Genomic DNA, 57671 nt, shown 5'->3' on the forward strand with positions numbered 1-57671 from the left:
TTGGTCCTCTGGATGCGGTCCTTGCGCGCGCAAGGACCGCATCCAGAGGACCAAATGCGGGCCAGATCACCCAGTGGACTGCTGAAATCGCCGCGAACTGGCCTGCTTGAGAGGTCCAAAAGCGGCCTACGCTCGGAGGGGTCACCCCACCTCGCGCGCTTTCCGAAAGGTCCAGCAGTGTCTGACGACTCCACGAACACGGCCACCACCTCGCTCACCGGCACCGCCCGGGTCAAGCGCGGGATGGCGGAGATGCTCAAGGGCGGTGTGATCATGGACGTGGTCACCGCCGAACAGGCGAAGATCGCCGAGGACGCCGGCGCCGTCGCCGTGATGGCGCTCGAGCGGGTTCCCGCTGACATCCGCGCCCAGGGCGGCGTCGCCCGGATGAGTGACCCGGACCTGATCGACGGGATCATCGAGGCCGTTTCGATCCCCGTCATGGCGAAGGCCCGCATCGGCCACTTCGTCGAGGCTCAGCTGCTTCAGTCGCTTGGCGTCGACTACATCGACGAGTCCGAGGTGCTGACCCCGGCCGACTACGAGAACCACATCGACAAGTGGGCCTTCACCGTGCCCTTCGTCTGTGGTGCGACCAACCTCGGCGAGGCGCTGCGCCGGATCAACGAGGGCGCGGCGATGATCCGCTCCAAGGGTGAGGCCGGCACCGGCGACGTCTCGAACGCGACCACGCACATGCGCAAGATCCGCGCGGAGCTGCGCCGCCTTTCCTCGCTGCCCGAGGACGAGCTTTACGTTGCGGCGAAGGAACTTCAGGCCCCGTACGAGCTCGTCAAGGAGGTCGCGGAGAAGGGCAAGCTCCCCGTCGTGCTGTTCACCGCCGGTGGTATCGCGACCCCGGCCGACGCCGCGATGATGATGCAACTCGGTGCCGAAGGCGTGTTCGTCGGCTCGGGCATCTTCAAGTCCGGCAACCCGGCGCAGCGCGCCGAGGCGATCGTCAAGGCCACCACGTTCCACGACGACCCGGACGTCATCGCGAAGGTTTCGCGCGGCCTCGGCGAGGCGATGGTGGGCATCAACGTCGACGACGTTCCCGAGCCGCACCGCCTTTCCGAGCGCGGCTGGTAAGGACTCAGCTCCTGCACGGGACGGCCCGGTGCTCGTCGACGAGCCCGGGCCGTCCCGCGTGTATCAGGTGGTGGGACCGTTCCTGGTCATCACGCTTCCCTGTGCCGCGGCGCTGAGTGTCGTGGTCCCGTCCTCGCCGATCACGTAGAGATCGCAGCGGCAGGTCGCTTGCCGACGGCCGCTGTGCAGGACCCGTGCTTCCGCGACGAGCCGGATTCCTTTCGCAGGCCGCAGATAGCTGATGCTGAAGCCGCCGGTGAGGACATCCGGGCCCAGTGTGGTCCCGGCCGCGAAGGTGATGGCGTTGTCCGCGGCATAGGCGAGGACGCCGCCGTGGAGATACCCGTTCTGCTGCAACAGGTCTTCGCGGATGTCGAGCTCCAGGGCCGCGGCACCGTCACCGAACGAGGCAACCCTGGCCCCGAGCAGAACGCTGAACGGTTGCGAGGCGAGGCCCTTCCGGGCGTCTTCGAGGGTCAATGCGGTCATCAGAGCCACGCTTTCAAGTCGGCCGAATCCACCATGGACATTCCCCAGTGCGGCGCCGCGACTTCGAGGTCGGCGCTGCCTGCCATCGTGCCATCGGGGCTCATCACTTCACCGGACCGCCCGGCACGCGAGTTCGCCGGAAACGGACCGCCCGACGGGTGACCGCTTATAAGGTTCGGCGTATGAGTCAGTCGATCCAGTTCACCGATGCCAACTTCAAGCTCGCTGTCGTCCAGGAGCTGATGTACAACCAGGAACTCCTGCCGAAGTTCGACCTGGGGCAGTACGCCGCCGAGAAGGGCTTCACCTACGACGACGGCAGCGTCGAGGCCGTCCCCGAGGCCTTGGCCTACTTCGAGGCGCTCGAGGTCCCCGTCGAGCTCGCGGAGAAGATCACCGAGATCGAGATGGACGGCGGCAACGAGATCTACCTCCAGATCGCGCCGAACTGGGACGGCGAAGACTCCCTGTTCGACGTCGACGAGTTCGCCGACGTCGCGCACTTTCCCCACCTGAAGTCGATGACCCTGCTCTACACGGGCAACGACGAGGCGCTGGAGACGCTGCGCGCCCGCGGCATCGAGGCCGACTGGCTCTGACCGGCCACCAGCGGAGCTAAGCGAACGCGCCTCGTTCCCTTTTCGACCGCTTAAGCATCGGGTAGCGGATCACGGGACCTTGATCCCGGCGTGCGGAGGGCACGCCGGGATCAAGGAGGACAAATGCGCAGACTTCGGTTCGTTTCCGCCGCCATGGGCGCCGCCGCGATCGCGACGGCACTCGTCGCGACACCCGCTTCGGCCGCGACGGACGGGGCGGCGACGTTGAAGGCAGCCGGTATCGACACGGCGAAATTCGCCCCGGGATGGAAGGTCGCCGGTGACGAGGTCGTGTGGAACGGCGGGGAGACCACACTTTCGCTCTCGCCCATGGCGCCGGGGGATTGCGCCGCGAACTATGTGTGCCTCTGGGAAAACCGCGATTTCACCGGCAGGCGGTTGCAGTTCCGGGACCCGGGGCTGAAGAATCTGGTCGATTACGGATTCAACGATCAAATGTCGTCTTGGTACAACCGGCGCGGAGTCGACGCCCGCTGGTACTACAACATCGGCGGTGGGACCAGCCGTTGTATGCAGGCGGGAGCCCGATCGGCGTATGTCGGCAACGGTGACAACGACCAGGCGACTTCGTTGAGAATTTACACCTCCGCCAGCGCCTGCTGAGCGGGTTTTCCTTCGAATGCCGGACGCCGCCTCCGGATATTTGTGACACGCTCGGCTACGGGTGTCTCGAATATCGGGGGAGAAACCGGTGAAGGAAAAGAATTATTTCTATCGTTTGTTCGGTGAACCCGCGGCCGAGTGGCAGGGTGCCGACCTGCCACTCGGCCCACCGCAGGCGCGCCGGGTCTTCGCGCTCCTGCTGATCGAGGCGGGGCGCCCGGTTCCTCTCGACCGGATGATCGACGAGCTTTGGGGCGAGACGCCACCGATTTCGGCGAAAGTTCAGGTCCAAGGGCTGATATCGGGTCTTCGCCGGGCTTTGCGCGCGCCGACCGGTGGAACGCCGATTCTCACCAGGGGAGCGGCGTATCTTCTCGACGCGGGGCCAGAGGAAACCGACGCCGGCCGATTCACCTGCCTCATCGCCGAGGGCCGCGGACTACTCGCCCGTGCCTGCCATCGCGAGGCGGCCCGACGGTTCCGTGACGCGCTCGAACTCTGGCGCGGGCCTGTGCTCGCCGGGATCCCCGCGGCGGCCGAGGTCGTCGCGCACTGGGAGGAAGAGCGCTTTTCGGTGCTGGAGGACAAGGCCGAGGCCGAACTCGGGCTCGGCGAACACGACAGGCTCGTTCCCGGACTGCGTGACCTGCTGGCCGCGGCCCCGTTCCGTGAACGGGTCTGCGGCCAGCTGATGACCGCGCTCGCCCGCGCCGGCCGGGTGGCCGAAGCGCTCGACGTCTACGCCGGCTGGCGCCGCAGGCTGGTCGACGAACTCGGCGTCGAACCTTCGCCGTCGATTCGCACGTTGCAGTGCGAGATCCTGCGCGAGGGCCAGGGCAGGGGCGCCCGCGAATATCCCGCATACCAGGAACCCGCTGTGCCGAGCCAGCTGCCGGCGGGGATCCCGGACTTCGTCGGCAGGGACGCGCTCATCACGGACCTGCTGGGAGAACTGGGCAAGGACGACGGCCGCGACACCCCGCCGGTGCTGCTGCTGACCGGCGCGGGCGGGGTCGGGAAGTCTTCGCTGGCGATCCGGCTCGCGCACCGGGTCGCGGCCGACTACCCCGACGGACGGCTGTTCGCGGCCCTGCGCGGGACCACGAACGAGCCGAGGCCGCCGCAAGCCGTCCTCGCCGGTTTCCTGCGCGCCTTCGGTGTTCCCGCCGACGAGATCCCGGCCGACGTCGACGAATGCGCCTGCCTGTTCCGCAGCCTGGTCCACGGCCGTCGGGTGCTGCTCGTCCTGGACGACGCCGCCGGCGAGGCGCAGCTGCGCCCGTTGCTCCCCGCGTCCGGCGGCTGTGCTGTGCTCGTCACGAGCCGGTTCTCCCTGGCAGGCCTCGAACTCGGCCGCAAGGTCCCGGTCGGCCTCCTGCCGCCGGAGGACGCGGAGGCCCTGCTCTCGAAGTTCACCGAGATCGACGAAGACCCCGTTGCCGCCCGGCAGGTTCTCGACCATTGCGGTGGGCTCCCGCTGGCCTTGCGGATCGCCGGCAGCCGGATCGGCGACCGCGCGGGGTGGCGGCTCGCCGACGTCGCGGGCGAATTGGCCGTCGAACGGCGACGCCTGGACTGGCTGCGCACCGGGGATCTCGCCGTCCGCGGCAGCCTGTCCCTCGGCTACCGCCAATTGACGCCGGACCGGCAGCGGCAGTTCCGAAGACTCGGTCTGCTGCCCGCGGCCGATTTCCCGGTCTGGGCGGCGGCGCTGGCGGACGACGGCGACCCCGAGGCGACGTCCCGCGCGCTCGAAGAGCTGCGGCACCGGCATATGGTCCAGCCGGTTCCGCGGGCCACCGGCGCACCCCGCTACCGAGTGCACGACCTCTTGCGCGCGTTCGCCGTCGAGCAGGTCGCGGCCGAGGCGGAACAGGTACGCGCGGCGACGATCGAACGGGTGCTCGGCGGCTGGCTCTGGCTCGCGGAAAAGGCCGCGGATCGGTTGCCCCGGAGCGTGTTGCGGCCCGAACCCGGCGGCGCGACCCGGACCTCGCTCGACGAGACACTGGTGTCCGAACCGGTCTCGTGGTTCCGGTGCGAACTTCCCGCGCTGGAGGCGGCCGTCTCGCACGCGGCGGCTGCCGGGCTTGGCGAGCTCGCCTGGGAACTCGCCGTCGTGATCGCGTCCTACTTCGACCACAATGGACTGTACGCGGAATGGTCGCGATGCCACCGGTGCGCGCTCACCGCGGCGAGGGCGTCCGGGTGCGCACGCGGAGAAGCCGCGCTGCTGAGGGGAATCGGCCAGATCGACCTGTACCGGGACGACTTCCGTGCGGCGGGTGAAGCGCTCACTGAGTCTTGCCGGATCAGCGAGCGGATCGGCGACCCCGCCGGGCGGGCCAGGGCGCTGACCGGACTCTGCGTCCTCGCCCGCGCCACCGGACGGCCCGAGGAATCGCGCGCGACCGCGAGGCGGGCACTGGCGCTCTTCCGCGAGATCGGTGACGTCCTCGGTATGGCGCATGCCCACACCTCGTACGCCGTCGCGAGCGCGGAGCTCGGCCTGCTCGACGAGGCGGAGGCGGCGCTGGACGAAGCCGGACGGCTGTGCGCCGAGCTGAAGGACCCGCACCGCACGGCGCTCATCCTGCGCAGGAGAGGTCAGCTGTACTTGCGGCGCGAAGACCGGCGGAACGCCATGTCCTGCTTGCGCCGCGCGCTGGAGCTGCTTGACTCGCTCTCCGACGAGATCTGCGCCTCGCGAGTCCGGCTGGACCTCGCGCGGGCACCCGCGAAGGTACTCATCGGGACCTAGGCCACCGCGCCGTCGGCAACGCGGGGACCCGGCGACCTCGGTGACCGGTCATCTCCTCGTTCGCGAACAGGGCGTTGAGCACCGCCTCTTCGGTCGCCTGCACCACGGCCTCGAAGAACGGGTCGAGCCTGCCCCACGGAACGAACCGCATGCTTTCGTACTCGGCCTCCTCCGTCCGCGGGAACCGGCTGGTGAGCGCTCCCTGGTTCGCCGTGCTGAAGGCGAGGAAGAGATCGCCGGAGAAGTGGGAGCCGGCGGTCCCGGTGCGGGCGAGGCCGAGCGGGACACGGCGGGCGAGGGCCGTGCACTGGCCGGGCAGCAGGGGCGCGTCGGTACCCACGAGCACGATCACCGATCCCGCGCCGGACGGCGCCGCCCAGTCCTCCTCCATCGGGTTGTCCGCGCCGAGTTCCACGCCGACGTGCTCGCCCGCGACGGTGAGTTCGCGACGTGAGCCGAAGTTGGCCTGTACCAACGTTCCCACGGTGTACTGATCGTCCCCGTAGGACACGACGCGGGACGCCGTGCCGGTGCCGCCCTTGAAGCCGTAACAGGTCATCCCGGTACCGCCGCCGACGGAACCTTCGTCGACCGGACCCGTTCGCGCGGCGTCGATCGCGGCGATGGCGTGTCCACTGTGGATCGTCGGCGCGGTGCTGTCGTTCAGGTAGCCGTCCCACGTCTCGGCGACCACCGGCAGCAGCCATTCGGCGGCCACGTCGGGCCGTTCCCGCACCACCCAGTCGATCGTGCCGCGATGGCACGCGCCGACGGCGTGCGTGGAGGTGATCAGCACCGGCAGCGTCAAGGAACCGGTCTCGGCCAGCCACGCGGTACCGGTCATCTCGCCGTTGCCGTTGAGGGCGTACGTCCCGGCCGCGCACGGCACGGCGAAATCCTCGCGTCCGCGCGGCAGGACGGCGGTGACGCCGGTGCGGACCGATTCACCTTCGACGAGGGTCGTGAAACCGATCTCGACACCGGGGACGTCGGTGAGCGCGTTGTGCTCGCCGGTCCGGCCGGGCAGCGGGACACCCAGGTCGCGGGCGCGGGTCATGGACGGTCCTCCAAGGGGTTCGACGTGGCTGTGCGGGCGTAGGAGAGCAACATCGCTTCGGCGGTGGCGGTGTCCAGCGTCGGGACGGCTTGCGTGAGGTGCAGGCCGTAGCCGTCTTCCAGCGCGACGAGGTTCCGCGCGATCGACACCGCGTCGGCGGTCAGCGTGAACTCGCCGGTGGCGGCGCCCGCTTCGAGGACGCCGGTGTAGATCCGGACCTGCTGCTCGTAGAGCGTGATGTGCCGGGCGGCGTACACGGGATCGCGGCGGGCGATCGTGCCGAGTTCGTAGAGCAGCACGCAAAGTTCGTCGCCGGGACCGGTGGGCAGGCCGCTGCGGATCATCGCCAGCAGCCGGCCGGACGGGGTCGTCTTCGCACCCGCGGCCTGCTCCCGCGCCGAGCAGAAGCGCGCCACCGCCTCTCGCTGCACCTCTTGGAGCAGATCGGTGAGGGTGGGGAAGTAGTACAGGACCGAACCCGACGACAGGCCCGCGCCCTCGGCGACGTCCCTCAGCCGCAGGTTCAGCACGCCGCGTTCGAGGACGGCCCGTCTGGCCACCTCGATCAATTCGGTACGTCGCTCCGCTGCCTTGCTCGGTCTCGCCATGTACCCATTCTTCGAAGGTTGTTCGAAAAACGCAAGCGCCGAGCGCGCTCGGCTCTTGACGTCACACGATGGAAGGCCTTTGATGCGTGCTCAACGGTTTTCCGAAGGAGATTCAAGGAACCCACCTTGTAGGAGGTCGGCCGTGTCCACTCCCGCCCTGCGCCGCGGTCTGCGCACCCTCGGCACGCTGCTCATCACACTCTCCGCGATCAGTCCCGCCTCGTCGGTCTTCATCATCGCGCCGGGGGTGATCTCCGGGGCCGGGACGGGTGCCTTCTACAGCTTCGTGGCGGCCGCGGTGGTCGGAGTTTTCATGGCCTTCGTCTACGCCGAACTGGCGTCGGCGTTCCCGCTGGCGGGCGGCGAGTACGCGATCGTCACCCGCACTCTGGGCCGCTTGCCCGGCTTCGCCGTGCTGGGGCTGATGATCATCACGCAGGTGCTCATCGTCGCGGTGATCGCGCTCGGCGTCGGCACCTACCTCGGCGTGCTCCTTCCCGGTGTGCCCGGTTCGGTCATCGCCGCCGTGACCTGCGTGGTCGCGGCCGTCGTCGGCGTTTTCGACATCAAGCTCAACGCCTGGGTCACCGGGATCTTCCTGGCGATCGAGATCCTCGCGCTGATCGTGGTCAGCGCGCTCGGGCTGCTGAATCCGGCGCGGTCGTTCACCGACCTGCTGGCGCATCCGGTCGCCTCGGACGGTGGCCCGGCCACCGTCGGCGCCATCGCGATCGCCACCTCGGTCGCGATCTTCGCCTACAACGGCTACGGCTCGGCCGTCTACTTCGGCGAGGAGACGCAGGACGCCTCGCGGGGAATCGCCAGGGCGATCCTGCTCGCGCTCGGCATCACCGTGCTCTCCGAGCTCGTCCCGGTGACCGCGGTCCTGCTCGGCGCGCCCGATCTGAACGCGCTGTTCGCCTCGGGGAACATGTTGTCCTACTTCATCGATTCGCGCGGCGGCGGAACACTGGACACGGTGCTCGGGCTGGCCGTCGCGCTCGCGATCATCAACGCGGTGCTGGCGATCGTACTGATCAGCTCGCGGATGCTGTTCAGCAGCGGCCGCGACCGGGCGTGGCCAAGGCCGGTCAACCGGGCGCTGGCCGCGGTGCACCCGAGGTTCGGGACGCCGTGGGTGGCCACCGTCGGCACCGGCTTGGTGGCCGCGCTGCTCTGCTTCGTCGACCCGAAACTGCTGCTGGTGGTGACGAGTACGTCGATCGTGGCGGTGTACGCGGCGCTTTGCCTCGGCGCGATCGTCGGTCGCCGTACCGGTGCCACCGCGCATGCCGAGTACCGGATGCCGTGGTTCCCGGTCGCGCCGGTGCTGGCGCTGGCCGTCCTGGTGTTCGTGGTCTACCAGAACCTGCTCGATCCGGCGGTGGGACGCCCGAGCCTGATCGTCACCGCCTGCGTCGCCCTGCTGTCCATCGCGTACTACGTCCTGGTACTGCGGCGGAAGGGCGGCTGGAAGCTCGCCGACGTCACCGAGGAGAAGGCCGAGGAGCCTGCCTGATCAGGTGTACTCGGCGATCTCCACGCCGTACGTGCCCGGTTCGAGCGCCTCGAAGATGTGCGGGACGTCGCCGGGGTAGCAGATGTAGTCGCCGGGCAGCAGTTCGACCGGCTCGTCCAGTGGCCCGACCTTGGCGCGGCCCGCGCTGAGGACGATGTGCTCGACGATGCCGCTCATATGCGGATCCGAGAGTCGCGGTTTCCCTGGCTCGGCGCGGATCAGGTACACGTCGCGCCGGGCGCCGGGTGGGCAGGAACTGAGCAGCGTGCAGGCGTAATCGGCGTGCTCGGCGAACACCGTCGGCCCGCTGCCCGAGCGGATGACCTGCACGCGGGGGCGTTCGGGTTCGACGACGCGGGAGAACGGGACGTCGAGCGCGACGCACAACGCCCAGATCGTCTCGACGCTCGGATTCCCGGTCCCGGATTCCAGCTGCGAGAGCGTGGATTTCGCGATGCCCGCGCGTTTGGCGACCTCGGTGAGGGACAGCCCGGTGCGGGCACGTTCCCGGCGCAGGGACATGGCGATGACGTCCAGAGGTGCGCCGTCGGACGCGGTCGGGGACATGCGTTCGCTCCATCGGTCGTTGCGTTCGCCTTGACGAACACGGCTGCGTTCGTTCATTGTATGACGCTATGCGTTCGATATGGCGAACAACCACTCGTGTCCTGGGACGCGATCTTCTCCGTGACATCGGGCTGGTCTGCCTCGCCGACACCATTGTCGGCATCTCCTACGGCGCCATCGCGGTGGGCTCCGGCTTCCCGATCTGGGCGCCCATGCTCCTTTCGGTCCTGGTCTTCGCCGGTGCCTCGCAGTTCATGTTCGTCGGCATCATCGCGGCCGGCGGCAGCCCGGTGGCGGCCGTCGCGGCGGGTCTGCTCGCCAACGCGCGGCATCTGCCCTTCGGCTTCGCGATCGGCGACGTCCTGGGGAAACGGTGGTCGTCGAGGATCGTCGGCAGCCACCTGATGATCGACGAATCGGTCGCGTTCGCCCTGGCCCAGCGCGACGAAGAGCGGCGCAAGGCGGCGTACTGGGTGTGCGGGATCGGGCTGTTCGTCTGCTGGAACGTCGGCGTCCTCGCCGGGGCCTACGCCGGGACCGCGATCAGCGACACCGACGCCTTCGGTCTCGACGCGGCCTTCCCCGCCGTCCTGCTCGCGCTGGTCCTGCCGTCGTTGCGCGACCGCGCCGCCCGGCTGCCGGTGCTCGTCGGCGTGGCCGTCGCGCTGGCCACGACGCCGTTCCTCCCCGCGGGGCTGCCGGTGCTGCTCGCGCTGGTCGGCGTGCTGGCCGGTGTGGCCGCGAAGGAACCCGCCGAACGTGAACCCGAGGGAGTGCATTGATGGACCCGCTGGACTTGATCATCGCCGGCGGCGTGCTCGCGGCCGGGACCTTCGCCTTCCGGTTCGCCGGACCAGTGTTGAAGGCGCGGTTCACCGTGTCGCCCAAGGCCGAGAAACTGATGGCGCGTTCGGCCGTCGTGCTGCTGGCCGCGCTGGTCGCGGTCGCCGCGCTCACCGAAGGACACGAGTTCGCCGGATACGCCCGGCCCGCTGGGGTCCTGGTCGGCGGCGTGCTCGCCTGGCGGAAGGCACCGTTCGCGCTGGTCGTCGTGGCGGCCGCCGCGACCGCCGCCCTGCTGCGGCTGGCCGGGGTCCCCTGACCTGGCCGTTCCCTGAAGCGCCTAAGCTAGGAGGAAGGTCTTTCGGGAGGTCGGGTGGCGATCGCGACGGGAGCACGGCCGGTGGTCGGCGTGCTCGCACTGCAGGGCGACGTGCGGGAGCACGCCGCGATGGTGGAACGCGCCGGTGCGCGTGCGCTGCCGGTCCGCCGCGCGAGTGAACTGTCCGAAGTGGACGGTCTGGTGCTGCCGGGCGGCGAGTCGACCACCATGTCGAGGCTGCTGGAGACCTTCGAACTGCTGGAGCCGCTGCGCGAGCGCATCGCGGACGGGATGCCCGCGTTCGGCTCCTGCGCCGGGATGATCCTGCTCGCCCGCCAGGCCCTCGACGGACGGCCTGACCAGCGGCAACTCGGCGGTCTCGACGTCGTCGTCCGGCGCAACGCGTTCGGGCGGCAGGTGGACTCCTTCGAAGCCGACCTCGACTTCACCGGCATCGAAGGCGGCCCGGTGCACGCTGTGTTCATCCGCGCCCCGTGGGTCGAAAAGGCGGGCGACGGGGTCGAGGTACTCGCCAGTGTCCCCGAAATGCCGGGCTCGGACGACACGGCCGCTAGGATCGTCGCGGTCCGGCAGGGGGCGGTACTCGCCACGTCGTTCCACCCCGAACTCACCGGGGACGAGCGCGTGCACAGGCTGTTCGTCGACCTCGTGCGCCAGGCTTAAGCGAAACCGACACTGTGCTCAGCGGCGGGCACAGGAGTAGATGGAGGAGAGATGAGCGGCCACTCCAAGTGGGCCACCACGAAGCACAAGAAGGCCAACCTGGACGCGAAGCGCGGCAAGCTCTTCGCTCGGTTGATCAAGAACATCGAGGTGGCGGCCCGGACCGGCGGTGGCGACCCGGACGGCAACCCGACGCTCTACGACGCCATCCAGAAGGCCAAGAAGAACTCGGTCCCGCAGGACAACATCGAGCGCGCCCGCAAACGCGGCGCCGGTGAAGAGGCCGGTGGCGCCGACTGGCAGACCATCACCTACGAGGGCTACGGCCCGAACGGTGTGGCCGTGCTGATCGAATGCCTCACCGACAACAAGAACCGCGCCGCCATGGAGGTGCGGACCGCGCTCACCCGGAACAACGGCTCGCTCGCCGACCCGGGCTCGGTCGCCTACATGTTCAACCGCAAGGGCGTCGTGATCATGCCCAAGGGTGACGCGGGCGAGGATGACGTCCTCATGGCCGTGCTCGACGCGGGCGCCGAAGAGGTCAACGACCTCGACGAGAACTTCGAGATCGTCTCCGAGGCCACCGACCTCGTCCCGGTCCGGAAAGCCTTGCAGGAAGCCGGTTTCGAGTACGAGTCCGCGGATCTCACGTTCCTGCCGTCGGTCAGCGTCCCGCTGGACGTCGAGGGCGCGAAGAAGGTCTTCAAGCTCATCGACGCGCTCGAAGATTGCGACGACGTGCAGAACGTGTACGCGAACTTCGATGTGTCCGACGAGGTCATGGCCGAGGTCGGCTGATCGATTGCTCGCGACGACGTGCAGAACGTGTACGCACTGCGCCGGATTCCATGTGTCCGACGAGGTGATGGCCGAGGTCGGCTGATCGGTTGCTCGCGACGACGTGCAGAACGTGTACGCACTGCGCCGGATTCCATGTGTCCGACGAGGTGATGGCCGAGGTCGGCTGATCGATTTCCCCGCCATGCCGCGGAAAATCGGTCCCGGGGCTAGGTGCGGGCGCTCGCGTGGGGCACAATGTCGCGCGTGACGACCTCCGAAGCCGACGCCCTCACCGCCGAAGAAACCGAACTCATCCAGTGGATCGAGGGACAGGCGAAGGCGAGAGGGAACGCGGTCATCGCGGTCGAAGGCGACGAGGAGGAAGCGGCCTTCTGCTTCACCGCGTGCGCCTGGGCACTGCACAACGTCGCGGAAGCGGTCGTGATCGGACTGCCCGGCAACATGGGGCCGGTCCTGCTCGACGCCTACGTGGACCGCGCGGCCGCCGGCGAGATCTTCGAGGTCGGAAAGCAGTACGACGATTTCTTCGAGGGCGCGCCGGTGGTCTTCGAACGGGTCGCGAAGGGGCACTATCCCGAGTACTTCGGGAGCGCGTTCCTGATCTACCCGGACGGGGACTTCCCGGCGCTGCAGCTGATCGTCGCCACGCCGGAGGGGCACTTCCCCTGGCATCCGGACGCGCCCGAGGGCTTCGCACGGTATCAGCCGGTGCTGACCGAATCCGGTGACCCGGAGAGCTGGACGCCGGGCGTCGACGGCCCCTGAGGTGTGCTGAGGCTTGAGATGAAGGGGCCTTTCATCGCAAATTTCGCGATGAAAGGCCCCTTCATCGCGCTCGGGACGAGCCAAGCCGCACTCGCGTGATCAGAGACGTAACCCGCGTGATTGGACACGTAACTCGCGTGATCAGAGGCGGATCATCGAGTGCGGCGTCCAATCACGCGAGTTACGTGCCTGATCACGCGAGATCCGGCTCTCCGGGGTAACGCTCACTCACCCAAGCCAGGGCGTCAGGTCCTCCGCGGCGTCCGGCCACTCGGCGGCCAAGGCCGCCGCGGACCGGAACTCCACGCAGTCGTCCGTATAAGGCGGCACCACCACCGTCCCGACCAGGCTCCACTCACCGGTGCTCACCGACGCCTGCCACACCCCGGCGGGCACCACCACCTGGGGACGCTGACCAGCGGCGACGTCCGGTCCCAGCACCGGCCGCGAGACCCGCCCGTCCGGGAACAACAGCAGCATCCGCACCGGCGCCCCCGCCTGGTGCGCGTAGATCTCCAGCCGGTCCAGCCGGTGCGGCGCGGACGTTTCCGGCGGCACCAGCAGGTAGTAGATCGCCGAAGCGGTCTCGTCGCGCCAGCTCTGTGCCCAGCGGCCACCTTCCACAGGCAGCGGCTGGAGACCCAGATGAACGGTGAACTCGTCGGGGCTCGGCATGTCCTCATCTTGCCCGGAGGGATCCCCAGGTAGCCTCAGGCTCGAACGGATGTTCGCCGGAAGTGCGGAGGAAAACGCGTGCGGGTACTCGGGGTCGACCCCGGTCTGACCAGGTGCGGGCTCGGAGTGGTCGACGGCGGCACGGGCCGCACCGTCCGCGCCGTGGCCGTCGACGTCGTGCGGACCCCGGCGGACGCCGATCTTTCCGTGCGGCTGCTGGGGATCTCCGACGCCGTCGAACGCTGGCTCGATCGCTACAAGCCCGAGGCCGTCGCCGTGGAACGGGTTTTCGCGCAGCACAACGTGCGCACCGCGATGGGTACCGCGCAGGCGGGCGGCGTCGTCGCGCTCGCCGCGGCCAAACGCGGGCTGCCGGTCGTGTTCCACACCCCGAGTGAGGTCAAGGCCGCCGTCACGGGGTCCGGGCGCGCGGACAAGGCGCAGGTCACCGGTATGGTCATGCGACTGCTCGGCCTCGAGGTCAAACCGCATCCGGCGGACGCCGCGGACGCGCTCGCGCTCGCCATCTGCCATCTGTGGCGCGAACCGATGCGGGTCCGGCTCGCCGAAGCCGAGGCCAGGGCCGCCGAGATCGCCAAAAACCACAAGGCCAGGCTCGCCGCCGCGGCCAAGGAAGCAAAGACGCAGGGAGCGGCTCGATGATCTCCTCGGTACGCGGTGAAATCCTCTCCATCGGTCTCGACCACGTCGTGATCGAGGTCGGGGGAGTGGGCTTCGCCGTGCAGGCCACCCCCGCCACCCTCGCGACGCTTCGCCGAGGCGAGGAGGCGATGCTGCACACGGCGCTCGTGGTCCGCGAGGATTCCTTGACACTGTTCGGTTTCGCCGACGCGGACGCCCGCGAACTGTTCGGCCTGCTGCAGACGGTCTCCGGGATCGGCCCGCGGCTCGCGCTCGCGACACTCGCCGTCCTCGATCCCGACAAGCTGCGCTCCGCGCTGGTCGAAGGCAACATCACCGTGCTCACCCAGGTGCCCGGCATCGGCCGCAAGGGCGCCGAGCGGCTGACGCTCGAACTCCGAGACAAGGTCACCGCGCTCGCCGGGCCGACGGACGGCTCCCCGGCGGTCGTCGCGCCCGGCGCGCTGCGAGGCGAGGTCGTCGAAGCGCTCGCAGGCCTCGGGTTCCCGGCCAAACAGGCCGAACAGGCCGTCGACAAGGTGCTCGGCGAGGGCGAAGGCCACACGACGTCGTCCGTGCTGCGCGCCGCGTTGGCCACCCTCGGGCGTAAGCGGTAGCCGGCCACATGGACTATGAGGCCGTGACGGAATTCGACGCCGACGACGAGACGCTTTCGGCGCTGCCGCAGACGGGCGAACGCGAGGTCGAGACCACGCTGCGCCCCCGCAAGCTGGACGAGTTCGTCGGCCAGCCACGGGTGCGTGAACAGCTCGAACTCGTCTTGGAAAGCGCGCGACGCCGGGGTGTCCCGCCGGATCACGTCCTGCTCTCCGGTCCGCCGGGGCTGGGCAAGACGAGTATGGCGATGATCGTCGCCGCCGAACTCAACGCCGCCATCCGGATCACCTCCGGACCGGCTCTGGAACGCGCGGGCGACCTGGCCGCGATGCTGTCGAACCTGGCGCCCGGCGACGTCCTGTTCATCGACGAGATCCACCGCATCGCCCGTCCCGCCGAGGAGATGCTGTACCTCGCGATGGAGGATTTCCGCGTCGACGTCGTCGTCGGCAAGGGGCCCGGAGCCACCAGCATTCCACTGGAGATCGCACCGTTCACGCTGGTCGGCGCCACGACGAGGTCCGGCTCGCTGACCGGCCCGCTGCGCGACCGGTTCGGTTTCACCGGTCAGATGGAGTTCTACAGCGACAGCGAACTCGAACTCGTCGCCCGGCGTGCCGCCACGATCCTCGACATCGACATCGACCGGGACGGCTGCGCGGAGATCGCCCGCCGATCGCGGGGCACCCCCCGGATCGCGAACCGGCTCCTGCGCCGGGTGCGCGACTACGCCGAGGTCCGGGCCGACGGCAAGGTCACGCGCAAGATCGCGCGTGCCGCGCTGGAGGTCTACGACGTCGACGAACTCGGCCTCGACCGGCTCGACCGGGCGGTGCTGACCGCGCTGGTCCGCTCCTTCGGCGGCGGCCCGGTCGGCGTGTCCACGCTGGCCGTCGCGGTGGGGGAAGAACCGACCACCGTCGAGGAGGTGTGTGAGCCTTACCTGGTCCGCGCCGGTATGCTCGCCCGCACTCCTCGCGGCCGGGTCGCCACAGCGGCCGCGTGGGAACACCTCGGCCTGCCGGTCCCGGCCGGTGCCACCCGCGGCGAGCAGGGCGGACCGAACCTGTTCGACCAGGACTGACCGGACCGTTCACGCGGTCCGAGGCCCGTGGTGACGACGGGTGGTGGTGGAGTTTCCGCTGGCACCTGGCACACTCGGAGAGAGCACACCCCGCCAAACCGGACAAAACAGCGCACCGCGCGGCGTCCGCTCGAAATGGAGAATCATGAACCAGTTATTGCTGCCGCTGCTCCTGATGCTCGTTGTGGCGATTCCGCTCGTCATGGGCACCCGTAAGCAGAAGAAGGCGGCGGCAGCGCAGCAGGAGCTGCTCTCGAGCCTGGCTCCCGGTGACCGGGTGATGACCACCTCCGGTCTCTACGCGTCTGTCGCCGACGCTTCCGCCGACACCACGATCGACCTCGAGATCGCTCCTGGCGTCGTGACCACCTGGCTGCGCCAGGCCGTCCGCGAGAAGGTCGAGCCGGTCGTCGAGACCGACGTAGACGACGCTGACACGATCGACGACGAGGCCGTCGTCGAGGAGCCTGCCATCGAGTCGAAGGACGACGAGCGCGTCGAGGAGAAGTCCGGCGCTCAGGTCGCTCCTCCGCTGGAGCACGGCAAGAAGTAGCGGTTGTAAGGCCATCCCCGACACCAGACTTTCGTAGGTGCGGGGCCAACGCCGGGCTCACGCAGCACCGAGTAGTGTCTCGGTGCTGCGTGCGTGTCCGTCGTCATAGTCGTGCGTGTTCGCGGTACCACCGGACTCCCGTCCGGTAGGTGAACAGCCAAGTCCATTGGGGAACACCCAGTCCGTCCGAGGAGACCGAAGCACAGTGGCCGCACCGGCCGGGCATCTCCGCCCGGGACGCTATCTCGCCTTCTTCGCCCTGATCGTGGTGGCGCTGTACGCCCTGGTGTTCTTCACCGGTAGCGGCAAGCCGACGCCGAAGCTCGGCATCGATCTGCAAGGCGGCACGAGGGTCACCCTGACCGCCCGAAACCCCGACGGCGGCGACCCTCCGCGAGAGTCCCTCGAACAGGCCCGCTCGATCATCGAGCGCCGGGTCAACGGTATCGGCGTCAGCGGCACCGAGGTCGTCCTCGACGGCAGCAACGTCGTCATCACCGTCCCCGGTGAGCAGGGCGACCAGGCCAAGACCCTGGGCAAGACCGCGAAGCTGGGCTTCCGGAAGGTCGTGACGTCGCAGCCGGTGACCCCGGTTCCGCAGCCTTCGGCCCCGCCCGCTTCGGGCACGCCGTCGTCCGCGCCGCCGTCCTCGCCCGGCGCGAGCGCCCCGCCGAGCAGCCCGGCCAACGGTGGCGGTGGCGCCGCCGGCGCGCCGCAGCAGCAGCCGGACGAGAACGCGGACGAGAAGACGAAGAGGGAGATCGAGGAGGCCCGGAACCTCCGGCAGAACCCCGATCTGCTGTCGACGGACCAGGCGAAGCAGGCCGCGGCGGCCGAGAAGGCCTTCGCCGCGCTCAACTGCGACCCCAAGATCGCGGACCCGCTGGTCGGCAACGACCTCACCGACAAGCCGCTCGTCGCCTGCGGTGACAAGAACACCATGAAGTACCTGCTGGAGCCGGAGTTCCTGCCCGGAACCGAGATCTCCGACGCGTCCTCGGGCTACGACACCCAGAACTCCCAGTGGGTCGTCAACCTGAACTTCAAGGGTGACGGATCCCGGATCTGGGGCGACTTCACCTCGAAGAACGTCCAGAAGCAGGCCGCGTTCGTCCTCGACACGCAGGTCGTCTCCGCGCCGACCATCCAGTCCGCGATCCTCGGTGGCCAGACCCAGATCACCGGCCGGTTCAGCCAGACCGAGGCGAAGGACCTGGCGGATGTGCTGAAGTACGGCTCGCTGCCGCTGTCGTTCGAGTCCTCGGACGCGACGACGGTGTCCGCGACGCTGGGTCTCGCGTCGCTGCAGGCGGGCCTCATCGCCGGTGGTATCGGCCTGCTGGCCGTGTTCATCTACTGCATGTTCTATTACCGGTTGCTCGGCCTGCTGACGATCCTGTCGCTCGGTTTGTCGTTCACCATCGTGTACGGGGTCCTGGTGCTGCTGGGGCGGTGGATCGGGTACACCCTCGACCTCGCCGGCGTGGCGGGCCTGATCATCGCGATCGGTATCACCGCGGACTCGTTCGTCATCTACTTCGAACGGTTGAAGGACGAGATCCGCGAAGGCAGAACGTTCCGGTCCGCGGTGCCTCGCGGCTGGTCCCGTGCTCAGCGCACGATTCTCGCGGCGGACGCGGTCAGCTTCCTCGCCGCGGCGGTCCTCTACCTGCTGGCCGTCGGTGACGTGAAGGGCTTCGCGTTCACCCTCGGCATGTCGACGGTGCTCGACCTCGTCGTGGTCTACCTCGTGACGCATCCGCTGGTCGCGATGGTCTCCCGGTCGAAGTCGAAGTTCCTGTCCAACCCCAAGAATCTCGGCCTCGGCGCCGTGCAGCAGCTGGGCTCGGAGCGCAAGGCGGCCCGTCCCGCCACCGGTCGCCCGAACGTCAAGGAGGCGTGACCGTGGTCGACGAGAAGAACACCACCGAGAACAAACGCGAGAGCGTCTTCCACCGGATGTATGTGGGCAGCGGCGTCTTCAACGTCGTCGGTGTCCGCAAGCGCTGGTACCTCTTCTTCGGCGCGCTGGTGCTGGTGTGCATCGCGTCGATGGGGGTCAAGGGCTTCAACTTCGGCATCGACTTCGAAGGCGGCACCCAGATCCAGCTGCCCGCCAACGGCAAGAGCGGGCAGATCACCGAAGAACGGGCCAAGGAAGTCTTCGCCGACGCGCTGGGCAAGCCCGCCGACGAGGCGCAGAAGGTCGGCAGCGGCGTCTCGTCGACCATCCAGCTCCGCTCGGACACCCTGGACGCGGCCGAGGTCGCCAAGGTGAAGCAGGCGCTGTTCCAGGAACTGGGCCCGATCGGGACGTCCGGCCAGCCCAGTGTCCAGGCGATCAGTGACAGCGCGGTGAGCGCGTCCTGGGGCGGGGAGATCTCCCGGCAGGCGCTGATCGCGCTCGGGGTCTTCCTGCTGGCCGTCACGCTGTTCCTGGCGTTGTACTTCGACCCCCGGATGGCGGCCGCGGCACTGGTCACCCTGCTGAACGACATCGTGGTGACGGCGGGTGTGTACTCGCTGATCGGTTTCGAGGTCACGCCGGCGACGGTGATCGGTCTGCTGACGATCCTCGGGTTCTCGCTGTACGACACGGTGGTGGTGTTCGACAAGGTCCGTGAGAACACGCGCGGACTGCTCGGCCTCACCCGCCGGACCTACGGGGAAGCGGCGAACCTGGCGTTGAACCAGACGCTGATGCGTTCGTTCAACACGTCCTTGATCGCGGCGCTGCCGATCCTCGGGCTGCTGGTGATCGGCTACCTCCTGCTCGGTTCCGGCACCCTGCAGGAGCTCGCGCTGGTGCAGCTCACCGGTACCGTGGTCGGTGTGCTGTCGTCGGTCGCGCTGGCGACCCCGCTGCTGGTCGACTTCAAGATGCGCGATCCGAAGTACCGTCAGCAGGCCGATCGGGTCGCTTCGCGGCGTGCGAACCAGGCCCGCAAGGCCGCCGAGAACGACGACTTCGACCCGAACGACGAGGACGCCTTGGCCGCCGAACTCCGCAAGGAGAGGGCGTACGCCGCCGCGGCGAGCGTCCCCGCCCGGAACCAGAAGGCCCACAAGGGCCGTCCCTCGGGCAAGCGCAAGAGGTAGTCCCGGCCGTCAAACGCTAGGAAAGGTCCTTTCATTGCAAATTTTGCAATGAAAGGACCTTTCCTAGCGTTCAGGGACCGGAAGCACGACTGGAGAGCAGGAAGTACATGGAGCTGGACAAGGCACTCGACCTCATCGCCGACGTGCCGGACTTCCCGGAACCCGGCGTGCTGTTCCGGGACCTGAGCCCGTTGTTCGCCGACGCGGCGGGCTTCAGGGCCGTCACCGACGCGCTGGCCGCCACCGTCGATCCCGACGTCGATCTGCTGGCGGGCGTGGAAGCACGCGGATTCCTGCTGGCCGCCGCGGTCGGCTATGCCAGGGGGCTCGGTGTCGCGCTGATCCGCAAGCCCGGCAAGCTGCCCCGTGTCGCGGGCCGGGTCGATTACACGCTGGAGTACGGCACGGCGACCGTCGAACTCCCCGAAGGCGTCGTCGAGCCAGGCCAGCGTGTCGCGGTCCTCGACGACGTGCTCGCGACCGGTGGCACCGTCGCGGCGACCTGCAAACTGCTGGAAGACGCGAAGGCGCAGGTCACCGGGGTTTCGGTGGTCATGGAACTCGGCGCGCTCGGGGGTCGTTCCGTGCTTGAAGGGCGTCGTGTGGAGGCCCTCCGGGTGTGTTGAGCGGGCGTACCAAGTGTGCCGCGAGGGGGAGCGGTTACTCTTGTTGTCCGAAGGCCGCACGAAGCGCAGGAGGTGCGGGTGAGCCAAGAGCTCGATGCCGCGGTGTCCTCGAAGGACGGCACCGAGCAGAACGGTGCGGCGCGACAGGGGGCAGCGCCGACGCCGTCCGCGACACGCCGTGTGCGCGCCCGTCTCGCCCGCCGGATCACCGCGCAGCGCGCCGCGCCGGTCAAGCAGGTTCTCGAACCGCTCGCCGTCATCCACCGCGAACTGCATCCCAACGCGGATCTCGCGCAGCTCCAGCGCGCCTACGACGTCGCCGAAGAGCTCCACCGGGAGCAGCGGCGCAAGTCCGGCGACCCGTACATCACGCATCCGCTCGCGGTCGCGACCATCCTCGCCGAGCTCGGCATGGACACCACGACGCTGGTCGCGGCCCTGCTACACGACACCGTCGAAGACACCGGCTACTCGCTGGAGAGCCTGAAGGCCGACTTCGGTGAGAAGGTCGGCGAACTCGTCGACGGCGTCACCAAACTGGACAAGGTCAAGCTCGGCACGGCGGCCGAGGCCGAGACCATTCGCAAGATGGTCATCGCGATGGCACGCGACCCGCGTGTGCTGGTCATCAAGCTGGCCGACCGGCTGCACAACATGCGCACGATGCGCTTCCTGCCGCCGGAGAAGCAGGCCCGCAAGGCGCGCGAGACCCTGGAGGTCCTCGCCCCGCTGGCGCACCGGCTCGGCATGGCGACGGTCAAATGGGAGCTGGAGGACCTGGCGTTCGCCATCCTTCAGCCGAAGAAGTACGACGAGATCGTCCGCCTGGTCGCCGATCGCGCGCCTTCGCGTGACACGTACCTGCGCTCGGTGATCACCGAGCTGACCAGCAACCTCGAAGGCTCGCGGATCACCGCCAAGGTCGAGGGCAGGCCGAAGCACTACTACTCGATCCACCAGAAGATGATCGTCCGCGGCCGCGATCTCGACGACATCCACGACCTGGTCGGCGTGCGGATCCTGGTCGAGGACGTCCGTGACTGCTACGCCGCGATGGGCGTCGTCCACGCGCTGTGGCAGCCGGTCCCCGGCCGGTTCAAGGACTACATCGCGCAGCCCCGGTTCGGTGTGTACCAGTCGTTGCACACCACGGTGATCGGGCCGGACGGCAAACCGCTGGAAGTCCAGATCCGGACCTACGAGATGCACCGCACCGCCGAGTACGGCATCGCCGCGCACTGGCGGTACAAGGAGACCAAGGGCACCCACAACGGGAACGCCATGGACGTCGACGAGATGGCGTGGATGCGCCAGCTCCTCGACTGGCAGCGTGAAGCGGCGGATCCGGGGGACTTCCTCGAGTCACTGCGATACGAACTCGCCTCGCGCGAGATCTTCGTGTTCACGCCCAAGGGTGACGTGATCACGCTGCCGGTCGATTCGACGCCGGTCGACTTCGCCTACGCCGTGCACACGGAGGTCGGGCACCGCTGCATCGGTGCCCGCGTCAACGGCAGGCTCGTCGCGCTCGAGCGCAAGCTGGAGAACGGCGAGGTCATCGAGATCTTCACCTCGAAGGCCGAGACTGCCGGGCCGAGCCGCGACTGGCTGCAGTTCGCCGGCTCGCCCAAGGCCCGCGCGAAGATCCGGCAGTGGTTCGCCAAGGAACGCCGCGACGAGGCGATCGAAGGCGGCAAGGAGGCCATCACCAAGGAGGTCCGCAAGGTCGGTCTCCCGATCCAGCGGCTGGTCTCCGCGGAGTCGATGGGCGCGGTCGCCACCGAACTACGGCATCCGGACATCAGTTCGCTGTACGCGGCCGTCGGCGAGGGCCACACCAGCGCGAAGCACGTCGTGCAGCGGCTGGTCGCGCTCATCGGCGGAGTCGACGAGGCGGAGGAAGAGCTCGCCGAACGCGCGACACCGTCCACGGTCACCCGCCGCCGCGGCTCGAACGATGTCGGTGTCGTGGTGAAGGGCGCCAGCGACATCTGGGCGAAGCTCGCCCGCTGCTGCACGCCGGTGCCCGGAGACGAGATCCTCGGCTTCGTCACCCGCGGTGGCGGTGTCAGCGTGCACCGGACCGACTGCACCAACGCCGACGACCTGCGGGCCCAGCCCGAGCGGCTCGTCGAGGTCGAGTGGGCGCCGTCGGCGTCCTCGGTGTTCCTCGTCGCGATCCAGGTCGAGGCGCTGGACCGGCATCGCCTGCTCTCGGACGTCACGAAGGTGCTCGCGGACGAGAAGGTCAACATCCTGTCCGCGTCGGTCACGACGTCACGCGACCGGGTCGCGGTCAGCCGGTTCTCGTTCGAGATGGGCGATCCGAAGCACCTCGGACACGTGCTGAAGGTGGTTCGAGGCGTCGAAGGTGTTTACGACGTGTATCGGGTCACTTCGGCTTCGTGATCTTCGGTGGGTCCGGGCTAAAGTCCGGGGATGACTGACGGGTTCGAGTTCACTCGCGACGGCGAGATCGCGCGGCTGACGTTCACCAGGCCGGAGAAGATGAACGCGATCACCTATGGGATGTGGTCGGCGATCCCGGACGTGGTGGCGCGGGTGGAGGCGGATCCGGCGATCAAGGTCCTCGTGCTGACCGGCGCGGGCGCGCACTTCTCGGCGGGCGCGGACATCAGCGAGTTCCAGGAGTTGCGGTCCACCGCCGACGCGGCCGAGACCTACGACAAGGCGGTCGAGGGGGCGGTGGCGGCGTTGACGGCGTCGCGGAAGCCGACCGTCGCGATGATCCAGGGCAACTGTATCGGCGGCGGATGCCAGATCTCGGTCGCGTGCGATTTCCGCTTCGCCGCGGAGGGCTCGCGCTTCGGCATCACGCCAGCGAAGCTCGGGATCGTCTATCACTTCGACTCGACCCGGCAGCTGGTCTCGCTGATCGGCCCGGCGCACGCGAAGTACTTCCTGCTCTCGGGCGAGCTCGTCGACGCGCGCCGGGCGCGGGAGATCGGGCTGCTGAACGACGTCGTCCCGGTCGATGAGCTGGAGACCGCGACCGGGAAGTTCGTCGAGACGCTGGCGTCGCGTTCGCAGGCATCGGTGCGCGGGATGAACCGGATCATCGAGAAGATCGTGGCGGGACAGCGGGAATCCGACGCCGAGGTCGACGAGATCCGGCTCGGGGCACTGCACGGCGAGGACTACGCCGAGGGAGTGGCCGCGTTCCTGGCGCGGCGTCCGCCGAAGTTCACCTACCGCTGAGGTCCTCGGGGCGCCGCGTCGGCTCACGACGGCCACGGGCCTTTCGCGCGGCGTGAACATTTCCTCTGGTCCTGTGCGACTTGACTTCTGGGTAGCCGATCGGTCACTGATCGGCGAATGAGCGCCCGTTCGGCGGGAAGCAGGCAAGGCAAACGGCATAATCACGGGTTCCGATGGAGTAATTCCCGGTGTCGCGCCGGCTTTGGTTTTACTCGGCGTGTTCGATGGAATTCGAGCAGTTCGGACGCGGATTCCGCTGTTGACGAGGTGAATCCGGGCCGTTAGTCTCGCCGGGATGACAAAACTGGGGAAGTAAGCGGTCGGCGTGTCTTGACGCGTCTCTGTGGGAAAACGCTATTTCTTTTCTGTCCATGGCCGAATTTTCGGCTTCGGTGATCGTTTTTCAAGAGCGACCCTGTCTTTTTCCGGTAATGAGTTCGTGAGCGGCACCGATTCACGTACCGGCACGACCACCGCTCGCGGTCGGCCGGCGCCGGAAAGCGACCAGGGGATTCGATGCACGTTCGTCACGGCCGGAAAACCGGTACCGGGGATGCCGCGCTGGTGGCGTTTCTCGTGGCGTATTCGGTGTCGTCGTTCGGGACCTTTCTCAATCTGATCGCGCTGGCCTTGTTCACGCTGGAAGTGACCGGCGGGCCACTCGGCCTCGGCGCGGTGATGGCGGTACGCGTCGGTTCCGGTTTCCTGTTCGGGATGCCGGCGGGACGGCTCGCCGCGCGGTACGAGCGACGACGGCTGATGGTCGTCGCGGATCTCGCGCAGGCGGCGGCGATGGTCGTGCTAGGCGTCGCCGGGCAGGCGGTGGGCCTGGGAGGGCTGCTCGTGGCCGCCGCCGTACTGGGCGCGGGCAACACGGTGTTCTCGGTGTCACTGCGGACGAGTGTGCCCGCGATGGTGGGACAGGACCGCCGGGTACGGACGAACGGACGACTGGTCGCGGGGCGGTCGCTGGGGACGGTGCTGGGCTACGCGGCGGCGCCCATCGTGGTCATGGCGGGCGGATTCGAGGCCGCGTTCCTGATCAACGCCGCGTCGTTCCTGGTGTCCGCGGCGGTGTTGTGGTTGCTTCCCCTGAACACCAACGGTTCCGGCGGCGAGAGAACGGCCGTGCCGAACGGCGGGCCCCGGACGCGGCTGACGGCAGGACTGTCGTCGGCCGTCCTCGGGCTGGTGCTCATCCGAGGCTCCGACGCCTTCGGTTCGGCCTCGCACAACGTGGCCTTGCCGGTACACGCCGGCGCGGAGTGGCCGGGTGCGCCGTACGCCTTCATGAGCTGGTTCTGGACGGCTTGGGCCGTCGGCGCCATCGCGGTGCAGTGGGTTTGCCGCCGGACGGACCACGGCAGGATGGCGTGGCTCGGCGATCGCGCGTTCGCGGCCGGGACCGTGCTGATGTCGGTGGCGTTCGTGGTCGCGTTCACCGGCTTGCCGATCCCGGTGCTGGTGGGGGTCGTGTTCGTCGCGGGCCTTGCCGACGGACTCACCGAGGTCGCGTATCTGAGCAGGCTGCAGGCCGCGCCGGAAGCGGAACGCGCGCGGTTGTTCGGCCTGTCGGCCACCGCGGAGACGGCCGGTTTCGCCGCCGGGATGGCCACCTGCGGGCTGCTGCTCGAGGTCGCGCCTCCGCCGGTCGTCGTCGCGGTCTACCACGCCCTCCCGGTCCTCGTGGTCGGGATCGTCGTGCTGCGCCTTCGGAGCCGCCGGGCCGTCGGCGTGTCGTCAGGGGTAACGAAAGCAGCGAAGAGAGGATCGTGATGGGGGAAGCGCTGGTTCACGGGGAACCGCTCGAACTGGGGACGGGCGAGCGGGTGGATCTCGCCAAGGCGTTGCGGAACGCCGCGGCCGACGCCCCCGGTCGAGCGGTGGTGACGCTGGACGCGGAAGGCAAGCCGAAACGCTGTCCCTACCCGGAACTCCTGGCCAGGGCGAGCGCGGTGCGGGCCCGGCTGCGGGACCTCGGAGTCGGCCGCGGAGATCCGGTGATCCTGTCCGGTCTGCCGCTCACCGAGTTCTTCCCGTCCTTCTGGGGCTGTGTCCTCGGTGGTGCGCTGCCGGTGCCGATGGCGGGCGCGGCGGAGGACGACGCGTCGCGGCGGCGGCTGAAGCACGTGGCCGAGCTGCTGCGTGATCCCGTCGTACTCGTCGGCGGCGCGGGGCCGGGCTTGTCCGGTTTGCGGCTCGCGCGGGTGTCGACGGAGCCGATGAGCGCACTGCCCGAACTCGGCCTTCACACACCGGCGCCGGATGATCCGGCGCTGGTGATGCTGTCCTCCGGCAGTACCGGCGCCGCCAAGGCGATCCCGCTGACGCATCGCGGCCTGATGGAGTTCGCGGCCGGGTCCCGCGAGGTGCTCGGCCTGCGGCCGGACGACACCACGCTGAACTGGCTTCCGGTGGACCACAGCGGCGCCTTGCTTCTCTACCACGTGCTCGAGGTCTACGCCGGTGTGACGAACGTGCACGTGCCGACCGAGCTGGTACTGGGCAGGCCGAGCCGCTGGCTGGATCTGCTCGCCGAGTACCGGGTCGCGCACAGCTGGTCGCCGACGTTCGGGTTCGCGCAGGTCGCCGCCGAGTTGGCCGAGGACACCCGAGACCGGGAGCTGTCCTCGGTCCGCACACTGGTTTGCGGCGGCGAGCAGATCCAGCTGCCGGTGATGACGCGCTTTCTCGAACGGACCGCCCGGTTCGGCATCGAGGAGAGCCGCATCAGGCCGGTGTGGGGGATGACGGAGACGGTCACCGCGATCACCTTCGGCAGTCTCGGTACGCCGGACAGCGTGCACCGGGTGCTGAAGTCGAGCCTCGACGGCGAACTGCGCGAAGCCCCCGATTCCGCGGAAGAGCACGAGTGCAGCACGTTCGTGGCGGTCGGTTCCCCCGCGCCAGGGGCGAGCGTGCGGGTGGTGGACGACCGGGGTGAACTGCTGCGCGAGCGTGAGATCGGCAGGCTGCAGGTGCGCTCCGCACGGGTCACCCCCGGATACCTGCACGCCGAAGAGGCGAACCGCGCCGCGTTCCCCGCACCGGGCTGGCTGGACACCGGTGATCTCGCGTTCCTGGCGGACGGGCAGGTGGTGCTCACCGGCCGGGTCAAGGATCTGATCATCCTCAATGGACAGAACCATTTCTGCCACGAGATCGAGGAAGTCGTGTGCGCGGCGGGCGGCGCCCAGGCAGGCGAGGTGGCCGCGGTCGGCCTGCCCAACGCCGAGTCCGGTACCGAGGACCTGGTCATCCTGATGGTGGCGCGCACGGCCGGATTCGACGCGGTCGCGAAGGCGGTGCGGGAGGCGGTGTTCGGCCGATTGCGGCTGACCGTGGCGAACGTGGTTCCGGTCGCACCTGATGAGTTCCCGCGGACCGGCGGGGGCAAGGTTCAGCGCGCCGAACTGCGGCGACGGCTGCTCGCCGGGGAACTCGGGCGGGCGGGCACCGTCGACGTCCGCGCCACGGTCCTCGCGGCGGTCCGGGAGGTGCTCGGCCAGGACGTCGATCCGCGCACGCCGTTCTACGAGGCGGGGATGACCTCGGTGACCGTGGTCAAGCTGACCACCACCCTGACCGCGCTGCTCGGCCGGGAGGTGCGGCCGACCCTGGCGTTCGAGTACCCGACCCCCGCCCTGCTCGCGGATCACCTGTCGGGACCGGGCCGGGTGAAGGAGACCGGCGTGGTGGCCGCCCCCACGCACGAGGACCGGATCGCGATCATCGGTGTCGCGGTGCGATTGCCAGGGGCGACGGACCTTGACGGCTTCTGGGCCGACCTGCGCGACGGCGTATCCCGGGTGCGGACCTTCGACGGCGGGGAACGGGGGGTGGTCCCGGTCGCCGGCGCGCTCGACGACGTCGACTCGTTCGACGCGGACTTTTTCGGGATGAGCTCCCACGAAGCGGCCTTGACCGACCCCGCGCACCGCCTGTTCCTGGAGTGCTGTCACGAGGCGCTCGAACTCGGCGGTTACGCGGCGGCGGACGCGGGGACCAGGATCGGTGTGTTCGCCGGAACAGGTATGCAGCTGTACGGCCACCAACGACGCGCCACTCGGGACACGCGTCCCCCCGTCGCGGACGAGTTGGCCGCGATGCAGGCGGCGATGGGATCGGAACCCGATTTCCTGGCCGGCCGAGTGGCGCACCGGCTGGGGCTCTCCGGACCCGCGGTCGGGGTGCAGACGGCGTGTTCGACCGGATTGGTCGCGGTGCACCTGGCCGGGCAGGCGCTGCTCACCGGGGACGCCGACCTGGCCTTGGCCGGGGCCGCGGCCGTCCATCTCCCGCAGGATTCGGGCTACCGGCCGTACCCCGGCGGCATCCTTTCGCCGACCGGCGCGTGCCGGGCGTTCGACGCCGGGGCGGACGGCACGGTCGGCGGCAACGGGGTGATCGCGGTGCTGCTGAAACGGCTCGACCGGGCGATCGCCGACCGCGACACCGTGCACGCGGTGATCCTGGGTTCGGCGGTGAACAACGACGCGGGCCGCACGGCGGGGTTCGCGACGCCGAGCGTGTCCGGGCAGGCCGAGGTCATCCGGCTGGCACTGGCGCGCGCCCGGGTGGCGGCGTCGTCCGTCACCTACGTCGAGGCACACGGCACCGGCACCGCGCTGGGCGACCCGGTCGAGTTCGAGGCGCTCAGCCAAGCCTACGCGGAGGACGGCCACACCGGGTTCTGCACGCTGGGCTCCGTCAAGCCCGGCATCGGCCATCTGGACACCTGCGCCGGTCTCGCCGGCCTGGTCAAAACGGTGCTGATGCTGAAGCATGGAGAACTCGTGCCGACACTCAACCTGAACCGGCCCAACCCGGAACTCCGGCTGACGGGCAGCCCGTTCGTGCTGGCGACGGAACACACGCCGTGGATCACCGACGGGCCGCGGCGGGCCGGGGTCAGCGCGCTGGGCGTCGGTGGCACGAACGTCCACGTGATCCTGGAAGAGGCCCCGGTGCCCACGCCGGCACCGGCGGCGCGGGGACCGGTGCTGCTGCCCGTGTCGGCCGCCGACGCCGAGGGACTGTCCGCGCTCACCGGCGCACTCCGGGATCATCTGCGCGCGCGCCCCGATCTGCGGGCGCAGGACGTGGCGGCGAGTATGGCGCTCGGCAGGCCGCATCGGTCGCACCGGCTCGCCGTGGTCGGGAGCGACACCGCAGGACTGGCTGCCGCGCTCGGCACGATCAGCGAGGAATCCGTTGCCCCACAACAATTCGGCACGCTCGCGTTCGCCTTTTCCGGACAGGGCTCGGCGTATCGGGGGATGGCCGCGCGGCTTCGGGACGCGTTCCCCGTCTTCCGCGAGGCGCTGGACGAGTTGCTGGGCCTTGCCGAGGAGGCCGGGATCACCGGTGTGTCCGAGGCCCTGTTCGGCACGCCGGATCCGGCCGCCGCACTGTCCACTGTGGAGGGACAGCCCGCGTTGTTCTGCCATCAGGTCGCGCTGGCGCGACTTTGGCGGTCGTGGGGCGTCCAGCCGGATTTCGTGGTCGGGCACAGTTTGGGGGAGTATGCGGCGCTCGCCGTGGCCGGCGGGATCGACGTGGCCGACGGCCTGCGGCTGACCTGCTTGCGCGGCAGGCTGATGCAGGGGACCGAGGCGGGCGGCATGATCGCGGTCCGTGTCTCGCCGGAGCGGGGCGGGCGGCTCGCCGCCGCGACCGGGACCGAGGTCGCGGTGGTCAACGGAGACCAGTCCTGCGTGCTGTCCGGGCCGTCGGCGGCGATCGCGGCCGCGGAGACCCTGTGCGACCGGGAAAACCTCTCCTGGCAAAGGCTTCCGGTGGACCGGGCCTTCCATTCGGCGCTGCTCGAACCCGTTCTCGACGAATTCGAACGCGCGGCCGAAGCGGTGCGGTTCGGCCCGGTGCGGATGCCGTTCGCGAGCAACCTTGGCGGGGTGATCCCGGCCGGTGCCTCGGTCGACGCGCGCTACCTGCGAAGGCAGATCCGTGAGACGGCGCGTTTCGACGAGTCGCTGCGAGCGCTCGAACGCGTGGAGTGCGGGGGCTACCTGGAGATCGGCCCGCGTGAGGTACTCGGCTCGTTGGGACGCGCCGCCCTCCCGCACCGGTACTGGCAGCCGTCCGTGGGCTCCCCGCCCGACGATGAGTGCGCCTCGGTGCTGCGCGCGGCCGCCGCGCTGTACCGGCGCGGCGCGGACCTGGATTGGGCGGAGCTGGCGCCCACCGGCCGCCGCGTCCCGTTGCCCGGGTACCCCTACCGGCGGGTCCGCTTCGGGCGGCCGTCGGCGCCCGCCCCGTCCGGCGCCGGGCAGGTGAGTTCGGGGGCGGTCCTCGCCGAGGTCCGGCGGCTCGCCGCCGACCGGCTCGGCGCCGACGACCTGGCCGAAGACATGTCGTTCGTGGCGGGTGGCGCCGATTCGCTCGCCCTGATGGGGCTGGCCCGCGAACTGGAGCGGGCCTTCGGTGTGCGGATCGGCATCCGGGAACTGCTCTCCGAAGCGGGTACTCCGGCGAAAGTGGCCGAGTTGATCGAGCGAAGCGGCGGAACGCCTCCCGCCTCCGGTGAAAGCGAGCCAGAGCCCGGCCCGCCGGCCGAAGACGTGTCTCTTCACGGTTTGATGGACCGGCAGCTGAAACTCGCCGAGACCATGATGCGCCAGATGACCGAGCTGATGCACCGGCAGCTCGACGTGGCCCGCGGGACCCCGGCCACCGTGGCGACCGCGCCCGAGCCGGTCGAGCACCCGGTCCGTCCGGCGGCGATGCCCGTCGTGTCGCCCCCGGAACCGGCGACTCCGGGTACCGGATGCGCGTTCAGCCTCTACTTCTTCGGCGACTATCCCGATCGGGATCAGCAGGACAAGTACCGGCTGATCATGGCCGCCGCGCGTTTCGCCGACGAGCACGATTTCCATGCGCTTTGGTTGCCTGAGCGCCATTTCGACTCGTTCGGCGCGCTGTTCCCGAATCCGTCGGTGCTGGCCGCCGCGCTGGCCGGCCGTACCGAGCGGATCCGGCTGCACGCCGGGTCGGTCGTGCTTCCGCTGCACCACCCCGTCCGGGTCGCCGAAGAATGGTCCGTCGTGGACAACCTGTCTTCGGGCCGCGTCGGACTTTGCGTGGCGAGTGGCTGGCACACCAGGGATTTCGCGCTGGCACCGGAGAACTTCGGCAACCATCGCGATCTGATGTACGAGGGGCTGGACACCGTGCGCCGGCTCTGGGCGGGGGAGGAGATCACCCTCGTCGCGGGCGACGGCGCGCCCGCCGCGGTCCGCCTGCATCCGGCGCCCATCCAGCGGCGCCCGCCGATGTTCGTCGCTGTGGTCGGAAACCCGGACAGTTACCGCCGGGCCGCCGCGGCCGATCTCGGCGTGGTCACCAATCTGATGACCCAGGACGTTTCCGCGCTGGCCGACAACATCGCGCTCTATCGGCGCACGCGCGCGGAACACGGGCTCGATCCGGCCGCGGGACGGGTCGTGGTGCTGGTGCACACCTTCCTCGGCGCGGACCACGAACGCGCGCGGCAGCAGGCGTTCCGGCCGTTCTGCGACTACCTGCGCTCGTCGCTTTCCCTGCTCGGCCAGGTCGGGAACAGCCTGGGGCTCAGCATCGACCTGGACGGCGCGTCCGACGAGGACATCGAGTTCGTGCTCGGCGACGCCTACGAACGCTACTGCGGATCCCGTGCCTTGATCGGCAGTCCCGAGCGATGCGCCCCGGTGGTGGACGCGCTCGTGGCGGCGGGGGCCGACGAGATCGCCGCTTTCGTGGATTTCGGTGTCCCGCCGGACCAGGTGCTCGACGCGCTGCCGCTGCTCGACGGCCTGCGCCGTCGCTACCAGTCGTCCGACCTCGAGCCATCCCCCGCGCAGCGGCGCATCTGGTTCCTGGAAAGGATGTTCCCCGGCACCGGCGCCTACCACGAGCCCAAGGCGATCCGGCTGGACGGACGGCTGGACGACGTGGCGCTGCGGGAGTCGGTGTCGCGCGTGGTTTCGGCGCATCCCGCCTTGCGCACGGTCTTCCACGAGCGGGACGGCGTACCGCGGAAGTCCGTGCTGCTGTCCGTGACCGTCGAATGCCCGCTGATCGACCTGTCCGGGCGCACCGAAGCCGAAGCCCTTGCCGAGATCCGAGCGAGGTTCGCCCGGACCAGGCTCGTGCTCGACACCGGCCCGCTGGTCGCCTTCGCGCTGGTCCGGCTCGCCGAGGACCGCCATCTGTTCTGTCTGGTGGCCCACCACATCGTCTTCGACTCGGCGTCGACCGCGGTGTTCCTGCGTGATCTCGCCGCGCACTACCGCGCTTGGCCTGGCCTGCCCGCGATCCGGACCGGGCCGGGGCCCGAGACCGGAATCCAGATCGAGGATCCCGGCGAGGATCTCGCGTTCTGGCACGACGAACTGACCGGTCTGCCCGAACTCGCGCTGCCCACCGGCCGGCCGCGGCCCCCGGTGCCGTCCCGGCGGGGCGCCGCACTGAGCGATGAACTGGCGGCGGGTCTCGGCGAGCCGCTGCGCGCCGTCGCGGCCGCGTGCGGCAGCACCGTGTTCATGGTGGTGCTCGGCGCGATCGGCGCCGTGCTCGGCCGCTACGGCGGGCAGCACGACTTCGCGGTCGGCACGGTCGTCAGCAGCAGGCCGGACTCCGCCAGGGACGCGATCGGCCTCTTCCTCGACACGGTCCCGGTCCGCCTCGACCTGTCCGGCGACCCCACCTTCACGGAATTGACCCAGCGCGTCAAAGACCGCACCACCCGGGCGTACGAGCATCGGACCGTCCCGTTCGACGAACTGGTCGGCCTGCTGAATCCCGACCGCGCCGCGAACCGCAATCCCCTGTTCGACGTGCTGATCGAGTTCGAAAACGCGGTGGACGAGCCCTTCTCGCCGCCGCTGACGGCCACCGCGCTCGACATGACACGCGACGAGGTCCCGTTCGACCTCGCCTTCTATCTGACTGCGCACGGCGACGGGTTGCGCTGCCTGGTCGAGTACAGCACCGACCTGTTCGACGAAGCGACCATCGCCCGGGCGCTGAATCTGCTGAAACAGGTTCTGCGCCAAGCGATCGCGAAGCCATCGGCACGGCTTTCCGAGCTCACGATGCCGACCAGGGAAGACGTGGTGCTGCTCGACCGGTGGCAGCACGGCGCGCCGGAACGGACGGCGGGATGTCTGCACACCGCGGTCGAGCGGCAGGTCGCCGATACGCCCGACGCCACGGCACTGATCAGCGACGACGGTGAGCTGAGCTACCGCGAGTTGGACCTTCTCGCCGAGTCGATCGGGCGTCTGCTGGTCGGTCTCGGCGTCAGCCGCGGGCAGATCGTGGCGGTCTCCCTGCCACGCGGCCCCCAGCTGATCGCCGCGCTTTACGGCGTGCTCAAAAGCGGCGCGGCGTATCTGCCGCTGGATCCTGGGTTGCCACCGCAACGGTGCCGGTTCATGCTGCGCGACAGCGGTGCGGTGCTCGTGCTGACGACGAAGGCGGTGCTCGTCGCGCAGCCCGCGCTGGGGGAGTTCCCGGTGCGGCTCGCGGAGGAGATCGTGCCGGATCCGAAGGCGCCGGAGTTGCCCGAGGTGCGGCCGGATTGGCCCGCGTACTGCATGTACACCTCGGGATCCACCGGAACCCCGAAGGGTGTCCTCGTCTCGCATCGCGGTCCGGCCAACGTCATCGCCTGGCAAGGTGATCAGCATCCGCCGATGCGCACCCTGCAATGGACGTCGCCGAGTTTCGACATCAGCGTGCAGGAGATCTTCTCCACCTTGGCCTCAGGCGGGACGCTGGTGCTGCTCGACGACGAGCGGCACAAAGACCGCGACGCCGTCGCCGAAGTGATCCGACGGCACCGCGTGGAACGGATCCTGATGCCGTTCACGCCGCTGAAACATCTGGTCGAGCCCGGCCTCGCCGCGCCGTCGTTGCGCCTGATCCTCTGCTGCGGCGAGCCCCTCGTCCTCACCCCGGCACTGCGCCGCTTCCTCGCCGAGCATCCCGATTGCGCGCTGCACAACCAATACGGTCCGACCGAGGCGTCGATCATCGCCACGGATCACCCGGTGGATCCGGACGGCGAACCCCGGCCACCCATCGGGGCCCCGATCGACGGCGTCCGGCTGCTCCTGCTCGACCAAGCCGGACGCCCGGTCCCGCTCGGCGCCGTCGGCGAGATCCACCTCGGCGGGACCGGGCTCGCCGAGGGCTACCTCGGCAGGCCGGAGGAGACCGCCGCGGCCTTCGTCGAAACCGGGCGCGGTGAACGGTGGTATCGCACGGGCGACCTCGGCCGGTGGCGCGGCGACGGAACCGTGGAATTCCTCGGCAGACTCGACGACCAGGTGAAGATCCGCGGCAACCGGGTCGAACCCGGTGAGACACAACGGGTGCTGGCCGGCCTGAGTGAGGTGGGGGACGCGGCCGTCGTCGTCCGCCGGGATCACCGTGGCGAAGCGGAACTCGCCGGTTACGTCGTGTTGGCCGACCCGACCGCACCGGATCCGTGGGCGCGGATCACCGAAGCGCTCGCCGAAGACCTGCCCTCGTACCTCATCCCGACTCGCTGGGTCGCGCTCGACCGGCTGCCGACGACCACCAGTGGCAAGCTGGATCGCTCCGCTCTGCCCGAGCCGTCGTCGACCGCGGGGGACGGGGAAGACGCTCCGCCGTCCACGGACGCCGAGCGTCGCCTGCACGCGCTCTGGTGCGCCGAACTCGGCCTGAGCGAGGTGGCGGTCGATCGGTCCTTCTTCGCCGTGGGTGGGCATTCGCTCGCGGTGGTCAGATTGGCGGGCCGGATCACCGAGGAGTTCGGGATACCGGTCTCGGTCACGGAGTTCTTCCGCGCGCCGACGATCCGCGCGCTGGCCGCGCGGCTGGGCCCGCCCGAACCCGCCGTCACCCGGACCGTGCCGTTGACGTCACTGCAACGCAGGCTCTGGAGACGTCAAGCGGAGAACCCGCGGCCGCAGGTGTACAACGTCGGATATCGCGTGGACCTGCGGGGTGAGCTGGACCCTCGGGCGCTGCACCGCGCTCTCGACCGGCTGGTGGCCAGGCACGACGCTTTGCGCGGTCGTGTCGCGTTGTCCGGTGACAGGCCGCGGATCGAGGTGCTGGCCCCGTTCACGCTCGATCTGCCGGTGGAGCATCTGGGTACCGACGACGCGGTCGGCGCTTGGTGCGGCACAGTCGTCGCGGAACCGTTCGTGCTCACCGAGGCACCGCTGCTGCGTGCCCGGCTCGGCCGGATCGCCGCCGATCGCTGGGTACTGGTGCTCGTCCTGCACCATCTGGTCTGTGACGGCTGGTCCATGAACATCCTGTGGCACGAGCTTTCCGAGCTGTATGCCGCCGAGGTGGGCGCGACGTCCACGCGGCTGCCCGAACCCGAGGGACAACACTCGGACTACGCACGGTGGCAGACGGGGCACGAGCACGCGGCCGACGTCCGCTATTGGCGGAGCGAACTCGCGGACGCCGACCTGCGCTGGCGGCTTCCGTACGACCGGAAACCACCGGCCCGGCTCACCGGGAAGGGTGATCTGCATCAGGTCCACCTCGCCCCTGAACGGCTTCGCCGCCTCGACCGGGTGGCCGCGGCGGCCGGCACGACCCGGTCCGTGCTCCTCGCGAGCGTGTTCTTGCTGTGGGCACGGGAGACCTGTGGCCAGCAGGACCTCGTCCTCGCCGTCTCCAGCGCTCGTCGGACCCGCCGGGAACACGAGCGGACGGTCGGCATGATCGGGGAGGCCGTACCCCTGCGGGTCCGGCTGGGGGAAGCCGCGGAACTGCCCGACGTCATGGCGGCGGTGGCGGAGAAGTTGTTCGCCTCGCTCGATCACCAGGAACTTCCGCTCGACGAGACGATCGCGCTCGCCGGCCAAGACGTAGACCGGTATCCCGCCGTGTTGTTCACCGTGGTCACGACACCACCGGCGGAGCTGAACCTGCCTGGTTTGTCGGCGACGGTGCACGATTCACCGGTGGAGGGCTGCGCCAGAACAGAGCTCTACGTCGTGTTCGCCGAAGACGGCGCCGGGCTGAGGATCACTTTCGAATATTCCACGGATCTGTTCGAAGCGGCCACCATCCGCCGCTTCGCCCAAGACGTCCTGCTGACGCTGGAGCGCTGCTCGGAATGCGTGTCAGGCTAGATCTCGTCCCAGGGGTTGCTTTCGTACGCGTCGGCGAGGATCCGGCCGGTCTCCGGCGCGAACGGCAGCACGACGTCGTCCACCGACGCCACCGGCCGGCCGATCGACTCCGAATTGGTCAGGAACACGGCGTCGAACCCCGGCAGATCGGCAGGGCGGACGTCGCGGATCTCCTGTGGGATCCCGTTGCGCTCGAGGCCGCGACGCACCAGTTGCTGGCTGATGCCGTCGAGCACCGGGGCCTGCGGCCAGACCACCGTGCCGCCGTCGAGGAAGCCGACGTTCCAGATCGACGCCTCGCTGACCCGGCCCTGGTAGTCGACGAACAGCGCGTCGTCGTATCCCGCCAGCTTCGCCTCGCGCGCGTGGTGGAGCAGCCCGAACGTACCGACGTGCTTGACCTCCGGGAGCACCCGTTCGTAGCGCACGGTCCGCAGGCGCAGCGGTGTCATCTCGTGCTGTCGGGGCGGTCCGGTCCGGACGAGGACGTCCGGTGCCGCCGGTGCGCCGGGATCGGCCCAGTCCATCGCCAGGGAGAAGATCAGCACTCGCACGGACAGCGCGTCTTCACCCCGGATGGCCTGCCGTACGTACCCGCGCACCGCCTCGGTGTCGAGGTCGTGGGCGAACATGCGCCGCGTGCTCGTCGCGAGACGGTGAAGATGGATGTCCAGGCCTCGGACCTTGCCGTCGCGGACCTGCATCGCGGTGAAATGGCCATAGCCGAACGCGCCCGCCAGGTCTTCCGACCGGGCGGGCGCGCCGTTGACTTCCAGCTTCACGTCAGGCGTTGACCGTGACGCCGGTGAACTTGACCTCGGTGTTGGGCGGGCCGGTGCCGTCGCCGCTGCCTGCCTGCGCGTTCACGCCAGCCTTGGCGACCTTGTCGAGCACCTTCAGGCCCTCGTCGGAGATGCTGCCGAAGACCGAGTAGTCCGGGGACAGCTCGGCCTCGCCGTAGACCATGAAGAACTGGCTGCCACCGGAGTTCGGCTGCTGCGTCTTCGCCATCGCGAGGATGCCGCGGCCGTACTTGATCTCCTTGAACGCCTCGTCCGGCATGGTGTAGCCCGGGCCGCCCATGCCACTGGCCTCGGGGTCGCCGCACTGCAGCATCTGCAGACCGACGGTGCCGAGCCGGTGGCACTTGGTGTCGTTGAAGTAGCCCTGCTGCGAGAGGCTGATGAAGCTCTGCACGGCGCACGGGGCGAGCGCCCGGTCGAGCGTCAGCGGGATGTCGCCCGCGGTGCTCTTCAGCACGACGTTCACCGTGCCGTTCGAGGAGACGTCCTTGCCTTCCGGCTTGTTCACCTTCTTCGAAGCAGGCTTGGCGGTGTCGTCCTTGTAGTCGCAGGCCACCGGGTTCGCCAGCGGCGTCGGCCGCTTCGGCATCGGAGCGCGCTCCGTGGGGATGGTGACCTCGGGGGTCGGAGGAGCCGAGCTAGGGGAAGCGTCGGAGGCGGCATCGTCACCACTGTTGCTGCTGACGATCCACCACACCGCGCCCGCCACGATGGCGACGACACCGACGACCGCTACCGAGCCGACGATCCTGCGCCGCTTGGCCTGTTCGGCCCGTCGCACGATCTGTCGCTCGAGCTTGCGCTTCGCGGCTTCGCGGCGCTGCTGGTTGGTCGGCACCCGCCCTCCCGGTTTCCACTCGATGTCACACGTCTGAGGTAGCGGGAGTCTATTGGCACAGCCTGTGAGGCCCCCGTACAGGGGCCGCTAGGCTTACTTGATCGTGATCAGGGCCATCCTGTCACCTGTTCGGCGGAAGAACTGAGGAGGCGTTTCGTGCTGGTTGTCGGTTTTCCGGCAGGCCCCCTCGAAGCCAACTGCTATCTGCTCGCCCCTGAAGGCGGCGGGGAGTGCGTGATCGTCGATCCAGGGGAGGACGTCGTCGAGCCGCTCGAGGCCGCGCTTTCCACGCACGGCCTGACGCCGGTCGCGATGCTCGCCACCCACGGCCACCCCGATCACGTCGCCTCGGCGGACGAGATCGGCGCGCGCCACGGAATACCTCTCTATCTGCACGAGGCGGACCGGCCACTCCTCGGCCCGGACGCCGGAGAACGGAAGGACGGGATCGTGCCACTCGCCGATGGCCCGCTCGCGCTGGCCGGTCTGGAGATCACGGTGTCCGGTACACCGGGGCACACCGCGGGTTCGGTCGTGTTCGGGCTGACCTCCGCCGAGGGCGGCCGGATCGTGCTCACCGGGGACAGCCTGTTCGCCGGCTCGATCGGCCGGTCCGCCGGGGACGGTGCCGAACTCGTGCGGTCACTCGGTGCCAAGGTGATGACGATGCCCGACGACACCGTCGTCCTGCCTGGCCACGGCCCGGCCACCACGATCGGGCAGGAGCGGGCGGGAAACCCGTTCCTGGCCGGGACGGGCGCGTGATGACCGAGCCGACCGGGACCCCGGAGACCCCCGAACGTCTCCCGCTGTTCCACGACGACCCCAAGCTGCGGCGCAGGCGCGGATGCTCCAGCGTCGCCGGCGTCGTGATCTTCGCGGCCGCGTTCGGCGGGATCGCGGGACTGATCGGCGGTGAGATCGCCGGGCTCGTGGTCGCGGGCGTGATCGCGATTCCGTTGCTCTACATCATGTTCTACAACCTGCGCCGCCGCGTCTGGCTCGAAGGCGACACGCTCATCGTGCGGACCTGGGGTGTACGGCGGATCGACCTGACCGCGGCCGAGCGCATCGACCTGGTGATCAGCGACGTGCGCGGCACCCGGACGGTCAGCCTGCTGGTCAACGCCGGCAAGCGCCGCAAGGTCGCGAAGGTCGACCTGGCCGTCTATTCCGGTGCGGGCGGGCGGGAACTGGGCATCCTGCAGCTGCGCAAGCTGGCGAACGCGCTGCTGAACAACACCGAGGCGAACGGCCTGGTGTTCTCCGAACTGCTGGTGGCCCAGCTGAAGTCGGAGGCGCGCGGGGACGCGGCGGCGGAGCGGCCGCTCTACCGGCTGGCCTCGGCGGCGCCCGCCGGGAAGTACATCCAGCGGTTCACGATGGAGGCGGTCAGCCGGTTCGTGGCGACCCTGGACTGAAGTTCGCGCTGCCGTTCGGCCTCTAGTGCCAAGGTCCGTGAAGGCCTCCTTCCCTCGGCTCAGCCGAGGAAACTCGACCTTCACACCTTCCCCAGTACATGAAGGCCCCCTTCCTTGCGCCTAGGTACAGGAAGGGGGCCTTCATGTACTGCAGGAGCGAGCAACGGCTCATGAGTGGTGGACGGTTAGAACCGTCTTCACCACTCACGAGGCTTCGGTGCGGGTCTCCAGTTTCTCCAGCCGCGCCTTGATCTCCTCCAGCTGGTAGACGATCTCCGGCAGCTCGCCCGCGGCGAAGGTCGCCAGCCGCTCCGAGTGCTTGAGCGTCGACCGCACGTCGTCGAGCGCGGCGGCGATCTTGGGCACCGCCTCGACGGCTTCCAGCGTCGAGACGAGCACGCGCCGCGCGACGGCGGTCAGCTGTCTCGGGACGGCGAACACGTCGAACATGGCCCCTCCGATCACGCGGCGAACCTCGGGTGCGGCCTCTTCGTACCCGACTCCGGCCCGTGATCGCGCGGTGGGCTCGCGCTTTGGGGCGCTTGTGGTTACAGGGACTCTTGGGGCTCCCGCGAGGCGATCAGCGCGGCCAGCACGGTCGTGACCGGGACCGCCGCGACGATGCCGACGCTTCCGGCCAGCGTCCGGATGATCTCCTGCGCGATCTCCTCCGCGCCCAGGATCGAGCCGAGCCCGACCCCGGAAAGCGACGTGTACAGCAGCACCGGCAGCGCCGCGCCCGCGTACGCCATCACGAGCGTGTTGACCGCCGAGCCGACGTGGTCGCGGCCGATCCGCAAGCCCGCGCCGTACAGCTCACGCCAGCCGAGTGACGGGTTCGCCCGCCGGAGCTCCCACACCGCGCTCGTCTGCGTCACCGTGACGTCGTCCAGCACACCGAGCGCGCCGATCACGACGCCCGCCAGCAGCAACCCCCGAGCGTCGATCCCGTGCCCGAGCGACCCGATCAGCTGGGAGGTGCTGTCGTCGAGTCCGGTCAACGACGCCGCCGCCGAGAAGATCGCGGACAGGACGCCGATCAGGACCAGGCTCACCAAGGTCCCCAGCACCGCTACCGAGGTTCTCGCGGACAACCCGTGCGTCAGGTACAGCGCGACGAACATGATCGCGCCCGCGCCCGCGATCGCCACCAGCAGCGGGCTTTCCCCGGCGAGGATCGACGGCAGCACGAAGAACGCCAGCACCAGGAAGCTCAGCCCCAGCGCGACCAGCGCGGCGAGTCCCCGCCAGCGGCCCAGCACGATCACCGCGAGCGCGAACAACCCGGCGAGCAGCAGCAACGGCGTACCGCGCTGGAAGTCGACGATCTGGAACGACGCGGGGTTCGCGACGTCACCACCGTTGTAGGACAGCACCACCTCGTCGCCCGCGGCGAACCGCGGCGTGCTCGGCTCGATGGGAAGCGTCAGCTTCAGCGACTTGCCGGTCCCTGGGCCGTCGGTCATCGTCAGCTCGCTGGTGAGACACGACTTCGCGTCCGGCGGCGGTTCGCCGACCTGCACCTGCCCTTCGGCGAGACAGGGGCCGGTGATCGTCCCGGTGACCGTCGCATTCACCGGTACTCCCTGGGGGAACACGCTTTTCGCCGGATCCTTGCCCCACGGGTAGAGCACGATCATCCCGACGACGGTGGCGGCGGCGAGCGGGATCAGCAGCCACATCAGCAGGAGCCGGACCCGGCGCGACGCGGGTGCCGCCGGGCCGTGCGAATGCCCGTGACCGACCGCCGGTTCGGGCTTCGGTTCCGGGGCACGACGTCTGCCCGATTCCGCCTGCCGTGGCCGCTGCGCCGGAGGACGGGGGCGCCGCGGCCCCTCGGGCGGCGGAGTCCGGCGCGGCGAACGGGACGTTCCGGGCGAACGATCGGACGGGGCGTCCGTTATCCGGCGAATCGGGCCGGTGTCGTCGTCGGAGAGGTCGCGGCGGTTCACCCGCATATCCTCCACAGCCCGCGCCGCGCGCCGCACACGGCCTAGCCGAACGCCTGCCGAAGGTGGACACGGCGATAGGCCGAAGGCGGGGTGTCGAAGTGATCGAGGAAGGCCTGGCGCAGTGTCTCGGTCGAGCCGAAACCACAGCGTCGCGCGATCGACGTCAGCGGGAGTTCGGTGCCGCACAAGAGTTTCGCGGCGTTCTCGGTCCTCGCCGCCCGCACGTACCTGCTGGGCGTGGTGCTCAGGTGCGCGTCGAAGAGTCTGGTGAGCTGCCGGGTGCTGATCCCGGCCCGTTCGGCGAGGACGGCGGTGCCGAGATCGCCGGCCAGGTGTTCCGCCACGTACGCGGTGATGTCGCGGACGAGCCGGTTCTCCGGCGGCGGACCGGACAGGAACATGCTCACCTGTGCCTGGTTGCCCGGCCGCTGCAGGTAGGTCACCAGCATCCGGGCGACCTCCCTGGCCACACTCGGTCCGTGGTCGGCCTCGACGAACGCGAGGGTGAGGTCGATCCCGCTGGTGACACCCGCCGCCGTGTAGACGTTGCCGTCGCGCACGTACAGCGGCACCGGATCCACGTTCACCTGCGGGTAGCTCGTCGCGAGCCGGTTCGCGAACCGCCAGTGCGTGGTGGCGCGCCGCCCGTTCAGCAGCCCGCACGCGGCGAGCACCGTCGCGCCGGTGCACACCGAAGCGACGCGTCGGCTCTGCTGCGCGAGCCTGCGGATGTGGGTGACCATCCTGGGGTCGGCGGCGGCCGCCTCGTGCCCGGTGCCGCCCGCGACGATCAGCGTGTCCAGTTCGCCGGTCACCTGGTCGAGCCGGTGCTGCGCCTGCAGCGTCAGCCCGGATTCGCAACGGATCCCGCGCCCGTCGACGCTCGCGAGCATGATCTCGTACCCCGGCTTGCCGCCGAGTTTGGTCGCGGCGTCCAGGACGTCGGACGGACCGGCGATGTCGAGCAACTCGGCGTTGCTGTAGCCGACGATCAACACTCGTCTGGGTGAACCCGGCATGATCGAACGCTATCAGTAGTGCCCGGCCGTCGGACGTTGTTCGCAGGAATCCGGACATCCGGGCCACCGCGGTCCCGCGTCTGCGACACCGTTGTCCCATGACAGACGACAAGAAGACGATCGCGTTCGTGGTGTACCCGGGGATGACCCCGTTGGACATGGTCGGGCCGCTGACCGTGCTGGACGGGATGGCGAGCACGACGCAGGAGTACCGGACGGTCGTGGTCGGCGAGACGACGGACGCGGTCACCACCGACAACCCGCTGAAGCTCGTGGCGACCCACACCTACGAGGAAGTCCCGTCGCCGTACGCGCTGCTCGTGCCCGGTGGCGCCGCGCCGACGCTGAAGGCGCTCGCCGACGAGAAACTGGTCGGATACGTGCGGACCGCCGGGGCGAACGCGGAACTCGTGACCTCGGTGTGCACGGGATCGCTGCTGCTGGGGCAGGCCGGACTGCTGAAGGGCCGCAAAGCCGCGACGCACTGGATGTTCCGTGAGTTGCTGGGCGCTTTCGGCGCGGACCCCGTCGCCGAACGCTGGGTCGAGGACGGGAACGTGATCACCGCCGCCGGGGTGTCGGCGGGGATCGACCTCGCGCTGCACCTGGTCGAGCGGCTCGCCGGCGCCGAGATCGCCAGGACGATCCAGTTCGTCATCGAATACGACCCGGAGCCGCCGCAGGGCCCGCTCGACTGGTCCAAGCGGCCCTACGGGGACCTCAAGCCTCTGCTGGAGCACACGCTGAACGAGGCACTCGCGGACGAGCCCGCGTTGCGGGACAGGCTGCTCGCGCACACGGGGAACTAAGAGGCGGCCATCCGGGTGAGAAGTCGCTGTCACGGGGACGCCATCGGGTTACATTCTGGGTCATCCGTCCAGGTGATAGGTGGTTCGTGGAGTTCAAGGTGCTCGGCCCGCTCGCGGCCTCGGTCCCGCTGCCGTCGGCGGCTCAGCCCCGCCGGGTGCTCGCGGTGCTCCTGGCCAGGCCGAACGAGTTCGTCCACCGGGACACCCTCGTCGACGAACTCTGGCCGCAGGGACCGCCGTCGAGTGCCGCCGCGGTCGTGCAGATGACGGTTTCCAAGCTGCGCAAGGCGTTGTCGCCCGGGGTGCCGGTCGACGACGTCCGCCAGCGGCTGCGGTCCGGCCGGAGCGGCTACCGGCTGACTGTGGCGGACGGGGAACTGGACGTCACCGCGTTCTCCGAGCTGACCGCCGCGGCTGCGAAGGCGACCGGAACCGAGCGCAGGGCCTTGCTCGAACAGGCGCTGGGATTGTGGCGTGGCCGGGCGTTCGCCGACGTTCCGGTCGGTCCGCTGGTGGAGGCGCACCGGCTGTGGCTCGAGGACCAGCGGGGTTCGGTACTGGGCAAGCTCGTGGAGCTGGAACTGGCGGCCGGTGATCACAAGGCGGTCGCCGACCGGTTGGGACCCGAACTGGCCATCCGGCCGGGTGATGAGCGCCTGGCCGGATGGCTGGCCGAGGCGCTGTACGGGCTCGGGCGGCGTGACGCGGCGCTGGCCGTCCTCGACCGGTGCCGTCAGGCGTTGTGGGAGCACGCCGGCCTCTCGCCGGGGGAGGACCTGCTCGCGATCCGCCGCAGGATCGCGGGCACCGGCTGGTCCGCCGTCGGCGGCGCGCCGTGCCGCCTGCCGGCGGCGACGCCGGATTTCACCGGCAGGGCAAGGGAACTGGCGGACGTGGGACGCGCGCTGCGCGGTCCGGTGCCGGTCGTGCTGCATGGCGCGGCGGGGTCGGGGAAGAGCGCGCTGGCCGTCCAGGCCGCGTGGCGCGTGCGCAAGCGGTTCCCGGACGGGCAGCTCGTCGCCGATCTGCGTGACGACGGCGACGTACTCACCGGGTTCCTTCGCGCACTCGGCCTCGCGGAGGCGGAGATCCCCGCTGACCGGGACGGGCGGGTCTCGTTGTGGCAGAGCCACACCGCGGACCGGCGGCTGCTGGTGATCCTCGAAAACGGCCGGTCCGAAGCCGAGGTACGGCCGTTGTTGCCGAGCGGCCCCGGCTGCGCGGCGATCGTCACGACGCGGCGGCGGCTGGCCGGGCTCGTGGGCGCCAGGCCCGTCGAAGTCGGCGCGCTGCCCGACGCGGAGTCACGTGACCTGCTCGGCGCGATCGCCGGAGAGGCCCGGTTGTCCGCTGAACCCGACGCCGTCCGCCGGGTGCTGGCTTGCTGCGACGGTCTCCCGCTGGCGGTACGGGCGGCGGGAATGAAGCTGCTGCAGCGGCCGAGGCTGAGCGTCGCCGAGTTCGCGGCGCGCCTGGAGAACGAGCGCCTGCGCCTCGACGAACTCGCCGCCGGCGACCTCGCGGTCCGGCCGGTGCTCGCCGACGCCCTCACCGAGCTGTCGCCACGACAGCGGAAATCCCTGCGATCGCTCGGTTTCCCCGGTGTCGCCGAGTTCGCGGGCTGGCTCGCGGCCGCCATGCTCGGCCGATCGGCGGACGAAGCAGCCGAGCTGCTCGACGAACTGGTGGACGACCACCTGCTCCACGCCGAACCCGATTGCATGGGCGTCCTCCGGTACCGGCTACCGGCCCTGATCCGGCTCGCGCTCCGGGAACCGCCGGATCCGGGAGCCCTTCGGCGCGCGCTGACGGCCATGGCGGCGTTGGCCGAGCACGCGTTGGCAGCGCTCGGCGCCGAGTATCCGCCGTCTCGGCGAGCGGACGTCCCGGCGGCGGTTTCGGACCGCGTCGCGGCGGACCCGATCGGCTGGCGTGACGCGGAAGCGGCGAACCTCGCGCTCGCCGTCCGGACCGCGAAGAACCACGGTTGGACCGAGCTCGCCATGCGGCTGGCCGACGCCTACAGCGATCTCGTCGGCCCGGCGAAAGGCGGATCGCCTGCCTGGCTCGGGTTCGGCATCGTGCGCGATCGCGTCGATCTCCCCGCGGAGGCGGGAAAACTGCTCAAGCTCGGGCATGCCCACGCCGACGCGGGTGATCTGGCGCGGGCGCGGACCTGTTTCTCGTTGGCGGAGACCAGGTTCCGCTCCGTGGGTGACCATCCGGGCACCGGGGCCGCGCTCATCGCACTCGCCGACGTCGACGCGGATTCCGGGCGGACCGGCGCGGCGGTCCACGCGCTGAGAGAGGCATTGGACCTGTTGCGGGACTGCGGTGACATCGCCGGCCAGGCGATGGCGTCGGCCCAGTTCGGTTCGCTGTGGGACGACCTCGGCGACTTCCGCCGGGCGAAGGAATGTTTCGACGCGAGCCTGCTGCTTTCGCTCCACTGCGAGGACGGGCGGCAGCACGACCGGTCCGCCAAACGGTACGCCGACGTCCTGCGCCGGAACGGCCGCATGGACGAGGCTGGCGAGCTGCTGACGAGCGCGCTGATCGGCACGCGCAGCTCGCGTGAACGCCACTGGGAAGCGCATGTCCTCAGGAGCCTCGGAGATCTCCACGCGACGACCGGTGACGCGGGGGAGAGCGAACGATGCCTCTCGCGGTCGCTGGAGCTGTTCGAATACGTCGGACACCGGCATGCCGCCGCCTACACGCACCGGAGCTTCGGCGAATCGCTGCGCCTGGCGGGTGAACACGGCCGCGCCGCAGAGCACCTGAGTCTGGCGATGAGCACCTTCCGTGACCTTGGAGACCGCCGGGGCGGCGGATACGCCCTGCTCAGCTTCGGGCGTCTGCGGGCCGACGAAGGCGTCGCGACCGAGGCCGCCGAAGGGCTCCGGACCGCGGCGGGGCTGTTCCGTGAGCTGGGCTTCCCGGTGTGGGAATTGCGCGCGCTCAAGGACCTTTCCGCCGTGGACCAGAGCGGACGGCAGCGGGACCGGGCCCGTGAAGCCTTGACGAAGATCCGCTTCGGAGCGACCTCGGCCTAGCCCCGTGGACGACCGCCTGCCGCGACGTTTGGCGAAGTTATGGCACCGGCGTGTTGACTCCTGCTCAAGTGAGCGGACTTCGCGCCGCCCCGGAATCGCGGCACTGGGGGTGGCGGCGCGTACTCGTGGCCGGGTGACGCCTTCCGAGGGCAGGAGGCGTCACCCGGTTCGACGGCTAGGACCGGACGTGCAGAATCGCGTCCGCGTCGTTCAGGATCCCTTGGTCGAGCGGGAAGTAACCCTGCCGCGGGGTGGGGTCGGTCCGGATGCTCGCGGGCGGGACTTCGGAGGGGGTGAGCAGGCCCCAGTCCGTGGTGACGTGCTTCTGAAGGAACCCTTCGTAGGTATCGGGCGCCGGTTCCTCAAGCGCTATGGCCTCGCTCCGGCCGAGGCTGGTCGCGACGAAGACGTAGCGGTCGCCGAGCAGTGGAGCCACCAGCGCGCCGGCGGGGAACCAGGTGGTCTCCGTCCCCGCCACCCGCATCGTGCTCGCCTGGCGGCGAAGGTGGAGGTTGTGGGCGAAGACCAGCGTCCGGCCACGGCAGGCTTCGGCGGCGCGGATGTCCAGCAGATTCCGCGCCATGATGGCGTCCCTGGTCGCGACGAGGGGCGCGTAGCGCTCGCGCGGCTCCAGCGGTTCGGCGCATTGCCGGTGGTAGCGCAGCAGATCGATGCCCGCCATGAGGTGGATCTCCGCCCGCGACCAGTCGTCCGTGACCGGTTCCGGTTTCCGGGAGCGGAGCGTGGCGAGCAGTTCGGCCGCGATCGCGCGCAGCCGATACGCGTCGGCCGTGGCGCCGGGCGACGAAGCCGCGTCCATGACGGCTTCCGTGCGGCCCCAGCGTTCGTCGTCGCCCGCCGGGCCCGCGATGTCGACGTCGACGCCCAGGAAATCGCGGGCGTACTCGAGGTAGGGCCGCGGGCTGGGCGCGGAGGTGTTCTCGGTCTGGGTGTCGAAGCCGTGGAACGAAAGTCGTTCCTCAGCGGGCCGGTTTTTGTTGAACTCGCGCATCCAGGCGATCAGTCGCCTGTTCGCCACCACGGTGCCGAAGACGTGGGAGAAGCCCTCGCTCATCGCGAGGTCGAGGGTTCCGATGCCGTCCCGGACGAAGTCGTTCGCGACGAGCGCGGCCACGCGATCCGTTTCGAGGGCGATCGAGCGGAAGCCGCGCTCGACCAGCTGGGCGAACAATGCGTTGCGGACGTCCGCGAAGACCGGGGTCGCGTGCGTCGGCTCGCCCAGGGCGAGCAGGTCGCAGGAGGGGGTCACGAAGTCTCGGATGTCTTGACTCATGGGGTTCAAGCGTATCGTTGATGCGCCGGTTGAAACTTTAGCCGTCTACTCCAGTACAGACGTCACCAAAGCCTCAAACGCGGCTTCAGTGTGTCGACCGCCAGGCACGGACTCGGTGATGCCACCCGCAGCCCCAGGAACAACACCAGCCCCACAAGTCACAGCGGCGCCGCGGTGAAGGCCCCTTACCTCCGCCCCAGTACATGAAGGCCCCCTTCCTTGCGCCTAGGTACAGGAAGGGGGCCTTCATGTACTCGGGCGCGTCGTGCCGCGCGGCCAGTGGCGGTCTGCCGCACCGCAAGAAATCCACTTCCGGATAACTCGACCCCATTCCCTTCGTCCGCTATAAAGGTAAAGAACGCTTCGCGCGCGAAGGTGCTTCGCTTGCGAAGGAGCACTTCGCGGAAATGCGCGAGCGCAAGTTATCAGCAGTTGAGGTGAATCACCGCGTGGCAATCGCCGCGCGGCCGGAGTTCGGCCCTATTTTGGCCCGCATGGTTGAGAAGGATTCGACGGCGCGGACCCGGGAACTGGGCCACCGCATGAAGGCGTTCCGGCAGCGCAGGCACTTCAGCGGAGCCGACGTCAGCCGCCGTAACGGCTGGTTGCAGAGCAAGGTCACGAGGTGGGAACAAGGGCTGCGCGAGCTGTCCGTGGTGGACGCGGCGCTGTATCTCGCGACCTGCGGCGAGGCGGAGCCCGAACGTGACCTGCTGCTGGAACTGACCCAGCCCGGCGGGGACCTGTACTGGGTCCGGCCGTACTTCGACGAACTCGTCGATCCGATGAAATCCCTTGCTATCCAAGAGAATCTCGCGCACACGCTGGTGCGCTACGAGTCGTTGACCCTCCCCGCGCTGCTCCAGACCGAACCGTACGCCCGCACCGCCTTCGAGCTGATCGGCAACCGTGATCAGGCCCAGCTGGACCAGGTCGTGAACGCCAGGCTGGAGCGGCAGCGGCTGCTGCGGCGCGATCGTCCGCCGCGGTGCCGGTTCTACGTCCACGAGCGCGCGCTGCGTTCGGTCGTCGGCGGTCCCCGGATCATGCACGAGCAACTGCTCCACCTCGTCCTGTCGGCGAACCTGCCGTATTGCTCCATTCGTATCGTTCCGGAAAGTGACGGTGTCGCCACTGTGCTCGAGAATTCCTTCACCATCATGGAATTCACCGAACATCCGGCGGTGGTGTACACGGATTCCTATGCGGCCGGGGTGTTCATCGACGATCGGGTGGCGGTCGAGGCCTATTATTCCCTCGTCGCGAGACTGGAAAGCGATACCCTGACCGAGGAGCGATCACGCCAAATGCTCGCCGCGTGGGCGGATCGGTACGACCGGATGGAGGAGTGAGCCGTCCGGGGTTTCCCACGGTCACTTCCTGGGGTAATCCTTCCTGGTAGCCGAGGAGAAGGAGTTCGTGGTGACGAAGACGCAGGGCGGTGCCCCGCTCGCCGAGACGGAGATCGAGCGGAAGTACGACCTGGCGGCCGACAGGCCCATCCCGTCGCTGGTCACGGCCGGTTCCGTGACGGGCCAGGCCGAACCGAGGGTCGACGTCCTCGACGCCACGTACTTCGACACCGCCGACTTCCGGCTCGCGCAGGCGGGCATCACGCTGCGGCGGAGGCTGGGCGGAAGCGACGAGGGATGGCATCTCAAACTCCCGGTAGGCGAGGACCGGCGAGAGGAACTCCGCCTCCCGCTGGCGGGCAAGCCGGACAAGGTGCCGGGCACGCTGGCTAAGCTGGTCCGGGCGCACACCCTCGGTGCCAAACTCGTGCAGGCCGCACATTTGCGCACCGAGCGCACCTCGTACGCCTTGCTCGACGCCGAAGGCCGTGAGCTCGCGACGCTGACCGACGACGTCGTCACCGGCGAAGCGGGCGGGGAGAAGGCGCACCTCGACCGCTGGCGGGAGATCGAGATCGAACTCGCGCCCGGCGCCGATCCCGGAGTGCTCGACAGTCTGGACCGGGCGGTCCTGGAAGCGGGCGCGGAACGGTCGAGGTGGCCGTCGAAGCTCCGCCGGTTGACCGACGAGCTCGTGCCCCCGGCCGGGGGAGCGTCGGGTTCGGTGCTGGCGGACTACCTCGCCGCCGAGCTGGACGCTTTGCGACGCAACGACATCGGGGTCCGCCGGGACGCCGAGGACGCGGTGCACCGGATGCGCGTCGCGAGCAGGCGGTTGCGCAGTGCGCTGCGGACGTTCCGGCGGTCCCTCGAGCCGGACGTCGCGGACGGGCTCGCCACCGAGCTCCGCTGGCTCGGTGGCGAACTCGGCCCGGCGAGGGATACCGAGGTGATGTCCGCGCGGCTGCGCGACGAGGTCAGGGCGTTGCCGTCCGAGCTGGTGCTGGGCAACGTCGAGCAGCTGATGACGCGGCACTTCGCGCGCGAGGCCGAAGAGGCCAAGGCGCGGGCGATCCGGGCGCTCGACAGCAAGCGATACACGGATCTGTTGCGCGCTCTGGAAAAGCTCATCCGCAAGTCGCGGAAGAGCAAGGATGACAAGAAGGAACTGCGCAAGGCGGTCGCTCGCTCGAGCCGGAAGCTCGGCAAGGCCGTCGCCGCGGCGCGTGAGCTGGCCCCCGGTGCGGAGCGGGACGCCGCACTGCACGAAGTGCGCAAGAAAGCCAAACGAGCGAGGTACGCGGCGGATACGGTCCGGCCGGTGACCGGCAAGAAGCTTCGAAAATGGCGAAAGAACGTCAAGACGGTGCAGTCCACGCTCGGTACGCATCACGACATCGTGGTCACCAGGGAGGTCCTGCGGCTCCTCGGCCTGCGTGCGTACGCCGAGAACGAAAACGCTTTCACCTATGGGGTTCTGCACGGACGTTCGATCGCCGACGCGGAGTCCGCGCGACGACGTTTCGCCGGGCAATGGCAAGACTTGGGTAAAGGTTCTCGCCCGAAATGGCTCAAATGAGGTAGCCCGGGTTGACCTCTCGCGCTCGCCGAGTACCGTCGAGGGGACTTGGTGGTCTGGAGAGAGGCGCCCCCAATGTTGCCTGGCCAGCGCGTACCCGGCGAAGCGCCGCCCCTGGCCGTGACCACCAGCCGCCGTAAGGACGGCGTCCTCATCCTCACCGCGGTGGGGGAGATCGACGCGGCCACGGTCGGGCGGTTCCGCACCGAGCTCACCGGCGCGTGTGTCAGGGGAAGGCACGTGATCCTCGACCTTTCCGGCGTCCGCTTCCTTAGCTGCGCCGGACTGCAGGCGCTCGAAGAGGCGAACGCGGTGTCCCCGCGCTTCTCGGTGATCGTGAAGACCCCTTTGGTGTCACGGATCCTGGACGTCAGCGGGGTCGGAGCGGACCTCGATGTCCGTCATGACGTGGAGGAATTGCGGCTCTAGTCCCCGTCGAGCTCGACCTCGTCGGCGGTGACGTCCGGCAGCAGCCCGCGCCAGCGTGGGTTGCGCAGGCAGCCCGCTTCGGTCCAGCCGCCGAAGACGACTTCGCCGACGATGGTCGGCCGTGACCAGCGCGCGTCCCGCGCCTGCTTGTCCGGGACCGAGTGGAACGGGGATGTCTTGCGCTCCAGGCGGAACAGCCGCCGGGAAAGCTCGGCCAGCTCGTCGCCGGCGAAACCGACGCCGACGTTTCCGATGTACCGCAGGCCATCCCCGTGCGGGACGCCGAGCAGCAGCGAACTGAACGTGTCCGCCCGGCTGCCGCCGCCCGGCCGCCAGCCACCCAGAACCACTTGCTGCACCAGGGTTCCGGTGATGGAAAGCCATTCTCCGGTGCGCTTTCCCGGGTGATAAGCGGAGCCTGCCCGTTTGGCGACGACGCCGGCGAGCCCGTGTTCGCGGGCCGCCCGCGTGACCGCGCCGCCGTCCCCCAGGTAGTACCGGGGGACCTGCCAATGCGGTCCGCCGAGCCCGAGTTCGTCGAGGAGTTCTCGTCGTTCCACATAGGACGAGCCGAGGCAGGAGTGGCCGTCGAGATGCAGGAGGTCGTTCACCAGGTAGAACGCCGGATACCGGGACGTGAGCCGTTTCGCGGAATTCTTCGTCGCCCGCGCGCGGTGCCCGAGCCCTTCCGGACTCGGCTTCCCGCCGTCGAAGACCACGATCTCGCCGTCCAGAAATGCTTCCGTGGCGCCGAGTTGCTCGCCGAGGCCGCGGAATTCGGGATACAGCCCGGTGACGTCGTCGCCAGAATCGTCGTAGGCGGTGATCCGCCCCCCGGTCACCCGGATCAGGGCGCGGCGCCCGGACCAGTCGAATTCGTAGGCCCAGTCCGCGTCTTCGCTCGTCGAAGGAAGCCGCCCCGGTTTGGTCAGCATCGGCGCGAGGAACGAGGGGAGTTCCGCGCGGCCGGGATCGGCCGGGTCGAGCCTTTTGAGCAGCCAGCCGTTGTCCCTGCCGTCCTTCTTCACGTTGAGGAACAGGTATTTCCCGCGTGCTCGCTCGCCGTGGAAGACGACTTCCACCTTGTGGTCGTTGAAATGCAGCGTTTCGTACCGGCCGGTGTCCCAGATCGTCATGGTGCCGCCGCCGTACTCGCCCGCGGGGATCTCGCCTTCGAAGGTGAGGTATTCCATCGGGTGGTCTTCGGTGTGCACGGCGAGCCGGTCGAGATCCGGCGACATCGGTAGCCCCTTCGGCACCGCCCAGGAGACGAGTACTCCGTCCCGTTCGAGGCGGATGTCCCAGTGCAGGCTGCTCGCGTGGTGTTCCTGGATGACGAACAGATCGTCGGCGCCGGTCTTCCCGTCGCGATCCGGAAGGGGCTCCGGAGTCCGCCCTGGTCTGCGCTTACGGCGGTATTCGCCGAGTTTCTCCGCCATGGTCGGCCAGCGCACCCCTCTCCGGATCCGGTCACGCAAAGCCTAGCGCCGTTCACGCTCCTTCCGTACGTCGAAGGCCCCTTTTCCCACGGTAACAGCAGGAAAAGAGGCCTTCGCGCGATGCGGTTAGTCGGTTTCGGCCAGCGCCTCCGCGAACTGGGCGGCATAGAGCCGGGAGTACGCACCACCGGTGAGCAGCAGCGTTTCGTGGTCGCCCTGTTCGACGATCGATCCGTTCTCCATCACCAGGATGACGTCCGCGTCGCGGATGGTGGAGAGCCGGTGCGCGATGACGAAACTCGTCCGTCCTTCGCGCAGCGAATTCATCGCCCGCTGGATCAGTACCTCGGTCCGCGTGTCGACGGAGCTGGTCGCCTCGTCGAGGATGAGGATCGCGGGCTTCGCCAGGAACGCCCGCGCGACGGTGATCAGCTGCTTCTCGCCGGTGCTGACCGTGCCGCCCTCGTCGTCGATCACCGTGTCGTACCCGTCGGGAAGGGTGCGCACGAACCGGTCGACATGGGTCGCCTTGGCCGCCGCGACGATCTCGTCGTGCGTGGCGTCCTCCGTACCGTAGGCGATGTTCTCCGCGATGGTGCCGCCGAACAGCCACGCGTCCTGCAGCACCATGCCGGTCTTGGCCCGCAGGTCCTCGCGGTCCATCCCGGCGATGTCGACGCCGTCGAGGGTGATCCTGCCGCCGTCGAGTTCGTAGAACCGCATGAGCAGGTTGACCAGCGTGGTCTTTCCCGCGCCGGTCGGGCCGACGATGGCGACGGTGTGCCCCGGCTCGACGGTGAGCGACAGGTCCTCGATGAGCGGCGTGTCCTTGGCGTACCGGAACGACACGTGCTCGAACTCGACCTGGCCCCGCACCTTCTCCACGCGGGCGGGCTCTTCGGGCTCGGGATCCTGCTCGTCCGCGTCGAGCAGCGCGAAGACCCGCTCCGCGGACGCGATCCCGGACTGCAGCAGGTTCGCCATGCTGGCGATCTGCGTGACCGGCTGGCTGAACTGCCGCGAGTACTGGATGAACGCCTGGACGTCGCCGAGCGACAGGGTCCCGGACGCCACTCGCAGCGCGCCGATCACGGCGACCAGCACGTAGCTCAGGTTCCCGATGAACATCATCGCGGGCTGGATGGTGCCCGAGATGAACTGCGCCTTGAAGCTCGCGCCGTAGAGCGTGTCGTTGTGCTCACGGAAGACCTCTTCGGCCTCTTCGCGGCGACCGAACACCTTGACCAGCGAGTGACCGGTGTACATCTCCTCGATATGCGCGTTGAGCCGACCGGTGGTGGACCACTGCTTGATGAACTGCGGCTGGGCCTTCTTGCCGATCTTGGCCGCGACGAGCACCGAGGCAGGCACCGAAAGCAGCGCGACGAGCGCCAGCAGGGGCGAGATGACGAACATCATCACGAGCACGCCGACGACCATCAGCAGCGACGACACGATCTGCGCGAGGGTCTGCTGGAGGGACAGCGCGAGATTGTCGATGTCGTTGGTCGCCCGGCTCAGCACCTCGCCGCGCGGCTGGCGGTCGAAGTAGCTCAACGGGAGCTTGGCGAACTTCTCCTCGATCCGCTCACGCAGGTCGAACACCGCCCGCTGGACCAGGTTCGTGGTCAGCCTCGCCTGCAGCAGCGAGAAGAACGACGCCACGATGTAGAGCAGCAGGACCCACAGCAGGACCTGGCCGACGGCGTCGAGGTCGATGCGCTGGCCGGGGACGAAATCGATCCCCGAGTACAGGTCGGCGACGGTGTTGTCGCCCGCCGCCCGCAGCCCGGCGATGACCTGTTCCTTGCTCGCACCCGCGGGCATGTCCTTCGCGACGACGCCCGCGAAGATGAGGTCCGTGGCCATCCCGAGGATCTTCGGGCCGATGACGCTCAGCGTGACGCTGGCGACGCCGAAGAGCAGGATGCCGTACAGCACGGCGCGCTGCGGTTGCAGCAGGCGCAGCAGTCGTTTGAGGGATCCCTTGAAGTCCAAGGCCTTCTCGGGGGACGGTCCGCCCATGAAGCCGGCGGGGCCGCGGCCGAGACTGCCTCCTCCGGGGCCGGGTCCCCGTGCCGCGCTCGCGCGCTCGCCGACCGGGGTGTTCTTGGTGTCCGAAGAGGACGCTGTGGACTCTGGCGCGCTCATCAGGCGGCCTCCTGCTCGGTCAGCTGGGACAGCACGATCTCCCGATAGGTCTCGTTCGTGTCCATGAGTTCGGTATGGGTTCCGCTGCCGACGACGCGGCCTTCGTCGAGTACGACGATGCGGTCGGCGTTGCGGATCGTGCTGACCCGCTGCGCGACGATGACCACGGTCGCCTCGGCGGTCTCGGCCGCCAGCGCCCGCCGCAGCGCGGCGTCGGTCGCGTAGTCGAGAGCGGAGAAGGAGTCGTCGAAGAGGTAGATCTCGGGACGCCGCACCAGCATCCGCGCGATCGCGAGCCGCTGGCGCTGCCCGCCGGAGACGTTGGTCCCGCCCTGGGCGATGGGAGAGTTCAGCCCCTCCGGCATCCGCTCGACGAAGTCCTTGCCCTGAGCCACCTCCAGCGCGTGCCAGAGTTCCTCGTCGGTGGCGTCGGACTTGCCGTAGCGAAGATTGCTCGCGACCGTTCCGGCGAACAGGTACGGCTTCTGCGGCACCAGCCCGACGGCGTCGGACAGCACGGTCTGATCCAGTTCCCGGACGTCGACACCGTCGACCCGCACCGATCCCTCGGTGGCGTCCATCAGCCGGGGGATCAGGTTGAGCAGCGTGGTCTTGCCGCTGCCCGTGCTGCCGATGATCGCGGTGGTCTCACCGGGCAGGGCCAGCAGCGAGATCTCCTGCAGTACCGGCTTCTCCGCGCCGGGGTAACGGAATTCCACATCGGACAGTTCGAGGCGTCCGTGCACCTCGCCGGGGCTGATCGGGTTCTCGGGGAGGACGACGCTGGTGTGCGTGTCGAGCACCTCGGCGATGCGCTCGGCGCTGACCTCGGCGCGGGGCACCATCATGAACATGAAGGTGGCCATCATGACCGCCATCAGGATCTGCATCAGATACGACAGGAACGCGGTGAGCGCGCCGATCTGCATGCTGCCGTCGTCGATGCGCAGCCCGCCGAACCACAGCACGGCGACGCTGGAGGCGTTCATCACGAGCATGACGATGGGGAACATCAGGGCCATCAGCCTGCCGACGACGAGCGAGACGTCCAGAAGTTCGGTGTCGGCCTTGGTGAACCGCCGCCGTTCGTGCGTGTCCTTGACGAACGCCCGGATCACGCGGATGCCCATGATCTGCTCGCGCAGGATCTGGTTGATCTTGTCGAGACGTTCCTGCATCAGCCGGAACGCCGGGCGCATCTTCGCGATGATGACCCCGACCGAGACCCCCAGGATCGGCACCGCGAGCACGAGCAGCCACGAGAGGGTGACGTCCTGGTTCAGCGCCATGATGATGCCGCCGAAGCACATGATCGGCGCGGACACCATCAGGGTGAAGGCCATCAACGTCAGCATCTGCACCTGCTGGACGTCGTTGGTGGTGCGGGTGATCAGCGACGGCGTCCCGAACTGGCCGACTTCGCGGGCGGAGAAGTCCTGGACCCGGTGGAAGATCGCGCCGCGGAGGTCCCGGCCGACCGCCATCGCGGTCCGGGCGCCGTAGTAGACGGCGCCGATCGAGCAGGCGATCTGCACCAGCGACACCAGCAGCATGACGCCGCCGACACCGAGGATGTAGTCGATGTCGCCCTTGACCACACCGCCGTCGATGATGTCGGCGTTCAGGGTGGGGAGGTAGAGCCCGGCGAGGGTCTGGACGAACTGCAGCAGCACGATCAGCCACAGGTCTCGCCGGTACGGGCGCAGGTGAACGCGCAACAGCTTGGTCAGCACAACGGTTTCTCCCCAGTGGTGGGTAGGGTGTTACTTCTGGTTCGGGCCGGTGAGCGAGGGGATGCCCGCCGCGGCCTCGTGCAGGAGGACCTCGAGCGTCCCCAGGAACGGCCTGGAGCTCTCGTCGATCAGCCAGCTGAAGAACGCGGTCTTCACCGCGGACTCCACGATCGCCGCCATGAGCCTCGCGTTCAACGCGTTTTCCGGGCCCGCGCCCGCACGCTCCAGGATGGCGTCCGCCAGCACCTGTTCGACCTTGGCGTGCGCCTTGAGGAACTCGCCCTGCACGGACGGGTGCAGGAGCAGTGACCGCGCCAGCTCGACCGAGCCGCGATTCGGTTCTCCCAGGCTGCCGTAGGCCTCCAGCGTCGCGGTACCGACGGCCTCCCACAGTGTCTCTCCCGAAGGCCGCTCGCGCAGCGCCTCCCGCAGGAGCTCCTGCCGTTCGACGATGAACGAGCAGATCGCCTCCTCCTTGCTGGAGAAGTAGTTGTTGAACGTACGAGGCGAGACCCCGACGGCGGTGGCGATGTCTTCGACGCGGACCTGTTCGACGCCCTTCTCCATGGCGAGCTTGAGTGCCGCCTCGCTCATGGCGCGGCGGGCCGCTCGCTTCTTGCGCTCGCGCAGCCCCAAAGGCGCGGCCGGGTCCGGGGTCATGCCGCCAGCCTAAGGAAAACTTGCGGGGCGCGCAAATTTATGCGCAGTCCGCACTTTTCGGGCATCCCCCGTGGCGCGGAACACTCAGATGCAGCCGAATGGCCTAGCGCGCCGCGCTCACCAGCCGTAACGCGTTCGTGACCACGTCACTGCCAGCGGTTGAACGGAAACCGAGTGTGGACACGGATAGTGACTTCTGCTTGCATGGCCGTCGTTGTGCTGGGGAGTGCGACACGGGTCCGGGTATGCGAAGAGAAAGAAGTGGAAGCACATGGTGACGCGGGCTCGAGGCTTGCTTGACCGCTCACGGGTTCTTCTGGACCGTTCCAGGGTCGCCGCGGCGCAGTTCCTCGCCGCACCGCCCCGGCACGCTCCATCGGTTCCGCCGGTCGAACAACCGGTGGAACAGCGCCCGGCGGTGGAGGCGCCGGACGCCGGCGCGCTCGCCGGGGTCTGCTCCAATGTCGCGTTGCGCGACCTCAATCTGCTCGACCAGTTGCTCGCGCAGCTGGAGACGATGGAGGCGGGAGAGGAGAACTCCGACCGTCTCGCCGAGCTCTACCGCCTCGACCACCTGGCGACCCGGTTGCGGCGCAACGCCGAGAACCTGCGTGTCCTCGCAGGCCGGGACGCCGACGACACGACCGCCGGAATCTCGTCCGTGCTCGACGTGATGCGGGCCGCGATGTCGTCGATCGACCACTACTCGCGGATCACGATCGGCCGCGTCGTCTCGCTCGGCGTCGTCGGCTTCGCCGCCGAAGACGTCAGCCGGATCCTCGCGGAACTGTTCGACAACGCGGCGAACCAGTCCTCGCCGAGTTCGCCGGTCAGCGTCAGCGCGCACCTCACCGAACAGGGCAGCGTGCTGATCCGCATCGAGGACGAGGGCATCGGCATGCCGCCCGAACGCCTCGCGGCGCTGAACGAGCGGCTGGCGGCCGGCCCGGTGCTCGACGACGATTCCGTGCGGCACATGGGACTCGCGGTCGTCGGCAGGCTCGCCGACCGGCACGAGATCACCGTCAAACTCGACCGGAGGACCCCGCACGGCACGGTCGCGACCGTGCTGCTGCCGGTGCCGGTGGTGTCGGAGCTGGCCGAGAAGCAGTGGTCCGGTTCGCAGACCGTCGTACTGCCACAGGCCAGGATCAACGGAGCGCCCGTGGGAACCCCGGTCGCGACACCGTCCGGGCTGCCGCGGCGCCGCCCGGCCCCTTCGGCGGCACCGGAACCCGAACCGGAACGGAAGCCCAGCCCGCGTCCGCGCACGGCCTTCCAGCCGCCCGCCGACGGCGGCACCACGGCCAGCGGTCTTCCGCGCCGGGTTTCCCGCAGTATCAGGACTTTGCCCGACGAACCGGCCCCGCCGACCACCCCGCCCGCCGACGCGGCGGACGGGCACGAGGCGCTGCTGGCCGACCTCGATGCCTTCACCGACGGCGAGCGTGCCGCCCTCGACGACCGGCACGAGCGTGAGACCGGAGGAAACACCCAGTGACCGCCCAGGACGCGACCACGGATTTCACGTGGTTGCTCGACGACTTCGTGCGCAAGGTGCACGGTGCCAGCCACGCGCTGATCATGTCCGTCGACGGTTTCCCTTTGACCGCGTCGGAATCGGTGTCCAGCGACGACGCCGAGCAGCTCGCGGCCATCGCGAGCGGCCTGCTCAGCCTCGCGGGCAACAGCGCCGCGCTGTTCGGCAAGGGCAACTGCGAGCAGATCATCATCCGGCTCACCCGCGGGTACTTCCTGTTCATGGGGATCGGTGCCGAGGCGGGGCTCGCGGTGCTCACCGAA

45 protein-coding genes (1 of these 45 running past the window's edge) are annotated in these 57671 nt (G+C 69.2%); 30 read left to right on the forward strand and 15 right to left on the reverse strand.

What is annotated here, in order from left to right; genetic code table 11:
• The first annotated feature begins 177 nt into the window (after positions 1 to 177).
• A complete protein-coding gene (pdxS, locus tag ACFVM3_RS19160) occupies positions 178 to 1092 on the forward strand; it encodes a pyridoxal 5'-phosphate synthase lyase subunit PdxS (RefSeq protein ID WP_191252855.1) in 915 nt (304 codons plus the stop codon).
• Positions 1093 to 1155: 63 nt separating this feature from the next.
• Here pdxS and ACFVM3_RS19165 read toward each other — a convergent pair whose 3' ends face one another.
• Positions 1156 to 1581, reverse strand: a complete 426-nt coding sequence (locus tag ACFVM3_RS19165) for a PaaI family thioesterase (RefSeq protein ID WP_378440311.1) — start codon at positions 1579 to 1581, stop codon at positions 1156 to 1158.
• Positions 1582 to 1763: 182 nt separating this feature from the next.
• Here ACFVM3_RS19165 and ACFVM3_RS19170 point away from each other — a divergent pair, with 182 nt between their 5' ends.
• The 3 genes from ACFVM3_RS19170 (at position 1764) to ACFVM3_RS19180 (ending at position 5565) form a co-directional block, all read left to right on the forward strand.
• Positions 1764 to 2180, forward strand: a complete 417-nt coding sequence (locus ACFVM3_RS19170; RefSeq protein WP_378440312.1) for a DUF6892 domain-containing protein — start codon at positions 1764 to 1766, stop codon at positions 2178 to 2180.
• 123 nt (positions 2181 to 2303) lie between these two features.
• The gene (locus ACFVM3_RS19175; RefSeq protein WP_378440314.1) at positions 2304 to 2804 is read left to right on the forward strand and encodes a peptidase inhibitor family I36 protein; all 501 of its coding nucleotides are present in this window, start codon (positions 2304 to 2306) and stop codon (positions 2802 to 2804) included.
• Between the two features lie 88 nt (positions 2805 to 2892).
• A complete protein-coding gene (locus ACFVM3_RS19180) occupies positions 2893 to 5565 on the forward strand; it encodes a BTAD domain-containing putative transcriptional regulator (protein WP_378440316.1) in 2673 nt (890 codons plus the stop codon).
• On the opposite strand, the gene ACFVM3_RS19185 is transcribed toward ACFVM3_RS19180, so the two are convergent.
• Both ACFVM3_RS19185 and ACFVM3_RS19190 read right to left on the reverse strand, forming a co-directional pair.
• Positions 5552 to 6622, reverse strand: coding sequence for a P1 family peptidase (locus ACFVM3_RS19185; protein ID WP_378440318.1), 1071 nt, complete (start codon positions 6620 to 6622; stop codon positions 5552 to 5554). The two genes, ACFVM3_RS19180 and ACFVM3_RS19185, sit on opposite strands and share 14 nt — an antisense overlap.
• Positions 6619 to 7230, reverse strand: a complete 612-nt coding sequence (locus ACFVM3_RS19190; RefSeq protein WP_378440320.1) for a TetR/AcrR family transcriptional regulator — start codon at positions 7228 to 7230, stop codon at positions 6619 to 6621. Before ACFVM3_RS19190 ends, ACFVM3_RS19185 begins: the two co-directional genes overlap by 4 nt.
• A gap of 142 nt (positions 7231 to 7372) precedes the next feature.
• On the opposite strand from ACFVM3_RS19190, the gene ACFVM3_RS19195 reads away from it, so the two are divergent.
• Positions 7373 to 8749: an APC family permease gene (locus ACFVM3_RS19195; RefSeq protein WP_378440322.1), complete on the forward strand. Its 1377-nt coding sequence runs from the start codon at positions 7373 to 7375 to the stop codon at positions 8747 to 8749.
• On the opposite strand, the gene ACFVM3_RS19200 is transcribed toward ACFVM3_RS19195, so the two are convergent.
• Complete coding sequence (locus tag ACFVM3_RS19200; protein ID WP_034308044.1) at positions 8750 to 9316, reverse strand: helix-turn-helix domain-containing protein; 567 nt, start codon at positions 9314 to 9316, stop codon at positions 8750 to 8752. It lies immediately after the preceding gene.
• Positions 9317 to 9384: 68 nt separating this feature from the next.
• Here ACFVM3_RS19200 and ACFVM3_RS19205 point away from each other — a divergent pair, with 68 nt between their 5' ends.
• The 5 genes from ACFVM3_RS19205 to ACFVM3_RS19225 all read left to right on the forward strand — a co-directional run bounded on the left by ACFVM3_RS19205 (position 9385) and on the right by ACFVM3_RS19225 (position 12671).
• Positions 9385 to 10098: an AzlC family ABC transporter permease gene (locus tag ACFVM3_RS19205; protein ID WP_148116051.1), complete on the forward strand. Its 714-nt coding sequence runs from the start codon at positions 9385 to 9387 to the stop codon at positions 10096 to 10098.
• Positions 10098 to 10418 carry an AzlD domain-containing protein gene (locus tag ACFVM3_RS19210; protein WP_005159089.1) on the forward strand — a complete coding sequence of 107 codons (321 nt, stop codon included), beginning with the start codon at positions 10098 to 10100 and terminating at the stop codon, positions 10416 to 10418. The genes ACFVM3_RS19205 and ACFVM3_RS19210 overlap by 1 nt, the downstream gene beginning before the upstream one ends.
• Positions 10419 to 10472: 54 nt before the next feature.
• On the forward strand, positions 10473 to 11102 hold the full coding sequence (gene pdxT / locus ACFVM3_RS19215) for a pyridoxal 5'-phosphate synthase glutaminase subunit PdxT (RefSeq protein ID WP_378440324.1): 630 nt from the start codon (positions 10473 to 10475) through the stop codon (positions 11100 to 11102).
• Positions 11103 to 11153: 51 nt separating this feature from the next.
• On the forward strand, positions 11154 to 11903 hold the full coding sequence (locus tag ACFVM3_RS19220; RefSeq protein ID WP_016334762.1) for a YebC/PmpR family DNA-binding transcriptional regulator: 750 nt from the start codon (positions 11154 to 11156) through the stop codon (positions 11901 to 11903).
• Between the two features lie 237 nt (positions 11904 to 12140).
• Complete coding sequence (locus tag ACFVM3_RS19225) at positions 12141 to 12671, forward strand: DUF4262 domain-containing protein (RefSeq protein WP_378440326.1); 531 nt, start codon at positions 12141 to 12143, stop codon at positions 12669 to 12671.
• Positions 12672 to 12899: 228 nt separating this feature from the next.
• Here ACFVM3_RS19225 and ACFVM3_RS19230 read toward each other — a convergent pair whose 3' ends face one another.
• Positions 12900 to 13346, reverse strand: a complete 447-nt coding sequence (locus ACFVM3_RS19230) for a cupin domain-containing protein (protein WP_378440328.1) — start codon at positions 13344 to 13346, stop codon at positions 12900 to 12902.
• A gap of 78 nt (positions 13347 to 13424) precedes the next feature.
• On the opposite strand from ACFVM3_RS19230, the gene ruvC reads away from it, so the two are divergent.
• The 11 genes from ruvC to ACFVM3_RS19285 all read left to right on the forward strand — a co-directional run bounded on the left by ruvC (position 13425) and on the right by ACFVM3_RS19285 (position 35333).
• Complete coding sequence (gene ruvC, locus ACFVM3_RS19235; RefSeq protein WP_378440330.1) at positions 13425 to 14009, forward strand: crossover junction endodeoxyribonuclease RuvC; 585 nt, start codon at positions 13425 to 13427, stop codon at positions 14007 to 14009.
• The gene (gene ruvA, locus ACFVM3_RS19240) at positions 14006 to 14605 is read left to right on the forward strand and encodes a Holliday junction branch migration protein RuvA (protein ID WP_125683140.1); all 600 of its coding nucleotides are present in this window, start codon (positions 14006 to 14008) and stop codon (positions 14603 to 14605) included. Before ruvC ends, ruvA begins: the two co-directional genes overlap by 4 nt.
• 8 nt (positions 14606 to 14613) lie before the next feature.
• Positions 14614 to 15690, forward strand: a complete 1077-nt coding sequence (gene ruvB / locus ACFVM3_RS19245; protein ID WP_125683142.1) for a Holliday junction branch migration DNA helicase RuvB — start codon at positions 14614 to 14616, stop codon at positions 15688 to 15690.
• A gap of 145 nt (positions 15691 to 15835) precedes the next feature.
• On the forward strand, positions 15836 to 16243 hold the full coding sequence (gene yajC / locus ACFVM3_RS19250) for a preprotein translocase subunit YajC (protein WP_378440333.1): 408 nt from the start codon (positions 15836 to 15838) through the stop codon (positions 16241 to 16243).
• 205 nt (positions 16244 to 16448) lie between these two features.
• A complete protein-coding gene (gene secD, locus ACFVM3_RS19255; protein ID WP_378440335.1) occupies positions 16449 to 18146 on the forward strand; it encodes a protein translocase subunit SecD in 1698 nt (565 codons plus the stop codon).
• Positions 18147 to 18202: 56 nt separating this feature from the next.
• On the forward strand, positions 18203 to 19342 hold the full coding sequence (gene secF / locus ACFVM3_RS19260) for a protein translocase subunit SecF (protein WP_378440401.1): 1140 nt from the start codon (positions 18203 to 18205) through the stop codon (positions 19340 to 19342).
• A 107-nt stretch (positions 19343 to 19449) separates the two neighbouring features.
• Positions 19450 to 19968: an adenine phosphoribosyltransferase gene (locus tag ACFVM3_RS19265; RefSeq protein WP_378440336.1), complete on the forward strand. Its 519-nt coding sequence runs from the start codon at positions 19450 to 19452 to the stop codon at positions 19966 to 19968.
• A 78-nt stretch (positions 19969 to 20046) separates the two neighbouring features.
• Positions 20047 to 22377 carry a bifunctional (p)ppGpp synthetase/guanosine-3',5'-bis(diphosphate) 3'-pyrophosphohydrolase gene (locus ACFVM3_RS19270; RefSeq protein ID WP_126734608.1) on the forward strand — a complete coding sequence of 777 codons (2331 nt, stop codon included), beginning with the start codon at positions 20047 to 20049 and terminating at the stop codon, positions 22375 to 22377.
• A gap of 30 nt (positions 22378 to 22407) precedes the next feature.
• Positions 22408 to 23187 carry an enoyl-CoA hydratase/isomerase family protein gene (locus ACFVM3_RS19275; RefSeq protein ID WP_378440338.1) on the forward strand — a complete coding sequence of 260 codons (780 nt, stop codon included), beginning with the start codon at positions 22408 to 22410 and terminating at the stop codon, positions 23185 to 23187.
• Positions 23188 to 23703: 516 nt separating this feature from the next.
• Positions 23704 to 24963 (forward strand): MFS transporter, encoded by a 1260-nt coding sequence (locus ACFVM3_RS19280; protein WP_378440340.1) that lies wholly within the window; start codon positions 23704 to 23706, stop codon positions 24961 to 24963.
• The gene (locus ACFVM3_RS19285; RefSeq protein ID WP_378440342.1) at positions 24963 to 35333 is read left to right on the forward strand and encodes an amino acid adenylation domain-containing protein; all 10371 of its coding nucleotides are present in this window, start codon (positions 24963 to 24965) and stop codon (positions 35331 to 35333) included. Before ACFVM3_RS19280 ends, ACFVM3_RS19285 begins: the two co-directional genes overlap by 1 nt.
• Here the strand turns inward: ACFVM3_RS19285 and ACFVM3_RS19290 are convergent.
• Positions 35330 to 36115 carry an aminotransferase class IV family protein gene (locus tag ACFVM3_RS19290; RefSeq protein WP_378440344.1) on the reverse strand — a complete coding sequence of 262 codons (786 nt, stop codon included), beginning with the start codon at positions 36113 to 36115 and terminating at the stop codon, positions 35330 to 35332. The two genes, ACFVM3_RS19285 and ACFVM3_RS19290, sit on opposite strands and share 4 nt — an antisense overlap.
• 1 nt (position 36116) lies before the next feature.
• Positions 36117 to 36974 (reverse strand): peptidylprolyl isomerase, encoded by an 858-nt coding sequence (locus ACFVM3_RS19295; RefSeq protein WP_378440345.1) that lies wholly within the window; start codon positions 36972 to 36974, stop codon positions 36117 to 36119.
• Positions 36975 to 37130: 156 nt separating this feature from the next.
• On the opposite strand from ACFVM3_RS19295, the gene ACFVM3_RS19300 reads away from it, so the two are divergent.
• Both ACFVM3_RS19300 and ACFVM3_RS19305 read left to right on the forward strand, forming a co-directional pair.
• Positions 37131 to 37739, forward strand: coding sequence for an MBL fold metallo-hydrolase (locus ACFVM3_RS19300; RefSeq protein WP_378440347.1), 609 nt, complete (start codon positions 37131 to 37133; stop codon positions 37737 to 37739).
• Positions 37739 to 38395, forward strand: a complete 657-nt coding sequence (locus ACFVM3_RS19305) for a hypothetical protein (protein WP_378440349.1) — start codon at positions 37739 to 37741, stop codon at positions 38393 to 38395. Before ACFVM3_RS19300 ends, ACFVM3_RS19305 begins: the two co-directional genes overlap by 1 nt.
• Positions 38396 to 38599: 204 nt before the next feature.
• Here ACFVM3_RS19305 and ACFVM3_RS19310 read toward each other — a convergent pair whose 3' ends face one another.
• The 3 genes from ACFVM3_RS19310 to ACFVM3_RS19320 form a co-directional block, all read right to left on the reverse strand.
• A complete protein-coding gene (locus ACFVM3_RS19310; protein WP_378440351.1) occupies positions 38600 to 38860 on the reverse strand; it encodes a hypothetical protein in 261 nt (86 codons plus the stop codon).
• Between the two features lie 83 nt (positions 38861 to 38943).
• Complete coding sequence (locus tag ACFVM3_RS19315; RefSeq protein ID WP_378440353.1) at positions 38944 to 40347, reverse strand: YibE/F family protein; 1404 nt, start codon at positions 40345 to 40347, stop codon at positions 38944 to 38946.
• A 41-nt stretch (positions 40348 to 40388) separates the two neighbouring features.
• Positions 40389 to 41366 carry a GlxA family transcriptional regulator gene (locus ACFVM3_RS19320; protein ID WP_378440356.1) on the reverse strand — a complete coding sequence of 326 codons (978 nt, stop codon included), beginning with the start codon at positions 41364 to 41366 and terminating at the stop codon, positions 40389 to 40391.
• Positions 41367 to 41464: 98 nt separating this feature from the next.
• On the opposite strand from ACFVM3_RS19320, the gene ACFVM3_RS19325 reads away from it, so the two are divergent.
• Both ACFVM3_RS19325 and ACFVM3_RS19330 read left to right on the forward strand, forming a co-directional pair.
• Positions 41465 to 42175 carry a DJ-1/PfpI family protein gene (locus tag ACFVM3_RS19325; protein WP_378440358.1) on the forward strand — a complete coding sequence of 237 codons (711 nt, stop codon included), beginning with the start codon at positions 41465 to 41467 and terminating at the stop codon, positions 42173 to 42175.
• Between the two features lie 86 nt (positions 42176 to 42261).
• Positions 42262 to 45231, forward strand: coding sequence for a BTAD domain-containing putative transcriptional regulator (locus ACFVM3_RS19330; RefSeq protein WP_378440360.1), 2970 nt, complete (start codon positions 42262 to 42264; stop codon positions 45229 to 45231).
• Between the two features lie 175 nt (positions 45232 to 45406).
• Here the strand turns inward: ACFVM3_RS19330 and ACFVM3_RS19335 are convergent, their stop codons facing one another.
• Positions 45407 to 46525 (reverse strand): erythromycin esterase family protein, encoded by a 1119-nt coding sequence (locus ACFVM3_RS19335; RefSeq protein WP_378440362.1) that lies wholly within the window; start codon positions 46523 to 46525, stop codon positions 45407 to 45409.
• 494 nt (positions 46526 to 47019) lie between these two features.
• Here ACFVM3_RS19335 and ACFVM3_RS19340 point away from each other — a divergent pair, with 494 nt between their 5' ends.
• From ACFVM3_RS19340 to ACFVM3_RS19350, 3 genes are all read left to right on the forward strand, one after another.
• On the forward strand, positions 47020 to 47877 hold the full coding sequence (locus ACFVM3_RS19340; RefSeq protein ID WP_378440403.1) for a helix-turn-helix domain-containing protein: 858 nt from the start codon (positions 47020 to 47022) through the stop codon (positions 47875 to 47877).
• A gap of 67 nt (positions 47878 to 47944) precedes the next feature.
• Entirely contained in the window at positions 47945 to 49456 is a 1512-nt protein-coding gene (locus ACFVM3_RS19345) for a CHAD domain-containing protein (RefSeq protein WP_378440363.1), read from the forward strand.
• Positions 49457 to 49531: 75 nt separating this feature from the next.
• Positions 49532 to 49885, forward strand: coding sequence for an STAS domain-containing protein (locus ACFVM3_RS19350; RefSeq protein WP_378440365.1), 354 nt, complete (start codon positions 49532 to 49534; stop codon positions 49883 to 49885).
• Here ACFVM3_RS19350 and ACFVM3_RS19355 read toward each other — a convergent pair.
• The 4 genes from ACFVM3_RS19355 to ACFVM3_RS19370 all read right to left on the reverse strand — a co-directional run bounded on the left by ACFVM3_RS19355 (position 49882) and on the right by ACFVM3_RS19370 (position 55868).
• A complete protein-coding gene (locus ACFVM3_RS19355; RefSeq protein ID WP_378440367.1) occupies positions 49882 to 51339 on the reverse strand; it encodes a DNA polymerase ligase N-terminal domain-containing protein in 1458 nt (485 codons plus the stop codon). The two genes, ACFVM3_RS19350 and ACFVM3_RS19355, sit on opposite strands and share 4 nt — an antisense overlap.
• A 111-nt stretch (positions 51340 to 51450) precedes the next feature.
• Positions 51451 to 53475, reverse strand: coding sequence for an ABC transporter ATP-binding protein (locus tag ACFVM3_RS19360; RefSeq protein ID WP_378440369.1), 2025 nt, complete (start codon positions 53473 to 53475; stop codon positions 51451 to 51453).
• Positions 53475 to 55208, reverse strand: coding sequence for an ABC transporter ATP-binding protein (locus tag ACFVM3_RS19365; protein ID WP_378440371.1), 1734 nt, complete (start codon positions 55206 to 55208; stop codon positions 53475 to 53477). The genes ACFVM3_RS19360 and ACFVM3_RS19365 overlap by 1 nt, the downstream gene beginning before the upstream one ends.
• 30 nt (positions 55209 to 55238) lie before the next feature.
• Complete coding sequence (locus ACFVM3_RS19370) at positions 55239 to 55868, reverse strand: TetR/AcrR family transcriptional regulator (RefSeq protein ID WP_378440372.1); 630 nt, start codon at positions 55866 to 55868, stop codon at positions 55239 to 55241.
• A gap of 271 nt (positions 55869 to 56139) precedes the next feature.
• Here ACFVM3_RS19370 and ACFVM3_RS19375 point away from each other — a divergent pair, with 271 nt between their 5' ends.
• Both ACFVM3_RS19375 and ACFVM3_RS19380 read left to right on the forward strand, forming a co-directional pair.
• On the forward strand, positions 56140 to 57369 hold the full coding sequence (locus ACFVM3_RS19375; protein ID WP_378440374.1) for a sensor histidine kinase: 1230 nt from the start codon (positions 56140 to 56142) through the stop codon (positions 57367 to 57369).
• A protein-coding gene (locus tag ACFVM3_RS19380) for a roadblock/LC7 domain-containing protein (protein ID WP_005159022.1) crosses the window boundary here: on the forward strand, positions 57366 to 57671 show its 5' portion. It continues 129 nt past the right edge of the window; 306 of the gene's 435 nt are visible here — the first part of the coding sequence; it begins with the start codon at positions 57366 to 57368; its stop codon lies beyond the right edge, outside the window. Before ACFVM3_RS19375 ends, ACFVM3_RS19380 begins: the two co-directional genes overlap by 4 nt.

Source organism: Amycolatopsis sp. NPDC057786 (assembly GCF_042797905.1).
Lineage (GTDB): Bacteria > Actinomycetota > Actinomycetes > Mycobacteriales > Pseudonocardiaceae > Amycolatopsis.

Excerpts from the sequence above, each read along its gene's own strand:
- ACFVM3_RS19165 (WP_378440311.1), bottom strand. The coding sequence starts at position 1,581 with ATGACCGCATTGACCCTCGAAGACGCCCGGAAGGGCCTCGCCTCGCAA.
- ACFVM3_RS19170 (WP_378440312.1), top strand. The coding sequence starts at position 1,764 with ATGAGTCAGTCGATCCAGTTCACCGATGCCAACTTCAAGCTCGCTGTC.
- ACFVM3_RS19175 (WP_378440314.1), top strand. The coding sequence starts at position 2,304 with ATGCGCAGACTTCGGTTCGTTTCCGCCGCCATGGGCGCCGCCGCGATC.
- ACFVM3_RS19185 (WP_378440318.1), bottom strand. The coding sequence starts at position 6,622 with ATGACCCGCGCCCGCGACCTGGGTGTCCCGCTGCCCGGCCGGACCGGC.
- ACFVM3_RS19190 (WP_378440320.1), bottom strand. The coding sequence starts at position 7,230 with ATGGCGAGACCGAGCAAGGCAGCGGAGCGACGTACCGAATTGATCGAG.
- ACFVM3_RS19200 (WP_034308044.1), bottom strand. The coding sequence starts at position 9,316 with ATGTCCCCGACCGCGTCCGACGGCGCACCTCTGGACGTCATCGCCATG.
- ACFVM3_RS19205 (WP_148116051.1), top strand. The coding sequence starts at position 9,385 with ATGCGTTCGATATGGCGAACAACCACTCGTGTCCTGGGACGCGATCTT.
- ACFVM3_RS19210 (WP_005159089.1), top strand. The coding sequence starts at position 10,098 with ATGGACCCGCTGGACTTGATCATCGCCGGCGGCGTGCTCGCGGCCGGG.
- ACFVM3_RS19220 (WP_016334762.1), top strand. The coding sequence starts at position 11,154 with ATGAGCGGCCACTCCAAGTGGGCCACCACGAAGCACAAGAAGGCCAAC.
- ACFVM3_RS19225 (WP_378440326.1), top strand. The coding sequence starts at position 12,141 with ATGTCGCGCGTGACGACCTCCGAAGCCGACGCCCTCACCGCCGAAGAA.
- ACFVM3_RS19230 (WP_378440328.1), bottom strand. The coding sequence starts at position 13,346 with ATGCCGAGCCCCGACGAGTTCACCGTTCATCTGGGTCTCCAGCCGCTG.
- ruvA (WP_125683140.1), top strand. The coding sequence starts at position 14,006 with ATGATCTCCTCGGTACGCGGTGAAATCCTCTCCATCGGTCTCGACCAC.
- ruvB (WP_125683142.1), top strand. The coding sequence starts at position 14,614 with ATGGACTATGAGGCCGTGACGGAATTCGACGCCGACGACGAGACGCTT.
- yajC (WP_378440333.1), top strand. The coding sequence starts at position 15,836 with ATGAACCAGTTATTGCTGCCGCTGCTCCTGATGCTCGTTGTGGCGATT.
- secF (WP_378440401.1), top strand. The coding sequence starts at position 18,203 with ATGTATGTGGGCAGCGGCGTCTTCAACGTCGTCGGTGTCCGCAAGCGC.
- ACFVM3_RS19265 (WP_378440336.1), top strand. The coding sequence starts at position 19,450 with ATGGAGCTGGACAAGGCACTCGACCTCATCGCCGACGTGCCGGACTTC.
- ACFVM3_RS19275 (WP_378440338.1), top strand. The coding sequence starts at position 22,408 with ATGACTGACGGGTTCGAGTTCACTCGCGACGGCGAGATCGCGCGGCTG.
- ACFVM3_RS19280 (WP_378440340.1), top strand. The coding sequence starts at position 23,704 with ATGCACGTTCGTCACGGCCGGAAAACCGGTACCGGGGATGCCGCGCTG.
- ACFVM3_RS19285 (WP_378440342.1), top strand. The coding sequence starts at position 24,963 with ATGGGGGAAGCGCTGGTTCACGGGGAACCGCTCGAACTGGGGACGGGC.
- ACFVM3_RS19305 (WP_378440349.1), top strand. The coding sequence starts at position 37,739 with ATGACCGAGCCGACCGGGACCCCGGAGACCCCCGAACGTCTCCCGCTG.
- ACFVM3_RS19320 (WP_378440356.1), bottom strand. The coding sequence starts at position 41,366 with ATGCCGGGTTCACCCAGACGAGTGTTGATCGTCGGCTACAGCAACGCC.
- ACFVM3_RS19325 (WP_378440358.1), top strand. The coding sequence starts at position 41,465 with ATGACAGACGACAAGAAGACGATCGCGTTCGTGGTGTACCCGGGGATG.
- ACFVM3_RS19335 (WP_378440362.1), bottom strand. The coding sequence starts at position 46,525 with ATGAGTCAAGACATCCGAGACTTCGTGACCCCCTCCTGCGACCTGCTC.
- ACFVM3_RS19340 (WP_378440403.1), top strand. The coding sequence starts at position 47,020 with ATGGTTGAGAAGGATTCGACGGCGCGGACCCGGGAACTGGGCCACCGC.
- ACFVM3_RS19350 (WP_378440365.1), top strand. The coding sequence starts at position 49,532 with ATGTTGCCTGGCCAGCGCGTACCCGGCGAAGCGCCGCCCCTGGCCGTG.
- ACFVM3_RS19360 (WP_378440369.1), bottom strand. The coding sequence starts at position 53,475 with ATGAGCGCGCCAGAGTCCACAGCGTCCTCTTCGGACACCAAGAACACC.
- ACFVM3_RS19370 (WP_378440372.1), bottom strand. The coding sequence starts at position 55,868 with ATGACCCCGGACCCGGCCGCGCCTTTGGGGCTGCGCGAGCGCAAGAAG.
- ACFVM3_RS19375 (WP_378440374.1), top strand. The coding sequence starts at position 56,140 with ATGGTGACGCGGGCTCGAGGCTTGCTTGACCGCTCACGGGTTCTTCTG.